This is a genomic window from Shewanella gelidimarina, assembly GCF_023283945.1.
Lineage (GTDB): Bacteria > Pseudomonadota > Gammaproteobacteria > Enterobacterales > Shewanellaceae > Shewanella > Shewanella gelidimarina.
Genome location: NZ_JAKIKW010000013.1, coordinates 57,672 through 115,342 on the forward strand (window position 1 = coordinate 57,672; position 57,671 = coordinate 115,342).

The following is a 57,671-nucleotide window of genomic DNA, read 5'->3' on the forward strand; positions in this document are numbered from 1 at the left end:
AGTGTTAGCCGGTCTTGCTTCGGTTGATTGGGTGGTCCCTTTCAGTGAAGATACACCGCAACGCGTGATTGCTCGCTTGTTGCCTGATCTGTTGGTAAAAGGCGGCGATTACAACGTTGAAGATATTGCGGGTGGTGAAGAGGTGATTGCTGCGGGTGGTAAGGTTAAAGTACTCGGCTTTGAAGAGGGTATTTCAACCACGGCGATTATTGAAAACATCATGGCTAATCGCTAGTGAAAGCCATGAGTAAAGATCAATAGTGCTATCTCATTAATGCTGAACTCATTGGTTTTTAGCATCGCGCTGACAAGTGGCTTTATTTGGGATGATATCGGTGCTAAGAAAGCCCTTGTTTGCGAGCTTAAGCAGCTTGAAGTTTGCTTAAGTCAGCTCCCTCCTTCTGCCAGAAAACAGCTACCTAACACTCAACTGATACAAATGTCATTGGGCGCGCGCGCCGCGATGGTGTTACCTCTCAAGCATGTCGACGTCGCAGGCGTGTTAGTGACCGACTTTAGCCTACTTCCCCTTAAACGCAGTGTTAATTGGGGAGAAGGGGACTTTTCTCTGAGTCTTAATCGGCAGGATGAACTGACCTATTGGCATGAATTAGGCCACCTTCAAGCGATTGAAGCGCTTAAGACCATGAATGCTGAGATCTCCAGTCCTTTTCAACATGAGTGGTTAGCTGATCTCTATCTGATTTGGCGCATCGCCAAAGAAACTAACAGCTTGAGCTTAGCGTGGCAGCAATATCATCGTCGTAACATTGATGTGATGGCAAATGTGGCATTTATGTCCCATTGGAGTGTGCCTATCATGTCGCAAGCTCTTGCGGGTTATAGCGTCAAAGAGCTCACCGCGTTCAACAGTTTTAATGCATTTCTAGCTGACTTTTGGCCGACGATAGTACTGCCAACCGCTGATAGTTTAGCTGAATTTTCAAGCCTAATTCAGCGTACATTCGGCGCAGGAACAGTACAACCACTGCCGGAATATATGTATTGGCGCAAACCCGCTTTAGGACATTATTTTAAGCCGACATTGATTAAGTTAATGGGGCAGACTGATGCAGTGCAGTGGCTTGTAGATCAAAGTATGGAGCAGGATGGTTCGAGTCCTGCACCTCGGCTGTAGGTTTTGGGTTGAGGTGATCACAAAGGTGATTATGTCTTCGTTAGCTCATTTCTGGACAGAAACGTGTTTCAAGTTGGCCTAGTGAATGTCCGGTAATGGCACAGAATTACCGCCTTTCGCAACTAAATCACTACTACGTTCTGCTCTGATAGTGATAAAATCTCCGCATCAGAATTACCGAGAAACTCTATGTTTATCCATCATGTTAACGGCATCGACTGGCTTGTGATTACAGCTTTTGAAGAACTGAAAACTATATTTATCGAAGAAGCCGGTGAGATTCCCTTTTGCTTCTCTACCGCCAGCGAATTGAAACTGATTGATCAAGCCAAGCGTATTTATGGATATTTGCCTACACTCAGCGGCGTAATCACCGATACCGGCACTTTTCAAAGTAAGGATAACGAAGAAGATTTGAACCCAGAGCTTGCCTGCCTAGTTGAGGGGCGTGGTCGGGTGTTTATCTATCACGGCGGCTTTGTGGCTTTTGTGGATGACGAGCAAACCTTTATTACCCGAATGGACTGAAAATTATTCAGTAAGTTGAAATCAGCGAATTAGCATCCCTAGCCGTTCATCCGCAAGCGCTTCGTTTATTAACAGGGTGCGAATCGAATGGAGCCGGATCCTAGCTTCAATAAGAAAAGCAATGCTGCGGTTAACTGGCGAGCTGTATCCCTAGCAAGGAATGGGGCATAAATGCGTTAGCTGCTGACCAAAGTGGTTCCAATGACCTGCAGTCGGCGTATGTGCAGACACTGCTGAGGCTCGCTTTTCGCCATCCATGGCCGCTCTGCGGTTTCATCCCTGAAACCGAAGGCCTCTGCCACATCTGCACTGGGTTATAAAAGCGCAAACTCTCGGTATTTGAGTTCCTAATTTGAAGAACACAGATCTAAAAGCCTAAACAAACTAACAGAAAACACCCAATCCCCATCGAAGTTGCCGAAGTGCGTAGATAAAAATGCCGTAGAACCATCATGGATGATGGTTCAGGCTCGGGGGTACATGGATGTACCATCTGAGCCGTTAGGCGATTTTTATTGGAGTACGAGGCCTGTACTCAACGCATGTAACTTCGTCGGGGCGGCAGGGGTGATCCAAGAGGGGATTGCTGTTGATCCCCTTTTGGCCGTGTGTGAGCTGGAAGCTCACGACCTTTATCAAACGAAGTTTGGTATCTTAAAGCTCATAGAACCAAGCCCTAGCTTGCTCGCTAATGAATAGCAGACAGCCACTGTTCAGCCATTTTTTGCTGAACCTAGGCTGAACACTTTGCTGATTACTTCATAAGGAGTGGGTTTCTGGCAACGGCTTTTGATAGAGTCATTTCACGTCGAATCAATGGGGCCGTATAATGCCAAAGCGTTCAAGAGCTGAAACCAAGCAAACCATAGAACAAATAACAGCTGCTGCACTGCAACAGATGTTGAATATGGGCTATGACGCGATGTCCTATTCCACCCTTTCGCAAGCAACAGGGATCAGCCGTACTGGGATCAGCCATCACTTTCCTTATAAAGCGGATTTCCTCACCCTGTTAGAACCGAAACTCGGCGCCTTACTCATTGAGGATTTAGATTTTAGCACCACAGAATCGCTGCAAAAATCTTGGCTTTGCGCATTAGAAACCCCACAGTTTAGCGCGATTATAAAACTGTTCTTTGCTATTTGTGGCTCCAGTCAGTTGCATACAGCCCAATATAAAACACTGACCTTGCTACATGACAAAGTGGCCATTGAGCTTGGGGATCAGGGGAGAACAACTGTCGATACGCTATTAGGCCAAAGCGCAATATTTCTGTTTAAGCAAAATAGGCAATAAATAGCTCACGAACCTACAAAACGAATGATTTTCTCTGTGTATGATATTCGGGCTAAAATTAATCCCATCTTTGTTATCTATGATTCGCCTTTTATATTCTTGGTTAGCGACGGCGCAGCAGTTGAGAGCATGACCCACAAAGAGTAACGGATAGCCCCATTTTGCTTAAGTATAAAAAGCAAAAGGTTAAGGTGTTAACCCGCTGTAGCGACGAAGTAATTTTTTCTATATGCTAGCGGCCAATAAGCATTTTAAGCCTGTAATGAGTGATGCACGATATGGACGTCAAACCTAACATTCCAGTAGCCTCTGAATCGATCAAACGTTTCCCCAAATTAGATAATCAAGAGTTAGTCAAACCCAGCTTTTGGATAAGCCAAGTGTTTATGATCATTGCCACCATTGTTGGTGTCTATTTGGCTGCGCAAGAGGGCTTGTCACAGGCGATTATCTTCGATGATTTATCAAACAAACAAGATAACTATTATCTTCGACATGCACTTTTCGACGAAGTGAATGACAATGTCACTATCATCAATGAGTATGCAGATACAGTGGCAAAAAGCTCCCCTTATGACTTAAAGGGTATTCACCCTACAATGGCAACATTCGTCTGGGAGAATATGCGCTATTCAGCCAATACATTGGAAACTCCAACTCAAATTCTAACTGAGACTCGGCGATTCTATATGACATCGGCAAACATTATTTCTAAAATGGAAAGTCGATTCTATGGTGCAAAGTTTGGCGCTGAAAAACTCAAAGAGCTAACCAAAAATGTGTCTGAATCAACCCTCCCTATGTTGCAAAGCAACTATCAAGCTCTCGCCGCGGAGTTAGACGCTGCCAATATTACGGTTGAATAAGGATATTTAAATGACGATTAAGTGCCCCGGTTGTAATAACGAAACAATGCGAATGTTTGACTTCCATGGTCAAGAGGTTGATAGCTGCACTGAGTGCGGTGGTATATGGTTCGACAGTGGCGAGCTCAACGGCGCACTTTCAACGGCAGACAATGGTAATAACAACGTCGGCATCGAAAGTTCACTCGGTGAACATCAAGGCGTGTCACTTCGACAATGCAGCCATTGTCAGTGCAGTATGCAGCACTACTTTTTAATGGACGACTTTCAAGTTGAGGTGGATGTTTGCCACTCCTGTACTGGGGTGTGGATTGATGAACACGAACGAGAAAAAGTGCTGCAGTCCCCGCAAATTAGAGCGGCATTAGAACAACTCAATCAAAAAACCAACGTCAAAACGTGGCTGTTTCAATTTTTACTGCAAATGCCGTTAGAGTACAACTTAAAAACCAAGAGCAAACCTTGGGTCACGTATGGTTTACTTGCACTGAATATCATCATCTTTTTTGCCTACGGTTATAGTGACCCCGCCACTGTGTGGGTGTTTGATAATTTTGCCATGCAGGCGTCACTGGTGATGCAAGGGCAGCAGGTATTGCCTCTGCTAAGTCATATGTTTCTTCATGGTGATATCATTCATCTGCTGGGGAATATGTATTTCCTCTATGTGGTTGGTGACAATTTAGAGGATGCACTCGGTCATTCTCGTTTTCTTGCGGTTTATTTACTGTGTGGTTTTGCTGCCGTCTTTGCTCAAATTGCATCGGATCCAACATCGACCGTATACATGGTTGGCGCGAGCGGGGCGATAGCGGGCTTGTTTGGTATGTATCTGTTGTGGTTTAGACATGCCAGTCTGACATTCATGTTTGTTGTCTTTCAAAAGAAACTGTCGCCGATGGCGTTCTTTGCGATTTGGTTATTGATCAATATTGTTGGGGTATGGTTTGCTGAGGGAGGCGTGGCTTATTGGGCGCATATTGGCGGTTTTATCGCAGGTCTGATTATCGGTATTGCGCTTAAGCAACGAGTCATGTCGAGCAACCCTATGTTGGCGATGCTTAATTCACCCGAGGTGAAAGTGTCTCGTTAGTTTGTGTGTGTTTACGCATGTTTAGAAAATTAAGGCCGCGAATGCGGCCTTTTTGTTCACTCACAACCAATCAACCAATCAACCAATCTAGCTTAAAAGTGCCATTGCAGGTAAACGCTTTGATAATTACTGCCACCACTTATGCGGCCAAAGGCTGAACTGGACTCAAAGATACCTGAGCGATGGTGGATACTATAACCAAACCAGAGGTTTTCCATTTTTCTAGAATTGAACACATCACCGACATTCACATCTAATGAAAAATCTATGTAATTAAGTAGCTTAGATGGCTTGTAATCTTTTTCGGCTAGCTCGCTCGACTCAATGTGAGTGACCGTGCTGACGTAAGATAAACCTTCGGCGACACCGAGTCTAAATCGTGGGCCAATTTCAAAGGTGTAGTATGCCTTAATCGCAATAATTGCTTCAGCAATATTATCTTGTACTTCGGAGTCATGATGCCAGACTAAGCCTGGCGTCAAGTAAAGCTCTATCGGTAAGGTAAACAAGGTATCGGTAAGCTGAGTACCGTAAAAAGCCGAGGTCATTTGGTTATTGTAGGGGTCGGTTTGGGTTTGCCATTTGAATATCGCATTGAGGTTAGACGGTGTCGCCCAACCATGGGCAATACGTAAGTACTCTGTCGGCTTTTCTTGTTTAGTCACAACCGATTTTGCTGAATAATTCTTTTTATTCGGTTCAGGGAAAAAGCCAAAACCCAAAAAGGACTCATACTGAAAGCGGTTGTTAATACTCGGGAGTTCGTAGACATCATCTTCTAAACGGCCGACGCCAAACTGGCCTAATAAATATAGATTACTAATGAGATGGTAACGGGCCTTGATACCAGCATTAAAGCTAACACCGCCACCAACATCATATTTATCTAAGCCATAGTAATATTGATTAAAATCGGCGCTTTTCCACTGAAACTCGGCGTAAGGCAGTAGGCGCCAATCTCCAGACTGCCAAAGGTATTGAGTACGACTATAGCCATAGCTGCGCTTGTTTGAGTCTGAGAGAACGGCTAAATCGACATCCCATTCATCCTTTACAAAACGGTATTGTAAACCGAAATCAAAGGCCTGAGATTGGGTTTCATTTTGCAGCGTCTCTGGGATATCGACAAATCGAAAACGGGTATAAAGATTGACTTGGTGGTTGTCATTTTTCCAAATATGACCAGCAGCTTCCATTCCATTGATATAGAAATAGTCATTTTTAAAGTAGATGAGCGGCAAGGTGTCATACACCTCATCTTCTTCTGTGGCGTAGGGAATATCGCCACGGCGCATACCGATACCCACCCCCCAACTGTTATTCCATTGATTGGCTGTCGGCTCTTCTGCTGTCACCGCGATTGCAGATTCTGTTGTTGCTGCCAATGCAGGGTCATTTGCCGCGTTAACGATGCCTTGGGGCACAAGCATTAACAAGCAGACAAAAGTCGTTGAATATAGATTGAATTTCATATTATTGTTCTTAGGTTAGCGCTGATCGAAGTATAGAGAAAAAAGCAGGTTACATACATAAGTTTAACAAAATTGTATTAATTTAGACTTAAAAAAAAGACCGCAAATGCGGTCTTTTAATTGTTGAAGCTAATAATTAGTCTGCTTCTTTTAAGCTCTTTGTCAGCTCAACAATGGCTTTCTTACCATCGCCAAATAACATGACCGAGTTGTCCATCGCAAACAGAGGGTTAGGCAACCCTGCAAAGCCTGGACTTAATGAGCGCTTTACAATTACGACGGTTCTAGCCTTGTCGACGTTGAGAATGGGCATTCCGTAAATTGGGCTGCCTTTATCTTCTCGTGCCATAGGGTTAGTCACATCGTTAGCACCAATCACAATCGCCACATCAGTTTGCTCAAACTGAGGGTTAATCTCATCCATCTCGATTAACTGCTCATAAGGCACTTCAGCTTCTGCAAGCAATACGTTCATATGGCCTGGCATGCGACCCGCTACAGGATGGATGGCATAAAGCACCTTGGTGCCTCGCGCTTCCATCACCGAGGCTAGCTCACGTACAGCATGTTGCGCTTGTGCCATTGCCAGTCCGTAACCTGGCACGATAACAACGCGCTCGGCAGTTTCGAGTAACATCGCCACTTCTTCTGGTGAAGACGAGGTGATTTTACCGGCATAAACTTCGTCAGCGTCAATCGTTTCTCCGCCTTCGGCCATCACGCCAAAGAGCACATTAAACAGTGAACGGTTCATCGCCTTACACATGATCCGCGTCAGAATAATACCTGATGCACCTACCAGTGAACCCGATACGATAAGGACGGTGTTGCCGGTAATAAAACCGGTTGTTGCCGCAGCAAGACCTGAATATGAGTTAAGCAGGGCAATGACAACGGGCATATCAGCGCCGCCAATCGGGATGACGAGTAATAAACCGAGTACCACTGACACTGCGACTAACGCATAGATAAGATTAGTATTGCTTGGGTCCATCACGATAGCGACAGACAATCCAATGGCACTGATCAACAACAATGCATTGAATATCTTGTTACCAGGCACCTTTATCGGATTGCCTGAAATAAGCTCTTGTAGCTTAGCAAACGCAATAAATGAACCTGACAGCGTCACTGCACCAATAATCACGGTTGCCGTAATGGAAACCAAGGCGACTGTGTGTGTGGCAGACTGAGGATCGAGGAAGTTAGCCAAGGCGATAAAGAGTGATGCTCCACCACCAAAACCGTTTAGCATTGCGACCATCTGTGGCATTGAGGTCACTTGAATTCGAGACGCCATAACTGCGCCGATAGTTCCCCCAAGTAGCACACCCGCAATGATCCACTCGTAACTTAAAATACTCTGGTCAAACAGAGTCACAACGACTGCCATTAGCATACCTAATGCAGAGAGTTGGTTACCTCTGACCGCCGTTCTCGGCTTTGTCAGGCCTTTTATCCCAAGGATAAATAAGCTCGCAGCCACCAAATAGACGAGATAAATAATTGTCGCACTCATAGTGGCTTATTTCCTTTTGAACATAGCTAGCATGCGGTTGGTGACCATGTAGCCACCGACAACATTAATCGTGGCAAGTACCACAGCGACAAACCCTAAAACGTTGACCCAAATACCGGCGCCAGAACCTGCTGACAAAAGTGCGCCAACGAGTGAGATCCCTGAGATTGCGTTTGAGCCTGACATTAACGGAGTATGCAAGGTGGGTGGTACTTTGGTGATGACCTCAACGCCGAGAAATACTGCAACCATAAATAGGGTCAGTAAGAGTAAAATTTCCATTTATTTTTCCTCTGGTGTAGCAGCCGTTATGACAGGCTCCAATGCGGGTAAACCTAATATATCGCGTAGGCGGCTACTTGCAACTTCGCCTTGGTGTGCCACAACGGTATCTCTAACAATTTCATCTTCAAAATCAAGTGTTAAAACACCCTCTTTATCGACAAGCAGTTTAAGTAGATTTTCAATGTTGGTGCCATACATCTGGCTAGCATGGTTGGCAGCGCTACCCGGTACATTAGATGGCCCAAGAATGGTCACACCTTTGTAAACCACTTCTTTATCGACTTCCGTGAGTTCACAGTTACCGCCCGTTTCAGCGGCGAGATCGACAATAATGGTGCCGTTCTTCATGCCATCAACCATCTCTTTAGTGATCAAGATTGGCGCTTTACGACCTGGAATAGCGGCAGTGGTAATGACGATATCTTGCTGTGCCAACACGTTTGCCATTGCCTGTTGCTGACGCTTAAGGAAGTCATCAGTTTGCTCTGCAGCGTAACCGCCTTTGGTTTCTGTATTTTCAGTTTCCAAATCGAGTTCAACGGGCTTAGCGCCTACTGAAATGATTTGCTCGCGTGCGGCAGGGCGAATATCGTAAGCTTCAACTACAGCGCCTAAGCGCTTCGCGGTTGCACAAGCCTGTAGGCCAGCAACGCCAACTCCCATAATAAAAGCACGTGCTGGTTTGAGGGTACCCGCGGCTGTCATCATCATTGGGAATATGCGCGGAGCTTTATGGGCGGCAAGCAAAACGGCTTTATAACCCGAGATGGTGGCCATTGAAGAGAGAATGTCCATGCTTTGTGCACGCGTGATCCGCGGCACGAGTTCGAGTGCAATCGCAGTCGCTCCGGTTTCGGCAATCGCCTGGGCATTTTCTGGATGCGCAAGTGGGTCCATCATACCGATCACGATTTGATTCGGTTTAATGGTGGCTTTAAGTTCAGCAAGTTGCTCATCTTTAGCATTGACGACAGTAATCACATCCGAGTCGCTCAAGACCTGTTCGCGAGATGCAATTGTGGCACCTGCTGTAACATAATCTTCATCGGTAAACCCGGCATGACTTCCAGCATCGCTTTCAACAAGCACTTGCACGTTTTTCTTTAGCAGACGAGCCACATTGGCAGGAATAAGTGCAACACGACTTTCTCCAGCATGACTTTCTTTGGGGATACCTAACTTCACAAAGGCTAACCTCTTCGTTGAGGACATTCGTAGGGACAGATGTCATTTTTATTTGTAAGGTCTCATATTGTGGCGACTCTGAATTTAGACACAAGCTGATATTTTTCAATTTCGTGTTTACAGTACTGGTCTGACTGAAAAATTTGCGCTAGGCCACACTTTTAAATGGAAGTTTGCTGTCATCAAGCCCACTAAAAGTGAATTCATTCAAATGTCAGTTACTTTTGTAGCTTACTTTTCAATCTTTGTATATTCCAAAATGGAATTAAAAATCATTTTTTATTCTTTTTTACTTTTACTGAGAGGCGCTAAGCTTGCAAACACTAAACTGATACAGGGCCGTTCTAATGTTGTTAAAAGAGCTTTCATCACTCGCATCACCTTTGTCTTCTGGGCAGGTCGATAAGCTAAAGCAGCTCACCGCTGAATTGAGTGCCGTACAACTTGCGTGGGTTAGTGGCTATTTGGCTGCAACATCTGAACAAGGAACTTCGGTTGTACCACAAGCTAGTGCAGAGCAAATTATGACTATTTTATACGGTAGTCAAACCGGTAATGGTCGTGGCGTAGCATCGGCACTTGCTGAAAAAGCGCAAGCCCAAGGTTATGCGGTTAATTTAGTCTCTATGGGTGACTACAAAGCGCGTCAGCTAAAACAAGAGTCATTATTACTGTTAGTGGTCAGCACTCACGGTGAAGGCGATGCTCCTGATGACGCCATAGAACTGCACAAATTCTTAGCCTCAAAGCGTGCGCCTAAGTTAGATAATCTTAACTACTCGATATTGGCACTGGGAGATTCAAGTTACGAGTTTTTCTGTCAAACCGGTAAAGATTTCGATGCTCGCCTTACCGCGCTCGGTGCAACATCAATTTCGCCCTTAATTGAATGTGATGTGGACTATGAAGAACACGCCGCAGCGTGGCAAGACAGAGTGCTTGAAGCCGTTAAGCCGCTGATCCAAAGTGCTGGTGCCAGTGTGGTGTCAATTGCGAGCACGGCTCAGTCTGCAACCTCTAGTTTTACGAAACAAAAGCCATACGCTGCAGAACTGCTTGTGAGTCAAAAGCTGACCGGCCGGGATTCTGACCGAGATGTGCGTCACGTTGAAATAGAGTTAGGCGAGTCAGGTATTCATTATCAAGCGGGTGATGCATTAGGGGTGTGGTTCAACAACAGTGCTGCACTGGTTAATGAGCTGCTTGAGCATTTAAGCCTTAAGGGTGATGAGCAGGTCAGCATTGGGAGCAACACGCTTAGTTTGCGTGATGCGCTAATCAATAAAAAAGAGTTAACTCAGCTTTATCCTGGTTTAGTCACCGGTTGGGCTGAATTGAGCCAAAGCCAAGCACTGCTTGATATCAGTGCCGACAAAGTGCTTGTGCGTGAGTATATTAATAACAACCAAGTTGCCGATTTGGTCCATCAGTATCCTGCGATCGTCAGCGCTGAGCAATTGGTTGGCCTGCTTCGTGGCATCACTCCAAGACTTTACTCGATTGCCTCTAGCCAAGCGGAAGTGGAATCGGAAGTTCATCTCACCGTGGCATTAGTTGAAGACGAGCGCGCTGGTGTTGCTCGATTTGGCGGTGCATCTCAATTCCTAGCAAGTGCAGAAGAGGGTCAACAAGTTAACGTCTACGTTGAGCCAAACAATCATTTCCGTCTGCCAGAAAACCCAGAGACGCCCGTTATCATGGTCGGCCCGGGTACGGGGGTCGCCCCGTTTAGAGCATTCATGCAGCAACGTTCAGCACAAGGTATTGAAGGCAATGCGTGGTTAATCTTTGGTAACCCCCATTTTGAACAAGACTTCCTTTATCAAACAGAATGGCAGCAGTACATACAAAGCGGAGAGCTGTCGCGTATTGATTTAGCATTCTCGCGTGACCAAGCCCATAAAGTGTATGTGCAGCATAAAATTATTGAACAAGGTGAGACGCTGTGGCAGTGGCTTGAATCTGGTGCTCATTTATATATTTGTGGCGATGCAGACCGTATGGCAAAAGATGTTCACCAAGCCTTATTGGATGTGGCCATTAAATTTGGCGGTAAGAGCGCTGAGCAAGCTGAAGATTACCTTGAAGCACTGCGAGTCGCTAAGCGCTACCAAAAAGACGTTTACTAGCTTTTTTGCACATGACAAAGAACGCATTGATGAGTCGCTGGCAAAACCCAAGTCAGCGCTAAATATAAAAGAATAATAGAGAGTATCTTGCTATGAGTGAGAAAAAATTAGCGATAAATGAGTATTTAAAGACCGACAGTGATTACCTGCGTGGCACTATTCAAGAAGGTTTGGATACCCTTGTCACCGGTGCTTTTAGTGAAGGCGACCAACAGTTAATTAAATTTCATGGCTTTTATCAGCAAGATGACCGAGATCAGCGTAACGAACGTAAAGAACAAAAATTAGAGCCGCTTTATAGCTTTATGTTGCGTGCACGTGTTGCGGGGGGCGTTTGCTCACCGCAGCAGTGGTTAGCAGTTGATGAGATTGCGTCTAACTTGACCAGCTCTAACAGTATCCGTCTCACTACGCGTCAGACGTTTCAATACCATGGTATTCCAAAGCGTAATTTGAAAACCATCATTCAAGATCTTGATCGAGAAGCATTAGATTCTATCGCTGCTTGTGGTGATGTGAACCGTAACGTGATGTGTAACCCCAACCCGGTGCAATCTAAGTTACATCAACAAGCTTATGCTTACGCCAAGCAGTTGTCAGATAACATGCTGCCACACACCAAAGCTTATGCAGAGATCTGGTTGGACGATGAAAAGCTAGTGACAACTGAGGGTGAAGTGGTTGAGCCTGTTTACGGTAAAACGTATCTGCCGCGTAAGTTTAAAATGGCAGTGGCTGTGCCGCCAGATAACGACGTTGATGTGTACACCAATGACCTAGGATTTATTGCCGTAGCCGAAGATGGCGAACTGGTTGGCTTTAATTTGGTTGCGGGTGGCGGTATGGGATCGACCCACGGTGAAGTGGCGACTTTCCCGCGTTTGGCCGATGACTTTGGTTATATTAAAGCAGAAGATACGCTTAAATTTGCCGAAGCGATAATGACGGTGCAACGTGATTGGGGTAATCGAGAAAATCGTAAGTTGTCACGCCTTAAATACACCATTGTTAAGCATGGCTACGATACTTTTAAAGCAGAAGTCGAAAAGCGTACTGGTATTAAATTTCAGCCAAAGCGTGATGTTGTTATTGGTGACCGTGGTGACCGATATGGCTGGAAGCAGGGCGTTGATGACAACTGGCATTTAACCCTATTTATTGAAGGTGGTCGTGTTAAAGACTTGCCTGGCCAACCTCTGCAAACTGGGCTTAGAGAGATAGCGAAAATTCACCAAGGTGACTTCCGCATGACGTCTAATCAGAATATTATTATTGCTGGAGTGCCAGCTGCAGATAAAGACAAAGTAGAAGCGTTAGCAAGACAACACGGGTTAATGGGTAAGCTTATTACCGAAACGCGTGGCCGCTCTATTGCGTGTGTCGCGTTACCAACCTGTGCCTTAGCAATGGCTGAGGCTGAGCGTTATTTTCCTAGTTTCTTAACCAAAGTGGAAGCCTTACAAGATAAGCATGGCTTCTTAGATCAAGGCATTGTTATTCGCATGACAGGTTGTCCTAATGGCTGTGCTCGCCCGTTTGCGGCAGAAATTGGCTTAGTCGGTAAAGCACCTGGTCGTTACAATCTCTATCTTGGCGCGAGCTTCGAAGGCACACGACTCAATAAACTCTATCGTGAGAATATTCAGGAAGCTGAAATTCTTGCTGAACTTGATGACTTGTTTGCTCGTTATGTATCAGAGCGAGAAACAGGTGAAACGTTTGGTAACTATACCGTTCGCAGCGGTGTAGTGGCCGCAGTGATTGATGCTGCTAAGGATTTCCATGGCTGATCTACAGATTGAATCTGTTATCTCTAAAGAGGCGCTAGCCGCTTTGCTGACGGCGCCAGATAGAGAGCAGCGCAGTGAACTTGAGAGAGTAAATCGTTTTCTAGATACGCTAACGCCGCCACAGCGAGTGCGTTGGGCGCTGGAATATCTGCCGGGTAATGCTGCATTGTCGTCGAGCTTTGGTATTCAAGCGGCGGTGATGTTGCATATGCTTAGCGTTGAAAAGTCGGATATTCCGGTCATTTTGACCGATACAGGCTACTTGTTTAGCCAAACCTATAAGTTTATTGATGAGCTAACCGAACGGTTGAAGCTCAACCTTAAAGTATATGCTTCGCCGCTAAGCACGGCTTGGCAAGAAGCCAAGTTTGGTTTTCTTTGGTTACAAGGTATTGATGGGTTAGATCGCTATAATCAAATCAATAAAGTGGAGCCGATGCAGAGAGCAATGAAGGAGCTTGAGGTGGGAACTTGGTTTGCTGGACTTAGACGTTCGCAATCGAGTACTCGCGAAGCGCTTCAGGTGCTAGCGATTCATGGTAAACGGTATAAAGTGCTGCCGATCATTGAATGGGATAATAAACAGGTACACGAATACTTAACCGCTTTTGACCTGCCTTACCACCCGTTATGGGACCAAGGTTATGTTTCCGTTGGTGATACTCACTCAAGTAAACCGCTTGAAGTGGGGATGACCGAAGAGGAGACCCGGTTCAACGGTATTAAACGTGAATGTGGCTTACATTACGATATATAACCCCTAGGCGCGGATGTCGATATTTAGCAGCGCGCCAATGTTCATTTAGGTGGTGTGAAGGGAGAGCTTAAAGGCTATTTTTAGCTCTGTTTATAAAGATTTAACAATATAGATATTAATGCTTTAGACTGTTTTATACTGCATTTGATGATAAATTGTACATTTTTGTTAACAAGGTTATGCACAGCGGTTTTTTTTAGACTATAGTTCAACGTTCCCGTAGATGGTTTTAGGAAACTGTTCTGTATCAAGCCTATTTAGGCTTAGCAATATTTAGTCTTCCAATGGCTGGGTTTATAGTTGAGATATGTGTTAATTCTCCTATAAATGAAGCTTCGCTAAATACTGCAGACAGAGCCGTCAGTAACCAAACAACCAAGCTCAGTTTCGCTCACCATTAGGTGGCTTATTGAGTGCTTAGGTTGACTTGCTAGCGCCTGTCTATCCAAGCAAATAGCCCCCAGGCAGTCTGATTAGGTTGCCTGGGGTTTATCACTTATTTTGTCCTGCCTACTTAACTCCTTCCCTCTATTTTGTCTTTAGTCATTGGGCTATTTATCAGTAAAGCCCTTTAAGCTTCGTTGTGGGCTTTGGATATATGACTAAATGGTCTATTTTGTTCCATACAAAATAAGACATTCCCACACTCCTAGGCGGTCAGATTTAGGAGGTAGAGTAATGCATGGAGCCATTACCGAAGATGCCAGAGCCGAGAATCACTATTAGCTTCAATCCCTCATCTTGCCTGCAGGGCGTTGAATTTCCCCTCAATGGTCAGACTTTTAATGCAACGGGTATCATAGGGCTATCAATGTTTGCCAAATGTCTCGATATTAAATCAATCGTTTAAGTTGCCTGCACTGCCTTGTACAGCGCCACTCTTACAGAGTTGTGAAACAAACATCTTGAAGTGGCTTGGGTATATAATTCAGTCAATAATGATGTAATATACCCCGCTAAGTTATTAATATGATTAGTAGGTTATTGCTTGCTAGGCTTAGCTTGCAGTGACAGCGTTAAAACAAAAGCGTCAATGACTGGATTGATGGCATTATTAAATGGAGTTTTTAAATGAATAAGATGCTAGTTGCTGCCTTAGTGGCGGTCGGTGCTGGTGGATATTGGTACAGTCAGCAAGATGCTGAAGTATCGGCGAGTGATAACGCTGTAATGGCTTATATTCCGGCTGATACGCCTATATTTTCTGGACAGTTGCAGCCATTTCCGATTAAGTCATATATCGATTCGCTTTCTGACGCCTACAAGCAATCAGGTGCCAATGCGCTCGGTGAATGGGAAACGGAAGAAGATCCACGTGCACAGTTTTTTCTCAGTTTAACGAAGTCATATTTGGCCGCCATGAAAGATGGTGATACTTTTATTAGTACATTTGGTCTTGCTGAAAATATCCGTAGTTACTTTTATACCCTAGGGGTAATGCCTGTACTTAAGATTGAAGTGGCCAACGAAGATGCGATTTGGACATTGCTGGATAAAGCAGAAGCTGAGAGTGGCTTAACGCATGTGCCCGCTCAATTAAAAGGGGTTAATTACCGTAGCTATCCGCTGCTTGATGCCACTGAAGATGAACAGATAAATCTGGTTGTAGCGGTACATGACTCAATGTTAACGATGACACTAGACGCCTCGTTTAGTGAGCCCGTATTACTGGAAACCGCACTGGCAGTTACGCCCGTTGAACGTTCAATTGTCGACGCTAAGATTATTGAAGATATCATTGCTAAACATGGTTTTACCAATGAAGGTATCAGCTATATTAATCATCAAGAGATAGTCAAAGCATTCACTAGCACTGATGGTAATCAACTGGCGCGTCAGCTCACTAAGTTATTTGCAATGGCGGAAGAAGACCCTTTTGCAGAACTGAGATCGCCAGCGTGTAACCAAGAGTTATCGGCAATCGCTGCAAACTGGCCGCGCACGGTTGCCGGTTATGATCAAATGGATATCACCAGTAGTGAAAGCTCACTGAGTTATAGAGTGGTTTTTGAAAGTAAGAACCAGATTATGCTCAATGCATATCAACAGATGCGCGGTTATATCCCAGCATATGTACAAGATATTGATAACAGCGTAGCGACTCTTGGACTCGGCATCGACATCAACCAAATGGTGCCATCTTTACAGGCCATTTGGGATGAAATGTTAACGCCAGAGTATCAGTGTGGTCCATTGCAAGAGATGCAAGCGCAAATGAGCCAACAAAGCCCAGGTATGCTTGGTATGTTTACTGGAATGGCTAATGGAGTCAAAGGTGTCGGTATCTCAGTGATTGACTATAAAATCAATGATGATATTGACTCTCCTGAACTCGAAAGCTTAGATGCTGTGATGACCTTGTCTGCCGAAAACCCAGAAATGTTGTTTAATATGGTTAAGCCATTTGCGCCTGAGTTGGCTGATATTAGACTGCCAACAGATGGCAGCGCCATTATTTTGAACGACGTATTACCTATGCCACCAGAGATGAAAGTCACCGCCAAGTTGGCCGTTAAGGGCAATCATTTGGTGTTGTTCTTCGGTGATAAGGGTGAAGCGGTTGCTAATACGCTGAGTTCTGAAGCCTTGGCCAGCAACGGTTTGCTGACAATGTCTGCAGACTATATGAAAATGTTTGCACCTTTGCTTAAGTTTATTGAGCTTACTGGAGAGCCTATTCCAGAGGAGTTCAAGGCGATGAAAGATTATGACATGCGAGTTAAAGTTGAGCTTGATGTGGATGATAAAGGTATTGTTATTGATTCATCGGTGAATTCTCGCGCGAGCAAGTAACCTTTAAAACAACGTTGAAGCACTGATAAAACGCCAGTTTATAAAACTGGCGTTTTTATTTTTACACATTTAGGAGAATAAAAGTGATTGTTGCAGGACTCTTTTTAAAGGCTAATGAGGTCAGGGTAGTGACACTAACAGGATCGCGTATCAGTCATCATTTAATCGCGCCTAAAGTGACTAAATTTAGTTTGTTAAAAAATCCGACTCAAACTGATGTGGTTGCATTTATAGCGCAGATTAATGGTTATGTTAGTGAGCATGCTATTGATAAGTTGGTGCTAAATAGACGTGCGACCACAGGGCAAGGTGCGGGAGGTGCGGGAACATTTTTGATGGAAGGGGCGATTCTGGCAACATGCGCTTGTGAGGTGGAGTTTATTCACCCCGCTACATTACGCGCGTCAGACAAGAAACATAACGAGTTTAAAAGCTGTCGTCCAACAACTGTTGATTTAGGTAAAGCCTACGATTTGGCATTTGAATGTTTAAGCTAGACTTACCTAGTAAGTGAAGATGATCTTTTTAGTTGTATCAGCGTATTAGTGGTATAACAAACAAAGGTTACACAGAAAAACTTAGGTGAAAACAATGATTAAAACAATGATTAACAAAACGTCAAAACTGATTTTAGCTGCAGCGCTACTTTTACCATTGAGTGCCATGGCAACCGATTTGAAGGTGGGTGATACCGCACCAAACTTTAAGCTACAAGCCACAGACGGACACTTTTATCAGCTGAGTGATTATAAAGGTAAGCAGACGTTAGTTTTGGCATGGTATCCAATGGCTAACACTCATGGTTGCACACTAGAATGTAAATCGTTGGTGCAAAAAGGACACCTTATTCGCGAGTATAACGCGGTATACATGATGGCCAGCGTTGACGACCTTGAAGATAACCAAGCGTTTGCTAAAGAACAGAAAGCAGACTTTCCAATGTTAAGCGATCCGACCAAAGAAACCGCTAAAGCTTACGATGTGCTTAATTTTGTGCGCGTTGCCAGCCGGGTGACTTTTTATATCGGTGAAGATGGCAAAATCTTAAAAATTGATGATGATATCAATGCTGAAACTGCCGCTGAAGATATTGCTGCAACGTTAAAGGCACTTGAGATTGACAAGGTAGTTGAAGATGAGTCTGCTAGCGATGGCGAAACTGCTCAAGTAGAGTGATCTGCAAATAGCCAATGCTGAATCAAAAAAGCCACAATACAAATACTGTATTGTGGCTTTTTTAGCGGTGCAAAATAGTGCTTAGCGACAGCAAAAGGCAGTCGCCAATCTATTTGATGGTTTTAACCCCTTCAGGAGTACCGACTAACAGCACATCAGCGCCGCGCATGGCGAATAAACCATTAGTCACCACACCCACAATGGCGTTGATATTTGTTTCAAGCTCTTTGGGATTGATGATCTTCATGTTGTAGACATCTAAGATAATGTTACCGTTATCAGTGACTACGCCTTCACGATAAACAGGATCGCCACCCAGCTTCACCAGTTGACGTGCTACGTATGAACGTGCCATTGGGATAACTTCAATAGGCAATGGAAATTCACCTAAGATATCAACTTGCTTAGTATTATCGACAATACAGATGAACTTTTCAGCCACTGCCGCAACAATCTTCTCGCGAGTCAGTGCCGCACCACCGCCCTTAATCATGTCCATATGGGCGTTGATTTCATCAGCGCCGTCGACGTAAACGGAGAGCTCATCGACACTGTTTAGATCATATACTGGAATACCAAGTGCTTTCATTTTTTCAGTAGAAGCTTCAGAGCTTGATGTAGCGCCGTCAATCTCTGCTTTCATTGTCGCGAGTGCGTCAATAAAGTGATTCACGGTAGAGCCAGTTCCGACACCCACAATGCTATCTTTCTCTACATACTTAAGTGCTGCCCATGCGGCGGCTTTTTTCATTTCATCTTGAGTCATAACGAAATCCTATTTAAAAGCAAAGGTTAAAAATATTGGCAATAGTATACGCTTTAAACCGCGAAAGCGGGTCTGAAATTTGCTTTTAAAGTGACAAACTCGCGATATCGTGATTAGCTTGGCTTGGTAGAAAAGGTTTATTCAAAAAGCAGTTAGCGTTGATTTATTGTTAGCGGACAATGAGCATTGATATCTGTTCATCAAGATTAGCTGCGTTAGGAAAAGGAGTATGTATGGCTGGGGCAAGTTTATTAACCTTATTAGATGATATCGCCACTATTTTGGATGATGTTGCCGTGATGAGTAAGGTGGCTGCGCGTAAAACTGCCGGGGTGCTCGGGGATGATTTAGCCTTAAATGCGCAGCAAGTCACTGGTGTTTCAGCGGATAGAGAGCTGCCTGTCGTATGGGCTGTAGCCGTAGGGTCTTTTAAGAATAAATGCATTTTGGTTCCCGCCGCAATGCTCATTAGCGCCTTTATTCCTTGGGCGGTAACTCCTTTATTGATGTTCGGTGGTTTGTTCTTATGTTTTGAAGGTTTTGAGAAAATTTACCATAGCTACCAAGTGAAGAAGCAGCCTAACGTCGTCAATGAACAACCAGACGAAGTGATTGGCGATCTCAAAGCGTACGAAAAGAAAAAAGTGAAAGGCGCCATTAGGACTGATTTTGTGCTTTCTGCTGAGATTATCGCTATTACGCTAGGTATTGTGGCTGAAAAAGGTTTAGTGACTCAGTTTTTCACCTTGAGTGTCATCGGGATTGTGATGACCATCGGGGTTTATGGGTTAGTTGCCGGTATCGTCAAAATTGATGATGCCGGCTTGTACTTAAGTCAGCGCCAAGGAGAGAGCTTAGCGGCTCGAGTTAAACGCCGTTTAGGACATATATTGCTGAGCTCTGCGCCTTATTTAATGAAAACCCTGTCCGTTGTCGGCACCATCGCTATGTTTATGGTCGGTGGCGGTATATTAACTCACGGGCTGCACTGGGTAAGCGAGCAAATAAGCTATGCAGCGACCTGGGTTGGGGGGCTGTCTGTTGTCGGCCCGGCATTATCATTTATCACGCCGAGTATTTTAAATTCTATTTTTGGTGTGGTTGCAGGTGCAATCGCCGTGATGTTGCTGCAACTGGTCCTCAAATTGAAAAGCGATAAAGCGGTTAATCATTAAAGACGGTTATTTAAGGAATGATCTTGTTGGAAACAAACATAGAGCAAGTTGCACTAACGCCTTTTAAAGTAAAGGTCGCTAGTTTCAATCTGTTTAACTACGTTGAGCCCCCACTGGCTTATTATGATTTTGAAAATATCTACACCAGTGAGCAATGGGCAAAGAAACAGCGTTGGTTGAATGATTTTTTGTCTGAGCAGCAACCCGATATTATCGGGTTTCAAGAGGTCTTTTCAGCATCAGCACTTGCAGAACAAGCTCGCGATGCTGGCTTAAGCCATTTTGCAGTCGTGGACGAGCCTAGCGTTGTTGATGATTTTATCTGCCGCGACCCGGTTGTCGCAATCGCCTCTAAATTCGCTTTCGAAGAGGTAGTTTCGATTGAGGTCGATAAACCTTATGCTGAAGGGCTTGGACTTGAAAGTGGGTTTAACTACAGCCGTAAGCCACTGCGAGTGACAGTGGTGTTGCCTGATATCGGTCACTGCGATATCTACGTGGTGCATTTTAAATCTAAACGGCCATCGGTGGATGAACTTCCACCGCCTAAAACCGCTGTTGAAGGTAAAGCAACTCAAGCTAATCGAGCCAATTATGGCGAGTTGCTGGGGTGTAATGTGCTGGGGCAGTGGGCCTCGAGTATCCAACGAGGCAGTGAAGCGGCATTACTGTTTCATAGCATGATGCAGCGTCGAGTAGAGACTCAGAATGCGATGATGTTAATGGGAGACTTTAATGACGACCTTAACAATCAGGTACTTTCCTTTTTAACCACCAAAGAGCTGAGGTTTGAGAAAGATGGCTTGGGTGAGCTTGCAAGTTACCCGCTAACCGATGCTTATCAGTTGTATTGCCAAAGTGTATCTACCGCGATTGATAAGCAAACCCCAGACGAGGAAACACCCCTCAGCCAAAGGCAACCGACGCACTATTACGGTGCTCAAGGCAATGTGCTCGACTACATATTATTGTCACAAGACTTCAATCCCGCTTTTCACACCAGCACTGCTGAGGTGAGTCATTACCATACTGAAGATCGTCATTTAATCAATCCTCAATATGATCGAGATAGCCACAGTACCGATCATGCTCCAGTGGTATGTACTCTCTGCTCACGTCGATAACCTATTATTATCAATTATATAGCGGTAACCCTTTCGCTATCTCTTCTTTCTGAGTTTGCTGTTTGATTGAAATCTACAGCAATGAAGACCTGTTTAAGAATCTCCTTAACAAATACTTTACCAAATTGTCACGTATGTGTAATAGTAGCGGTTTACCATCTCGACTCATTAGACCTCGTACCACTAAAATAGAATAATATTAAGGGAATAATAATAATGAAACGACCTTTTTCACGAAGAGATTTTTTAGCCATATCTGCCAAAGGCGTTGGCGCTGCCGTAGTTTCTTATGGCTTGATGGGCTGTAGCAGCGACGATGATGAATATGTAATCCCTGCAGAATTTTTACACGGTGTTGCCAGTGGCGATCCAAGCCACGATGCTGTCATTTTATGGAGCCGAGTGACGCCTCTGTCTGCAGGAGACATTAAGGTGACTTGGGAAGTCGCGACCGATAGTGCCTTTACTCAAGTGATCACTAACGGTGAAATGGTGACCAATAGTGATAGAGACTACACCGTTAAAATTGATGCCATGGGGCTAGAAGCGGGAACTCAATATTACTATCGTTTCAAGGCTGGCAAAAATATGTCAGCGCCTGGTATGGCTAAAACCTTGCCACAGGGTGCATTGGATCAAGCAAAGTTTGCAGTGCTTTCTTGTGCTAATTTCCCAGCGGGCTATTTCAATGTCTATGAGATGGCATCGAGAATGGATGACTTAGATGCAGTGATCCATCTGGGTGATTATATTTATGAGTATGCGCGTGGCGAATATGCCAGTGAACGCGCAGCGGAATTAGGCCGCGAAGTGCTGCCTGAAGGAGAGCTGTTTAGCTTATCGGACTACCGCATTCGCTATAGCCAATATCGCAGTGATTTGAGCTTGCAAAAGCTGCATGCCAAAACGGCCTTTATTACTGTTTGGGATGACCACGAAGTGGCCAATGACAGCTGGCGTGAAGGCGCAGAAAACCATAACGACAATGAAGGTGATTTTGATGCGCGTAAAGAAGGGGCCCTGCAAGCCTACTTTGAATGGTTGCCAATCCGGCCTTGGCGAGAAGGCAATCATGAAGAGATCTATCGCAGCTTCCAGTTTGGCGACCTCGTAGACTTACATATGCTCGACACTCGTTTATTAGGCCGAGATAAGCCTCTTGAATACCCGGACTATATGGATCCTGCCACGGGTGGGCTCGACGGTGCACGTTTTATGGCTGATGTCACCGACACCAACCGCACAATGTTGGGACAAGAGCAGCAAACATGGTTGCAATCAACACTGCTAACCTCAACGGCGAAGTGGCAAGTGCTTGGGCAACAGGTGTTAATGGGGCAGATGATGTTACCTGCCGCTATCGCCACCCAGCAATTGTCTATTCCAGAGTTTGGTCAGTTGGCAGCATTAGCTCAAATAGCTGCCAGAGCGCAGGCGGGCGATCCAACGTTGTCTGCTGATGAGCTTAAATATCTAGAGTTTTATGGGCACAAATTAACGCCTGAGGCGATGGCGTTACTGCAACTCCCTGCAATACCTTATAACTTGGATTCATGGGATGGCTATGCCTATGAACGAGAAGTCATACTTGCCACGGCTAAATCATTGGCTAAGAACCTCGTTGTGATTGCGGGCGATACTCATAATGCTTGGGCAAATGAACTTAAAGATGCAGCGGGCGATGCGGTCGGTGTTGAATTTGCGACAAGTTCAGTATCATCGCCAGGATTGGAGTATTACTTGGGTATTGATGCTAAGGATATTCCCGCGACTGAAGAGGCGATTATCGGTTTAGTTGATAACTTGAAGTATGCCAACTTAATGAATCGCGGCTTACTCACGTTAACCTTCACACACGAAGAAGTTCGCAGTGATTGGCGTTATGTCGATACCATTGTTAGTCGTGGTTTTGTTGAAGATACTGAGCGTAACCATTCTATGGTGACCAAAGCGGGGACACCAAGCTTAACAGCCGTATAGATCGGCTTTAAACAAGGTTTAACTCAACGGCTACCCATTGGTAGCCGTTTTTGTTTTTGTGTTCAAGCCACAAGTTTGCTGCATTTTTGCAGCATTAATCCTGATTTTAGTATAAAATTTGCCTCCAAAATCGGGTGGGTACCTACACTTTAAACAGTTGAGCGGCGAGATCGCTAGCAAGGTGCTATTTCAGAGTTTGGAATAGTGATCATCAGCTGCATTTTGAGACCCAAAATAAGATAACTATACCAAGATGGGGACGGTCAGATGTCAGAGAAATGCTTTATTACGGCGCAAGAATTACTAGAAGATTCTTTTCGTTTAGCGGCACAAGTTTATGAAAGTGGATTTCGCCCGCAGTTTATTGTGGGTATTTGGCGTGGTGGCGCGCCAATCGGTATCGCCGTGCAAGAGTTTTTTGACTTTAAAAAAGTAGAAACAGATCATATTGCAGTACGTACCTCTTCTTACTATGGTATTAACCAGCAAAGTAAGCAGATTAAAGTACACGGTTTGCACTATATTGTTGAAAATGCCAATGCTGGTGATGGTCTATTGATTGTTGACGATGTGTTTGACTCCGGCCGCAGTATCCATGCGCTTAAAGAGAAGTTAAGTGAATTGATGCGCTTCAATATGCCTAAAGATGTGCGTATCGCTTGCCCATATTTCAAGCCTAAAAACACCTCAGTGCCGTTAACACCAGATTACTATATCCATGAATCTGAAGAGTGGTTAGTTTTCCCACATGAAGTCTCTGGCCTTTCAGCAGAAGAGATTGCAGAAGGTAAAGGCGACTTAAAGAACATTAGAGAGTTGTTCATTTAAGCCTTTCACTACCTCACTTAATCACCTAAATATGATTAAGTGAGTCGATGAAACGAAAAGCCACCGCGAAGGTGGCTTTTTTGTGAACCGCGATAATTGTTTCTTTATTATCGGCTCATTTTAGAGGTTATCAGCAGGCACTTTTGCTCCTGTTGAATGGCTTCTTTTAGTGCCCGCTGGGTGCCGTCAGACAGCTGCTCGTTGTTGCTCTGCAAGTGTTGTAATGCACTGACATTGCCATAGCTGCAATCCGTTGGGATTAAGTCTTTTGCGTAACTGCGCATAAACACTGGGCCTTTGTCTTTGTCTAACTGCGCCAGTGTGGTTAGTCGCTGATCTGCTGTGACCGCGCTGAGAGACTTTTGTTCACTGGGATACAAGTTATCCATAATGGTACGTTGCTTGGAGAAAGGGAGGTTGGTGTCTTGCTGAATGCGGGTTAACCACTGGCGTTTTTTCAGTGCATCAGGACGGGATACTTCAGCGGCAAGTGCTGATTTTTGGCCAGAGTCACTGCTATCAAGTTCACGTTCCTTACGTAACCAGTACATCGCGCTCGGGTGATCATAGCGGTTTAAATGGCTAATCATCATCCAACGAAGATCTTGATCCAAGGTTAAGCCTTTAATACTGGCTTTATTGTTAAGCAAGGCATCGATGTTATTGAGCGCATCTTGGCTTCGTGCAAACGCGATATAGTTGCTAAACCAACGTCGCTGAAAATCACGGTTGTGACTATTTATCATCACCTTTCTCAGGCTCATTTGCTCAATAGCTCGGATAGCTTTTCGTGCATAACGTTGGTTTATTGGAGCCATCTTGTCGAGATAGACGCGTGTCTTAGATAAGCTTGAAAGCACCTGACCTACAATCGTGTCATCAGTTTCCCCTGGCAAATTTACCAGTACAGTGCCGATATAATCGTTCAGTGAAAGGCTGCCATCCTCCACGCTATCCCACAAGCTTTGCCAAAGCATAGAGCGCAATAGTGGATCTTTTACTAAGCGTAAATTTTGTTTTGCGGTGTTGAATGATACTGGGTCTAAATTAACTTTTACAAAGCCCCAATCTTGATAATTTGGATAGACGAGATCTGGGCAATAAAGGCCCACAAGGCTGGTGACATTGGTGGTGCTGCCGCTATAAGTCACCGGCATACTGATATTGTGATGCAGTCGGTTACGCCCTTTAGTAAATAAGCCTATTTGAACGTGCTGCTCACGTAATGTCGGTAGCGTGTCGCTTGCAGCTGACTGATTAAGGCTAAACTGTGTGATGCGACCATTTTCACAACTAAAGCTGGCTTGGATACTGTTAACTCCGGCTTCATAAAGCCATTGCTGACTCCAAGTGGTGAGGTTTTTATTGGCCGCCTTGCCTAAGCTTTTAATAAAGTCATTTAGCTCAGCATTCTGATAACTGTATTGAGTGAGGTAATTTCGTACGCCAGTTTGAAAGGCCTTTTCACCTAATAGATGATTCAGTTGCTTGAGGGCTGAAGCGCCTTTCGAATAGGTAATGGCGTCGATATTATCAAAAGCATTTTGTGTGGTGGCGACGGGGACTTCAATAGGGTGAGTGCTAGCTTGGCTATCTAAATGATAAGCACTTTGTTTATTGTTGGCATAAAAGCTGCGCCAAGCATAGGTGAATTCAGTGGCTTCTGCGGTTGCAAGGGTCCCCATAAAGGAGGCGAAACTTTCATTTAGCCACAAACCATTCCACCATTTCATGGTGACGAGATTACCAAACCACTGATGTGCCATCTCATGCATAATCACGCCTGCTAGACGTTGCTTTTGTGTTGCGGTCATTTCGGTATTAAACAGAAAGCGACTTTCGCTGAAGGTGATAGCTGCGGCATTTTCCATCGCACCATAGAGAAAGTCGGGTACCAGCACTTGGTCATACTTTTTAAACGGGTAGGGGATCCCAAAGTACTCATCGAAAAATGTAAGTCCCTGCTGAGTATAAGTAAACCAGTCTTGTGGTGTGACTTGGTCTACTACAGATTGCCGCGCAAATAAACGGAGCGGGTACTTGCCACTGTTATCGGTCCACTGATGATATGGGCCGGCATGCATTGAGAAGTTATACGGGCTCAACTTAGGCGATTGAGGAAAGTGCCATTGGCGGGTATCGCCCTGTTCTGTTGTTGAAGACTCTCGCATCGCACTGATGACTGTCCACTCTTTTGGCGCGGTAACAGACAAAGTGTAGGTCGCTTTAAGATCGGGCTGGTCAAAGACGGCAAACATCTGTTGCGCCGCGGCGGGTTCGAAGTGGGAGTAAAGATAGACTTTGTCATCAACCGGATCGACAAAACGATGCAGCCCTTCGCCGTTGGTGCTATGTGCACGGGTAAATTGAACTTCAACGGTGTTGCGGCCACTGACTAACAACCCTGGATTAAGGGTTATATAACGATTGTTATAGTTTGGATAAACCTTTTTGCCATTAATACTAAAGTGGCTAATGGTTGCTTGATTGAGATCGAGTGTGAGCGCTTTATTGGTATCACTGAGGTTAAAGTTAACGTTAGTGGTTGCAGAGAATGTCGTGCCCCCTGTTAAGGTAAAGTCCAAATCATAATGCACATCAGACACTCTAGCGGAGCGCTGTGCTGCAGATTGTTGGCTAATGTAGGCAGAACCATCTCGAGAGGATATTGGCTCACGAGGCGTTGAATTACATGCAGCAAGTACAACGGAGATGACAATAACGACAGCAGTATGAAGCAGGTTCAAAACAGCATCCTTTTAATAAGCGATTTAGTGCCAATAGAAACAAGCTGCATACGGTACCTTATTTCAGCGATACGCTGAAGTTAAAATCACTTTGTTGGGGCATTAAAAAAGCCAGCGAGATGCTGGCTTTAAGAGACAATGTTGTACTAACTTAGCATTACATGCCTAGGAAAGACTTAGACTTAACTTTGCGGATCTCTTTTTCATCAGACCATTCAATAAGGCCTGTTTCCAAATCCATCAAACGCATGGTCATCTTGTAGTAAACATCTTTAGTGCTGCCATCTTCTTTTACGATGCTAGATAGGTTGCCATAAAGCATGTACTGCGCGCCAATTTGACGGCCAAAGCTAATGGCTGTTGATGGGTCAACCATGCCTGAATTATTTTGATAATCTAGTTGCTTACGCACCGAGTCAACTTTAGTCATATCGATAAAGCGGAACTTGCCAGAGCGTAATAGTTTATTGCTAATGGAGTCAGTAACCGATTCCGTATCGATATGCTCAGAAGTTTTGTTCTTCACTTTATCAACAAACATAATCGGACGGTCGTTAGCGGTCATCGCAACAACAGGTGGGAAGGTCAGCATGCTATCAACCATTTTAGCGGCAATAGCCTGTAGATCGGTTGAGCCAAAGTTTTCGTTGACGGTTTCCACTTCAGTGGCATCACCGTATTCAACTTTTGATTGGCACGCCGACAAGCCGATGACTGCCGCGAGAATAAAAATTACTTTTAAATGTTTCATAGTGAGTTCCATACAAGTGATTGCTAAATTATTATTGAATAAAAACGGGTGTAATTGCCAGTATCAATGACCCAAATGAGTGTGGTTCGGCCACTTTTTACCTCAATAGAGCTCGGTGCTGCATTATCGAGCTTAACGGAGTAGTTACCTGCCTTTATGTAAGTGCGGGCAATTTGTGCTTGTTCTGGCAAGGTTAGCCAGCTACGTCTGTCGGCTTGCTCGGTGACGACGTTAAATATTTGCATTGCAATGGCTGCATAGTCAGTTTGATTATTGCGGCGTTTGCTTTCGCTTTCTACACTTTGTGCCATTTCTGATTTTGCATAAACTCGTGCGGCTTGTCTTATCAGTGCGGCAGGCAAGTCTTCTTTTAGTGCTGTAATCGCTAATGCATCAATATTGGCAATAGGCGCTGCAATTAATACGGTACCAAGACCTTGTATACGACCGGCTCTTACCGTTTGCTTCGTTGGGAAGTAGGTGGCGAGTGACGCAGTTTGCCAGTTACCATGTATGGTAAAAGGCACGGTTAGGCTTTTCTTTTCAGGTACAAAGCCACGTTCCAACATCAGGATAACTTGTCCCTCTTCCTTTTTTGGCAATATGGCGTCGCCCCAACGCTTTTTAAATTCATCATATTGTGGCATCGACAATTGTTTAGCGAGTCTGACTAAATCTTTTTGTAAGTATGGGTTGTTTGGTGATATTTGCGCCGCTTTACGGTAGTCGATATAAGCGTCATTAGGTTCACCTAAGATCTCATGCAACATACCAGTGGTGTAGTAGCTATAGGCATTTAAAAATGAGCTGGTAGTACTTCCCGCCGCTTTACCGAGTTTATTGACTTCGGCATCAATGGTGCCATTAGCCATTGCTTGCACAGACTTGTTGGACTTTTGATAGCGTGCTTGCTCTGAACTTTGCAGCTCGTTACTGCGACGAACTTCCACTAATGCACCTTCAGCGTCACCACTGAATAGATAGTTAAGCGCTTGATACTGGTGGAGCATCACTCGCTCATAACCCGGACCTCGGTAGGGGATCACGTTGTCATTAATAAACAGGCTGGTGGCAGTGGCGCCCGCATCGCTTAAGCTGAGCTTCGCTTTATCATCAAACACCCGATAAGCATTAGTTGCTTGTTGATAGAATGTTTTACTGGCTTCGAAATCGCCCGCTATTTGTGCGGAGCGTCCAGCCTCCTGTGCGTACAGCAGGCCATCGGCACTGGTCACTTCTGATTCCACAATTTTCGCCGCTTGCTGAGGCGTTGCAGAATTGAGTTGCGCTTTTACGGGTGCAATCTGAGAAGGGTAGTTAATGAATACGCTGTTAAATGCACATCCACTTAGACTTAGCATCATGGTCGTCAGTAATAATAAACGTCTCATGCTAACGTCTCGATAAAGTGTGCTATTTGCATTGGCTTCCTTGTTTGCTCTGGAGAATGGGCCGAGCACTAAAATGCAGTATAAATGATAAAATCAATCTGATAAGAGAATGTATATATATTTACAAAGTTTCATTTATACCAGCGCACTTTTAACATATCGAATCTGAACGTAACATGAATGCATAACGACTATTACTGTTTAAATATAGCAAGAGTTTAAGCTGTTAATCTAGTCGTTGTCGTTATCCATTTGTCACTAGAAGTGTGGCGGTGGTGTTTCGTCCGCTTGGGATGCCATATTACTCGGTTCAGCTGATTGTAATTTATTGAGTAATAAACGTAACTGCTCCTGCTGTATTGCAACGACATCATTTAGCTTGATGAGTTGTTGATTGAGCTCCTCGATGGTTCCGTCTTGGAACGCCAATTTCATCTCTAACTCTTCAATTCTGTGTTCTATATTATCCACGTTTACCTCTGATGGATGGGTAAATGCTCATTGCACTTACTGTTGATTATCGTTAGTTGAAGCAGAGTATACAACGGCTCCGTATATTTGGGGATAGTCGTATTAACAACTTATCGAACATGTTAGATAAGTTGTCAGTAAGCAGTAAGCGAAAAAGAAGTTAAAAAGGGGTTTATTAACCGTTGTCATCATTAAGGTTTGAACTTGCTCTATTCTGTGTTGTCTTTTAAGTGAATCTTTGTTCATACAAGTGCAATAGTCGTTCAGGCTAGTGACAGGCAATGTATGTAATATATTAATCTGTATTGAAAAAGTGGCTAAATCACGGTGACGTCGCTTTTATCTAATCAGATTGGAATAACCTATTTAACTAGTATAAAGTAGTTCGCCTAATAAAAGTAAAGGTTATAGTAACCACGTGTAGATGCTGAGGAAGCTTTAAATGAAATCTATTTATAAATATTCACTAGTGGCTTTGGCCGTTGTTGGTCTTAGCGCTTGTAATCAAGCAGAAGAAGCAGTTGCTGCGCCAGTAGAATTGAAAACTGATGCACAAAAAGAAGCCTACAGCGTTGGCGCGTCAATTGGTACTTATATGGCTGGCCATATCAAGGAACAAGAGGAACTAGGTTTAGCGGTAGACAGAAACCTAGTCGTGACTGGTTTCAGCGAAGGCTTGAACAGCGAGCTAAAGCTAACGCAAGAAGAGATGCAAACAGTATTGCAAACCCTTGATGAAAAGCTAAATGAAAAGCGCCAAACACAAGCGGCTGCATTAGCAGAGAAAAGCTTGGCTAGCAGCAGCGCATACCTTGAAACAAACAAAGCAAAAGACGGTGTTGTAACGACTGAGTCTGGCTTACAGTACGAAGTATTAACCGAAGGTACTGGCGAGAAGCCTGTTGCTGCTGACACTGTTAAAGTTCATTATGTTGGTACATTAACCGATGGTACTGAGTTCGACAGCTCAGTTGCTCGTGGCGAGCCTGCAACGTTCCCATTGAACCGTGTTATTCCAGGTTGGACTGAAGGCGTACAGCTAATGTCTGTGGGTTCTAAGTTTAAGTTCGTTATCCCGTCTGAATTAGCTTATGGTGATCGCGATACAGCCACTATTCCTGCTAACTCTACTTTAGTATTTGAAGTTGAGTTATTGGATATCCAAAAAGCGGATGCACCAGCTGCAGAAGCAAGTGCTGCACACGCACACTAATCCCGAATAATATTGGGAACAAAAAAAGGACGCATAGCGTCCTTTTTTAATATCTTCAATTTGGTGTTATGGCTTTTTCTGCGGTGGAAATAGCGCTAATATTTTGCTAACAGTCGCGTTGGTCTCTTGCGCCTTTTCTTCGCCGCCATCATCAAAAGTAAATTTGTCACTGCCGCGCCAAATGAGTTTTTGTGTTTGCGGGTCCAGCACATCAATCTGTATGGTTTGGATTTTTGCGGTATCACTTCCCACGGGAACATCAACACTGGTACCTATTGAGGCGCCGCTAGAACTACCCCATGAGCCTGCACCGAGTCCAATAGAAAAGCCCGAATCTTTGGGTTTATCATCGACTCTAAAGCCATAAGTCACCAAAAAGTCAGCAGCTTCATCCTGTTGGATAAATCCCTGAGTGATAAGCGCAGCCGCAATAGATTGCTGAATTCTTGCGGCACTGAGCGGATCGGTTGTTTGCGCGGGCTCTACTTGTGAAAATGTCTTTAGCGGAGAGAAGTTGTAATCAAGGTCGTAATCACTCTTTGGCGGAGAACTGCACCCAAGTAGGGAAAGTAGCGGTAGTGATAGCAAGCAAATTAATAAGGTTCGTTTTAGTGTATTCATTATTTAGCCTCTTTAATTTAAGGCGTTAAGCCCCATTATCCTTTTGGTTCACTCGCTGATATTAGTCAATAACTGCAATGAGCGTGCTCACGTTACGCTAAATCAACGTCATTAAGTATGCTGTCTTCTGCTGTTTTGAGTCGATAGCATCGTTAATGAAATTGGTATTACTTCTTACATAGTATATGTTTAGAGTATGGAGCAGTTAGAGTTTTTTGAGATCCCCAGCCCATGCATCGGTATTTGCCAAAGTGACGCGAGGGGATATTGCAAAGGGTGTTTACGTAATCGAGACGAACGTTTCAAGTGGCTCGAGTTTTCTGATGTGCAAAAATTTGATGTCATCAGGCTGTGTAAACAGCGTAAACGCCGTCGTCAGCTTGCGATACTAAAAGCAAAGAAGGCGCAACTTATCGAAGAAAGAGCCACAGTAAATCCGAGTTTAGATTTTAAAGATCAAGCGCCAGACTCACTCGATGTGAGTGATTTTAAATTAGACTAAACGCGTTACCAGCTCAATTATGGCTGATGCCAAGTTAAGGTGAATTGCGTAAAGCCTGGGTGGCTTTTTAGCGATATATCCCCTTGATGACGCTCCATGATCCGCTTAATAATTGCCAAGCCTAAACCATGGCCTTTATTACCATTACAACGGCTATCACTGCGATAAAACGGTTCGAAAATCTTCAGCTGGTCCTGCGCTAATATCCCTTCGCCATCATCGGTCACACTGAGACATATTTGTTTACCTTTACTGCTAATTTCGACAGTGATCTTCTCGACACCGAAACGTTGAGCGTTGGTGATCAAGTTCTGAAGTGCCCGTTCAATTAACGACGGATCGGCCTTCAGTTGTACTATCTGCTGAGGCTCAATTAACTCAATCGGGGTTGAGTGGTGCGACTGCAACCGTTTAATGGTTTGCTTTGTTAAGCTGTTTAAGTCGCAGAGTTCAAATTGTAGTCCTTCTCGTTGCGTCTCTAAACTGGCATAGGTCAACAGCTCCTGCAGCAAGTCTTCCATCTCTTTGATATCGAGTAACATCTCATCCAAAAATGCTTGGCGTCGCTGCTCATCAGACTCTGGTAAACAATATTGCGGGATCAATGCGAGGGCAAATTTGAGTCGAGCAAGTGGAGTTCTAATCTCATGAGAGACGGCATTTGAAAGGTGTTTTTGATTTTCGATGAGCGCACTAATGTGCGCGGCCATATCATTAAAGGTGGTGGCTAATGGCAACACTTGTGAGCGTTTAGCAAGCTGGATACGAGTATTCCACTTTGCTTGGCCAAACTCTTTTGTTGCGTTACGCAGTGTTTTTAAATCTTTAGAGAGTGGCCACACCCAAATGAGCGCGACAAACGCCAATGAGAGATAAAAGAAGACATTATAAAGACCCCGCAAGCTAGCATCAGGATCAAGCGCAATGGGGCCAGCCATTAAGATTTGTTCGCCTACAGCAACGAATTGAAGTTCATGATTGATATCATAGGGCGTAGCAATAACAGCGTCGCTCTGTACCATCTGTTCTTCTGAGAACGCGACTTGGTCGGCATCGAGCAGTGCTAACGGAAAGTCAGGATTGCTGTTAATGCTGTTGAGCATCTCTTGTCGCTGCAGCGCGGGTAATTTTGTTAATACCTGCGCCAAAGCGATTAAAGGTGCATCGAGTGCACCCTCTTGATCGACATTCTGTTTCCAAAGACTATCGAGTGTCCAACCTATACCTAGAAAGCCAAGGCTTAACAGTAAATATAAGCTTAAAAATAGACGCTTCATTTTAGACTAGCTTGAAGATTAGTTATTCCAGGCTTCTGGTGCGAATAGATATCCCTGTCCCCAAACTGTTTTAATCCTGAAAGGTGTTTCAATATTATCACCAAGTTTCTTTCTCAAGCGCGAAATACGCACATCAATTTTTCTATCTTTACCGTCAAAGTCGATATTCAGTAAATATTGATAAATATACTGGCGGCTCATGACTTGCCCAGCCTGAGAGGCAAGTAACCATAATAATTCAAACTCATGGCTAGTAAGGTCAACTTCTATTTGACCCAGACGAATGGCTTGAGTGTGAGGATCGATACTTAACTTACCAAAGCTTAGACAATGAGACTCAACTTGTGGTGGCTTTGCTTGACGACGTAGTAAGTTATTTATTCTTGCCACTAATAACGCTGGGTCGACAGGTTTAACCACATAGTCATCAGCGCCGAGCTCAAAGCCTTTAATTTGGTCTTCATTTGAGCCCAATGCGCTCATTAATAAGATCGGCCCGGCAAAATAGTCTGGTAGTTTCTCACACAGAGTTAAACCGTCCATGCCTGGTAACATAATGTCCAGCAAAATGATGTCAGGTTTATAGTTGATTAGTCGGGTTAATACGGTATCTCCGCGACGCTCCACTTCAACGTGCATTCCATGCGATTTTAAGTAGTCTACGATCAAGTTGGCCAGACGAATGTCATCTTCTACGAGTAGGACTCTATGCGTAGATTGAGAGTTGGTCATTAAAATAAACTCCATGGGTTGCGGTAACGACGCCTTACTTGAGGCGAAGAAGCTTGAGTAACTTTTAATTTTACACCCGCGAGAGTCTCGTGGGTATCTTTGTCTATCATGACAAACTGAATATCTTGGTCTGCACTGATATTGATCGCTAAAGAGTTAACGGCAGGTGAATTATTGCACCACTTTTTAAGCCCTTTGTAGTCAGACATGATGCATATTGAGCGGTTTTGTAACAGCTCCCACGTCAGTACAACTTCAGTGTTACAAGTTTCTTCATCTTCACTGGTAATACAAATGGTGGGGGATAAGCTCAGACTGGCAGTAAGAGGCTCAAGCTCTTCAGCGACAGCATAGCCACTAAACGCCGAGTAAAAAAGGAACCACAAGCATGATTTTTTTGCTATTGATAACACTGGCGTTAAAACCTATACGCTGCGCCTACAAAATAGGTAGTCGTATAATCTTTGTCGAGCAGAGGGCTATCAACAATTTCATCGGCAAGGTCGGTATAACGTGCTACCAGCAAAATATTCCAATTTTCAGTTAACACATATTGTCCTGTGAATTCGATACTTTGATTCAAAGCTGACTCCGCTTGGTACTTTTCGCTCCAATAGGGGCTCTCACTCGGTCTAATACCATAATAATAATCAACGACTTGTTCGCTTTTCCAGTCTAACACAGCTGCGAACTCAAAATTCCAACTATCAAGTGGAATATTGTACAACCATTTTAACTGCGCTTCAGTTCCATTATGCACATTAAAAAGGTCATGTGTAACAGAGGCTTTGACTATACCAAATCTAGTGTAAAGAAACGCTTCTACTCCGCCAAGATATGTAAAGCTTCGATCTTCGAGCTTACTAGTATCTATCTCAGGCTCTGGAATGGCGGCCATGATAGAGATGTTAGAACGCGCAGCACTATGTCCATTAACAAGGAAGATATTAGAGGGATCCCAACGATAAAAAAAGGCGCGGTCGGTACTAAACGTACTGACTACATTGACGGTGTAATTTTCGCCTTCAGTGACGGTGTAACCAATATTACCGTTATCAAAAAACCAACTGTCACCATAGTAGGCGATGGTTGGAACGGCATAAATAGGGATATCATCGAAATCTTTAAGCGGGTTTGATTTAACGCCGTAACCGAGTGCAATACCTATATCCCAACGGCCAACTTCAATACAGTCGGTGTTGTTGCCGCAAGCATCGTTATTGCTAGCGTGCGCAGAAGTTGCAAAAAAGCTAATACTTAGGATTAGCGCGAATAGATAATGCATAGATTGATATCGACTTATGATTACAAAATTAACAAAAGAGAATATAGAGTATCACTAATAGTTAATCGCATCATGGGGAGGAGTGGATTTGTTGCAAAGTGATACAGGTCATAAAGTCATCAACAGGCTAGCCAGATTTAAACTCCCGCTAAATCCGCAACGACTGACGTAGAGCGGGATGAATTTGAAGCATTCGACTTAGAGCACTGAATAAAAAAGGATTTATGAGTGCAGGTATCGGTATATATAGAGCCTAGGTCGATATTTTAGTTGATTTTAAGATGTTAATCTTTTAGTGGGGGAGGCGTGTTTATGGGGGGCTGCAACTTACGTCAGTATTAATTTTCAGAGATTATTCAATTGCCTAGACGTAGTTAACATTGTTGGCTGAACGATGTGGCAGCCTAGCATCGTCAAGATGATACTAGGCTCAACTGCCGCTTTTAAACGTCATTCATCTTACTGCAGACAAATGCAATGGCCTCTTCATCTAGGCTACGTTTAGATAAGTAATTCACGGTGTTAGCTTGTTTGATTAAAAAGCCTTGTTCTGATTCAGAAATAGACACAACATCTTGCCAAAGAATGCTTCCTTTGACATAAAACGAGTCATTCGAGATCCCTTGTTCATCGATTGTTAGCGTCACTTCATTGCTGGCCGCTTTACTGACCATCTGACGCATAAGCCACCAAGGCTTTTTGTAACGTATGTTTAATGCTTCTAATATGCCGAGTACGATTAAAAACCACGAGGCGTAAGCGTTGATCCCAGTCAGCAGCAATACAATGCCAATAAGTATAAAGATGATGGCCTTTTTATGAGCGCGTATTGAGGTATCAATGACAACTGACTCATCAAAGCACTCGCTAAAGTGGCTTTTATCTAAAGTATATTGAGTGGTATAGCTGTATTCAGATTTCATTTGGGCTCATTAGTTTAATGCGAAAATAATGCTTAAGGCGCTAATTCGATATTATACCCTTAAGTTTGCATTTAGTTGATTAACTCAGGCTTAATCAAGCTATATTGAAGCAAGGTTTGGCAATGATAAAGGGGTTAAAAGAGATTATGGCAACGATACCAACAGATTTTGTAAATTATAAATCAACACCATTGTTTGATAAAGACACTGTGCCAAAGATGTTTTTGCATCTGCATAACACTAAAGCAGGCGTGTATGGGCAAATTCATGTGTTAAGCGGCACGCTGAAGTTTTATGGTTTTAAAGATAGGCGAGCAGAGGTGGAGCAAGAGATCGTTATTGAGGTTGGCCAGACCGCTATTTCGCCACCGCAATATTGGCATAAAGTAGAGTTATTAACGGCAGACACCCAGTTTAGAGTCGATTTTTGGGCACAAGCGGGATCTGATATTGTTGTTGAAAACCAAAGTGAAAGAGACGCCACATAAGTCATCATAGCGTCAATGCTGTCGTTAACGGCGACAAGAGACGCACTGACAATTAGTGATGAGTTGGCTTAATAGCAAGGATGTCACACTTTAATTGGTCAATGATGACCGATGAAGTGTGCCCCTTAAGTTCGCTAATAAAACCATGATGTTCACCAGCACCAATCACTAACAGATTAGCATTGCACCTATGTGCCACTTCAGGAATGATATGATCCGGCAGCCCTTGCTCAAGGTGCAGATGGTCATCGCCTAAATGGTATGCTTTAGCCGAATCGATTAAGTGCTCCCAGTGATGACTCCTTTGCTCCTCATCAGTAAATAAGCCATGATCTTTATTGACCGACATACTCCAGTTTTCCAGTTGATAACAGTTAAGCAGGTGGATGTCATTATCGAGTAGGCTGGCAAGTTGCTGCGTATCATCTAACAAATGTTGATTAAGTTCTTTATGGGCAAAATTCGATCCTGCCGTTTCTAGCGCAGTTAAAATATGCCCTTGTGGTTGCCAACATTTGTTGCCCACAATTAAAATCGGCAAATCACTCTCGCGTAACAGATGCGCTTCGCAACTAGGAATGAACTCGTTGACAAGGGTATTGTGGTGCTGATTATTCACCACCACCAAGTCATAATCACCGGTGTTTGTTTCATTAAGGATCGCCACATGGTCTTTGACATTGTTAATTACTTTTACTTCTATTTCGACTCCTAGACGTTGGTATTTACTCAGTAGTTTATTGACAAAAAGCATAGGGTCCAGCGCATTGTTGGGGATTAAACCTAAGCGACTGAGAAAGTTATTATAAGGTCTTTCTACTTTTAAGGCGGTGACTTTCGCTTTGGTTTTACTGGCAAGTTGCAGGGCTTTGTTTAGGGCTACTTGTGCGGCTGAATGATTGTCTATTAGCGCTAATGTATGGTGGTAAGAGATCATCGTGAAGTACTCCGTTTTCTTTCACTCCATTTCGAACAACTGTAGACCAAAACCCGCTGAACACACGGTTTTCCTCATACCGAATCGCGCTTAAAGTCTGCTTCTAAAGTGCTATTCAATATACTCAATATTAACTTACTGATTTGGTTAAAAAGCATCATGTTAGTAATGAACAAATTCACATTTTTTCAAGAATGAGTCAATGTTAATGCCATTAACTTTCATGTTAACAATCTTTAACATGACATGATTTTAGCGATTGGTTAATCTCATTTGACTATCTGAAGGTTGGCATTTGATTCGGGCCTTAAAATGTAAGCTGTTAAAGTAATTCGCTAAGGAGAGGCTATGTTTGTGTTTGCAATGGAGTTGGTTTTTTGGCTGCTTTGGGATTTTGTGCTGTCATCTGTATTTTGTCTGACTGGCGCATTACTGATCCGCATCTTTACCTTTGGCAATACCCGCTATCCGTTGACGCCTCTGAGTTATTTCCGCCGTCGTAAGTACAAAGAGAAAGACCCATTTAATACGACCTTTATCGTGGGGTTTTCGTTCTACCTTTGTTTGCTGATTATCGCTATCTGGATAGGCTAGGTAAGCTTTATTCTTTTAACCCCGCAGCACTTATATTGTTTTAATGAGTTCAAACATCTGTTTACATTTTGTTCATTCAACAGTAGCTTAGCTAGAAATAACACTCACATCGCCAAATCATATGACTATAAGAAAAACTATCCTTATCACCGGTGCCAGTTCTGGGCTTGGCCGTGGAATGGCATTGGAGTTTGCTCACAAAGGTCGAGATCTCGCGTTATGTGCTCGGCGAATGGATAGACTCGAAGCGCTTAAAAGTGAACTTGAAAAGATTAATCCTAGCATTCGAATCTCGATTAAATCTCTAGATGTAAACGAGCATCAACAAGTCTTCGATGTGTTTGATGAATTTAATCAAGAGTTGGGCGTCATTGACCGGATCATTATTAATGCCGGTATGGGCAAAGGTGCCTCCATCGGGACCGGTCATTTTGAGGCCAACAAGCAAACCGCAGAAACTAATTTTGTTGCGCTTCTTGCACAAGCAGAAGCTGCGATGAAGATTTTTAGAGCGCAAAATGCGGGTCACTTAGTTACCATATCCTCGGTGAGTGCAGTTCGAGGCTTCAGGCGAGCGATGACAGTTTATGCGGCGACAAAGGCGGCGGTGAGCTCATTGACCGAAGGGATCCGTATTGATGTGATGAACACTCCAATTAGTGTGAGTTGCATTCATCCTGGTTTTATTCGCAGTGAGATTAACGAACAGGTCGATAAGGTCCCTTTTATCGTCGATACTGACGTTGGTTGCCGTGCAATGGTCAAAGCGATAGAGGCTGAAAAAGCCAATAGTTTTGTCCCTACATGGCCTTGGGCACTATTGCATTGGGCACTGCGAGTGGCACCAGATTCGTGGGTCAGAAAAATGAGTTGATCACGCTCATTCAGGTCATCAGTAAAGACGCACCACTAATACGCAGCACTAATATGCCCACCGTGACTCGCCAGTGCGACGATTCACGCTTATAACGGTTAATCATTATAACGATCAATAACGGTTACGTTCACTGGGAATATCGCTAAGGTATTGGACAAATTCAACCTCGTAACCGTCTGGGTCAATGTAGTATACATTGCGTCGATAAGGGTCTTCAGCGCCTGCTTTATCGACAGGATGGCCTATCGCCGCTAGGCGCGTTATTACAGCGTCTATATCATCGACGACAAAAGCAAAATGAGCCAAGCCGACTTGATGGCCACTCAAGTCGCGATTATTGTCGACACCATCATCATTAAACGTCAGATATTGATAATCATCGCCAAAATGGATCCAGTTGCGATCAACCCCATGCCACTGACTCACCCCACCGCCACGTGTCTTCCAATGGGGGAAAATAGCTTGGTAAAAAGCCAGAGTGGTCGGGATGTCTTTTACCACCAAATTTAAGTGTTCTAAATGCATCATAATGTGCTCCTTGCTGTCTGTTTAGTGATTAAGTTTTTACATGCCATAACTGTACTCCTGTTGTTTAGGGTAGGGCATGGCTTCATGGTTAACACGAATTGTTGTTAATGCTTCACTGTATTGCAGCAACATGTGTAAGCAGTAATTGATACGCTCACGTAAGTGCTGATCGCGCTCGCTCATGGCCTCTTCTTGGTTGAGCACCTCTTCAACCTGACGAATAATCAGATGGTCAGGTGTCGCCACCAATTTATTGTTCTTTAATGCATTCATCCTCAACTCTGCAATCGGGTATGCACCGCTAATGCCGCTCACCACCGACACTAATAACGCCGGTTTATGGGCTGTCTCTTGCTTATCACACATCAACAAGAAATTCTTAATCAGCGGTGAGGCCATACCGCCCCATTCAGGTGTTATTAACACCAGCGCATCAGCGCGCTTAATTTGTTGAGAGATTAAAGGCCAGCGACTACCGTCAACATTTTTGCTCTCGGGCTCACCGTCCCAAAATGGCAACTGATACTCACAAAGCTCAATGTGTTTTACATTATGCGTCGGTAGCATTTGTTGCATTAAGTATTGGGCCACTTTTGCACTTTGCGAGTCCTTACGTTGGCTGCCGCTAACAATCACTAATTCCATTTAAGTAAACCTTTTAGCTTATTAAGTGTTATGTAAAGTAATTGCTTTACATAATAAAGTAAAGATAAAAGTTTACTTAAGTATTGATTCAGTAATAATGTGCCTTAAGCGTTTAAGAGGTATATATGAAAACCAGCGATAAAATATTGCAGATGTTAAAGACCCAAGGCGAGCTGACAGCCAAAGTCATCGCAACAGAACTTGAATTGACCACCATGGGCGTGCGTCAACATCTACAAAGTCTAGAACACAGTAGCGATGTGATTTTTGCAGATAGAAAAGCGATTCGCGGCAGACCAACTCGTTACTGGTCCCTGACGCCCAAAAGTAATAGTCATTTTTCTGATCGCCATGAAGAACTCACCGTGCAATTAATTGATTCAGTAAAAACTATTTTTGGTGATCAAGGTTTAGAGCAGCTCATCGCCCATCGTGAAGAGGCGTCTTTTACGCTATATCAAGCCGCATTAACTGACGCAGTAGATCTATCCGCCAAGTTAGCCGTACTGGCTAGATTGCGAACGGAAGAGGGTTATATGGCCAGCGTTGAAGTGAGTGATGATGTTTATTGGCTGCTTGAAAATCACTGTCCAATATGTGCAGCAGCTGCCTCATGCCTCAACTTTTGCCGTTCAGAACTGCAACTGTTTCAGTCGCTGCTAAAAGAGGACGCTAGTGTTAGCCGTGAAGAGCATATTATTGAGGGCGCGCGTCGCTGCGCTTATAAGATTGTGCCGGTTGACGGTTGACGGTTGACGGTTGACGGTTGACGGTTGACGGTTGACGGATGACGGATGACGGATGACAGATGACAGATGACAGATGACAGATGACAGATGACAGATGACGAAAAGAGGCAGAAAGGGTGGAATCTAAACGAGCACGGTTAGATCGATTTATTAGTGTAAAAACCTCCATTAATCGCAAACATGTCCGACTTCTGCTGGCGAAAGGATTAGTTGAAGTTGATGGTAAAGTCGCACGAGATATTGATCAAATCATCGATGAATTTTCTCATGTCTGTCTAGAGGGCGAAATACTACAAGCCAACACGCCAAGCTATGTGATGCTGCATAAACCGATAGGGGTGGTCAGTGCCACTGTTGATGATAAGCATAAAACGGTGATCGATCTACTGACTCACAAAGACAAACATAGTCTGCATATTGTCGGCCGTTTAGATCTCAATACATCAGGATTACTGCTATTAACTAACGATGGTCGCTGGTCAAAGCGGTTAATGTCGCCAGAGCATAAAGTGGCCAAGCTATATCGGGTGACACTAAAGAACCCGCTTGATGTGTCCTACATTAACGCGTTTGCAGCGGGGATGTACTTTGAATTTGAAGATATCACTACCTTGCCAGCTAAGCTTGAAATTATCGATGAATATACTGCATTAGTTAGCCTGATGGAGGGGCGTTATCACCAAATAAAGCGTATGTTTGGTCGTTTTCGTAACCCCGTAGTGGGTCTACATCGAATATCCGTGGGCAACATTGTACTCGATTCCGATTTAGTGCCAGGACAGAGCCGATTATTAACCGCTGGAGAAGTGTCGGAGTAGCCTCAATAGCGCCTTTTTATAGTATGTTATTCAGTCACTATCGAAATTCCACAGTCACATTGTCGCTGATCGGTATGATGTGTACCCTATATTTGATTATTATGTTGCAGCTATTAGCAAGGATCACTATTTGAGATGCAAGAGTATGCTATATCTATAGCTAAGTATTCAAATAATGACTAAAAATAATGCTTAATGAATCACTGAAAAAGTTGTCTGAATTAGATGTTTTTTGTCTTATCGTGTTTAAGACTCTCTACGAGAATGGCCATGCGAACTCGACCGCAATTGAGTTACAAGTGTCGGCTCCAAAAATTAGCCGTTGCCTTACGTTGTTACGCACAACGTTCAATGACGAACTGTTCTACCGGAGACTGCAGGGGCTAAAACCTACGCCCTTGGCTGAACTGTTATACGGTCCTATTTGTGATTTTTATCATGCTGTGACGCATATTGAACAGGTCGCATTTGACGAAACGGAATCAGAACTTACTCCAACGCTAAACATTGCTGTTACCCAAGGCATTATGAGGAGTTTAGCGATAGCCATTAGCAATCATGCCCAGCAAGAGGTTATTGGTAAGATCCGCCTGCAAAGTTGGGAAGCCAATTCAGCTGAATCTATTCATAATGGTGAGCTTGATTTTGGTATTGGATTTGATATTTCGCACACTGCTGAACTTGAATACGAATTATTAGGCACACTTGAAAGTGTTTATTTAGCTGCTAAAGAACAACACCCCATCTGGCAAAATATTCCAGATATCACCTTAGAACATATTGCGATTCATCCATTTTTATACCTCGAAAGTAAAGGGTTTAATGACAAGATTGATCCGCTGGAAATGTATTGTCGTAATGCGCAAATAGAGCTTGAAAGTGTCGAAAAAGTCACGAGTCGTGAGGCATGGTTTTGTCATTTGATGACGATGGGAAGCTTAGCTTTCCTGCCTGCGGTAGAAGCTGATGAGTGTAATAACATTCCGTCTTTAAGAACCGAAGCTTTACCTCGTGAACAAGTCGCGCTGTTGCATGGCGATATGTTATCTCCAAAATACTATCTTATTGAAAAAGAGCTTAAAAATAGAAGGTATACGCAAGAGAGAAGAACATTGGTCGTTGAGTTGGTACAGGGTTTACTCAAGTCTAATTAATTTATTTCCCGCCTATAATTTCAATTACTGGTATTGCCAATTTCAGTAATTGAAATTCCATTAACTGAATCTTTAATGTTTAGTCACATCTTTGATACAAATTAGTATCGAAATAGTCTGTTTCTTTTATATTTGATTTACTGCGTATGCAGCAAAATAATACCTATAAAGGGATAAGATGATGAGAACACATAAGAAGTCTTTATTGGCGATGGCATTGATAGCTGCCATCGGCTTGACTGGTTGTGGAGATGGTGATGATGGCCAAGACGGTGCACCAGGCGCACCGGGCACTCCTGGTACCCCAGGCACACCAGCAGGCATAACGGTTGATACCGTTAGTAGTGCCGCTGATTTTGTACTTACAGTAGCACCAGCTGATATCGTAGTCGTGGGTACGGACGCCTTCACTATTAAATTTACCGCAACAGGTAAAAACAGCAAAGGCGAAGCGGTTCCCTTTACTGGGCTAGAAAAAGTTGCGCTATATGTAATGAACCAGGCTGCTAACACCACTGATACTGGCGCACCGGTATTGTGGCAAAACAATGCACTGGCTAACGAGTTTGGCTCAAGTATGTATTGTACGCTAACGGGTAAAGCAACGGCTCGCGGTGGCGCAGAAGTAGATGCCTGTACTTTGGTTGAAGATGAAGCTAACCCAGGCACTTATACCGGAACGTGGGAGCATGATGGTAATGCGCCAGTCGTACTCGCCGAAGGCGATGCTAATAACCTATTCCGCGTCATGGTGCGTACCTATAATGTCTCTGATAGCTCAGGGACCGGCATCTCTGACAAACTACTGTCTACGCCTGTCGATTTTATTCCTGCAACGGGTGAGCTCGCTGTATCAGTAAAAGATTCAGTCTCTAATGCCGCTTGTATCAAGTGTCATAGTAGCAAAGTTGGTTACGCCGTTACTGACATCCGTATTGATAATATCGGTGCTCACCACAACTATCAAAAAGTAGAAAATTGCGTTGCTTGTCATAACCCGGCATATGCTGGTGGTGAAGCAGATCCAGAGAAAGGCTGGAATGCAAACTGGAATGCAATGATCCATACGTTACATAGTGGGCATAAGAGTTTTGTTCCATTAACAGGCGAAGCTGAAGAGGAGTTTGGTGAGATTGGCTTCCCGTCAGAGCTAAACGAATGTACCACTTGTCATGACAACGGTACTCAGTGGAACGACAATGTTTATGCTGAAGCTTGTGTGTCTTGTCATGCTGATATTGACTTCACCACTGGTGACGGTCACTTAGGTATTGTGCCTGAGAGTGATGCCGCCTGTTCAGGTTGTCATGGTTCAGGTAGCTTAAGTCCTATGCAAGCGCATAACGTTGGCGTTCGTGCAATGGCGACAGATTCAATTGAGATAGCCGTTTCGCAAGTCACCTATGCAGAAGATGTTGAAACCGTCGCGATTCCAGAGAAAGAGAGCTACGGTACGATTACGCCTGCACATGATGAAATACAAGATAAAATCATAGTGACATTTGATGTGACTGTTAATGGTGTAGCCGTTGCCGATGGCTTCGAGTTTACTAAGTTTACTAAGTATGACGTAATGAAGACCGGCTGGGTAAATGCTGACGGTACTTATTACGGCAGTGCGTCAGTCAACCTAAATGGTACCGTCGCAGCGGGTGGCAAGTTAGTTGTTACCCAAGTAGACAACTATGACCTCGACGCTAAGAGCATTGCAATTACGCCGCAATTCTCAGTTTGTACTGACTCAAAAGGCATGTTAATCGAATGTCTAGATACAAATGGTGAGCCACAGTACGATGTCGGTTATGTGGCAATTACTATGGCTCCAACGTATTGGAACCTTGCCAATGCTGATGGCAGCGGTGCAACAATCCCTCGCTTAAGTGACCCGCTACGTGTTACTGCCGATGAAGCCAAGTGTAATACTTGTCATACATCGCTAGGTATCGCTAAGCATTACGGTAATGAACGTTTTGACCAATGTGTTGGTTGTCATAATGATACTTGGGGCGGTTCTTATCACCCACAACCAGAGTACAAAACTGACGAAGTTGATGCCGACGGCCATCCAATCTTTAAAGCGATTGATGGTTTAAACTACAACACTCGTGACCTCTTTGCGGTAGCTCACCGTTTCCATAGTGGCTTATGGGACGACAACCGTGGTTTCCCTGCAATCCATCTTGATGCTGATATGGAAACTCAAGGTTACCCAGCGGTAGCAACTCAATGTGCAGCTTGTCATAAAGACGGTGTGAACTTGTTCGCTGCCGATGGTGGATTAGCATCAGGTAAGCGCGCGATTGCAGTTGATGGTGATGCAACTCAATTCATTAGCCCAACAGCTGAGGCGTGTCGTACTTGTCACGCTCACTCAGATGCTGCAGCGATGGCGCATTTTAAGAGCAATGGTGCAATAGTCGATGGTGCTCCATCAGCTACAGCTAACCTCCCCGTTGAATCTTGTGCAACGTGTCATGCTGAAGGTAAGACTTATGGTATCGACAAGATGCATATGGGAGGCGCTCACTAACTTAACATTATAAATGTTTCACCTGCTATGGGATCCCTGCTTCTCATAGTCATTGAACCTCTTGGGAGCCTTCGGGCTCCCCTTTTTTTTGCCATTCGATTGCTGGGAGGTTTTTTTAATAAAAATGAACCAATGTTCGAGTTTGTGACCCAGTGCAATTATTCAACAGTATCGCCTAGCCGTTTTAGCAATTGCTAAAGTGATAATGCTGGTTAAATGCGAGGAGGATCGGCTAATGCACAAAAGCGTGATCTTGATGCTGGTTGTGGGTGATGGTTATTACAATCTTTAGTTTTTTAGATTAAGTGATTGATAATAATCTTTAATCGCTATTTTTCGAACCATTCTATTATCGTGATTATCAACACCACTCATTTGCTTGCTGCGTGTGCTTTAACTAAAATCCGCGGCGCTAAGATTAACCATTGTTAATCTAGTGCGGTAGAGCGTAACCGCTACACATCTTATTGATCACTTCCTGTAGGGGAACTCAATGTCTACACAGCTTACAAATTCTTTGGCAAATCCTGCTCCACTTGGCTTAGTGGGCTTCGGTATGACCACCATTTTGCTTAATATTCACAACGCAGGCTTCTTTCCGATGGATTCAATGATCCTCGCGATGGGCATATTTTATGGCGGTATTGGGCAAGTACTCGTAGGCATGATGTGTTTCAAACGGGGTGACACCTTTGGTACCACGGCATTTACCTCTTATGGTTTGTTCTGGCTAACCTTGGTTGGGCTTATAGTGATGCCTAAAATGGGCTTCGCGGCGAGTCCAGCAGGATTTATGGGTTGGTACTTAGCGCTGTGGGGCACGTTCACTGGCTTTATGTTTATCGGTTCAATGCGTTACCCGCTGGCTAAACAGATTGTATTTGGTTCACTGACGATATTATTCTTCTTATTAGCAGCGCGTGACTTTACTGGCAACGCACTTATCGGCATGATTGCAGGCTTTGAAGGTATTTTCTGTGGTCTAAGCGCTATCTACTTTGGTATGGCGCAAGTGCTTAACGCAGAGTATAACCGCGTGATTTTACCGGTTGGTAAGGCCAGATTTGCAGCAAGCGTGCAGACGATTGATGCAAAACCTGTTTTAAAAGCGGCATAACCGTTCGCGTTATATTGCTTTAGATAACAAAAAAGCTGACAAGTATGTCAGCTTTTTTTCGTTATGAAACGGGGTTAGCGTTGTTGCAGCTTAAACAACCACTTACCGTAAAGGTAAATACCAATGGCTGAAATAGACCCGATGGCGGCGATGATGTACCACGCCATGCCGATGTTATGGGTGTTATAAAGCAATGTCGTTAGCTGCTGCGCTGGCTCACCAGTATAAGCGACTAAGGTTGAAAATGCCTCGCCCAGAGGTATAGCACTAATATCATTGGCACTCATGCCACGATCTGCCAACAATTCCCGCGAGAAGATCTCTTTCGAGGCATACATCTCATAGAGCTTAGGGCCAAAGAAACCTTCAAGCGTCCAACCAATGCCTTGGGGTAGCATTACAAAACCAAGATACATGGCTTTTTTGCCTTCAGGGGCAATGTTGCCCATAAACTCATTTTTCTTCGGGCTAATCATCATCTCGCCGAAGGAGAACATCGCGATAGCGAATACGATCATCCAAGCGGCATTGGTAGCACCAACGAGAACGAAGGCCAAAATACTCAGTAAACACCCGCCTAACATCGCCGAGGTGATCCGGTACTTTGCGGTTAACGCCGCCACTAAGAAGCAGGTGGTCATAATCATACCCGCGTTAAGGTTAAGCATGCCTTCAGGCATCACCTTAGTACCGGTATTATCTAGGCCCAGCCAGAACTGGAAAAACCCATTTGTGGTGCCTTCAGGACCAAATAATGATGTCACAATCACACTGGTATCGACCCATTCAGCGATGTGAATAGGTAATACATCAAACAGTGAGTTAAACAAGAACCAGAAACCCGCAAACACTAACATATAGTAGATTACGATTGGCTTTTTCAGCTCGTGTAGCGCATCACGCCACAGTGCTACTTGCTTAATTTCACCAGACTTAATCTTACGATTACGCTCTAAACGCTCCTCTTTACCAGGCTCTTTATAGGCGAGTAAAAATAGAAAGTTAAAAGAAATAATCGCGGCGCAGGCAAAGAATACATAGTCCCAAGAGAGTTGACGCATATGCACGGCAACTAACGGTCCTAAGAAACCACCAATATTAACGACTTGGTAGAAAATACCCCAAGCCATCGAGGTGTTCTGTCGCCCAGTGGAGAGCACGAGTGTGCCTTGAATACCGGGCTTAAATACCCCGGTTCCAGCGGCCAGGAGAATGGCGCCAAAAAGGAAACCATAGAAACTCGGGAAAAACGCCATCACCAAGTAGCCAGAGATCTTGATTAGCGTTGAAGCGAAGATCGTTTCTTTGTAGCCGACGCGGTCTGAAATGCCGCCAGTGAATACCGGAACGAAGGTCTGCATCATCGCCCAGATACCGATAATAATACCGTAGTCACTTAAGCTAATGCCTAGGCCGCCATTCGATACTGGTGCTTTAGCGTAAAGGCCAGCACTGGCTTTTACGCCGTAATAGGCAATACGCTCGACCAGCTCCATGCCACCGACGATCCAAAATATATAACTTAAGCTGGCAATCGAGGCCCACATTCCCAGCTGTTTGACTTCCCGTAGGTCGTTATCTGCGTAAGCATCTTTTGACTCGCTCATCACTTTCCCTTAATTGTGTTAATTATTTTAATTTTTTATATTTATTATTGCTTTTGTTCATCAGAAGCATTTTTATGTTGGTTTTGGGTGGGATGAAGGTAATGTTCTTTGCCAAAACGCTGCAAGCTTGTGATTGCAGCCGACACTTTACCTAATTTGATGACAAACACCAATGCGTTAATGGAAGTTTGAGAATAACTCAGGATATTGGCATCAAGTTCAGACTGGGCTTGATTAAGAGGAGGTCACTATTCGAACTGTTTTGCGTGCAGGCTCAATAGCATCGGCACAAAACCTTGCTATGGAAAAGCGGTTTAATTGATGATGTAAGCAAATGCAGGCGCCATAATCACCATGGCAATACCGGTGAAAATCATGGTTAAACTGGCGATGACGCCTTCTTGTCTGCCTATCTCACTGGCTTTTGCTGCGCCGGCACCATGAGCGGAAGCCCCTAGCGCAACTCCCTTTGCCACGGAACTACGGATCTTAGCGACTTTAAACAAAGGTTCACAAATAAGCATTCCCATTACTCCCGTGATTAACACTAGCATCGCAGTGAGTTCAGGTACGCCGCCAAAGGAGGAGGTTGCAACAATGGCAAAAGGTGTTGAAACCGAACGCACCATTAGGCTATTAGATAATTCAGCGGGCATTGATGTGAAGTAGCCAACCAACCAAGAGGACCCAATACCGAGGAGCAGTCCAACTAACACGCCGACACTTAAGGTAATTGGATATTGTTTTATCAATGCGCGCTCCCGGTAAATAGGTACCGCAAAGGCGATAGTCGCCGGAGCCAATAGTGCGGCTAACCAATGGGTGTATTTAAAATAGTCTGCCAGTGGGATGTTTAAAGTCATCACCACACATAATATGATCAGTGGTGCGATAACAATGGGCGCAAACCAAACCTTTTGATGACGACGATAGAGTGCTTTGCTGCTGTAGTAACCAAATAAGGTTAGCGCCAAGCAAAAGCCGCCCCACAGCGATAAAGTCATTGGTTGCTCCCTTGGCTTAATTGCACTTTTAATCGGTGCTTACGTTCCAGTTTAAACAAACGATCAACCGTAAAAGCAGTGCCAAGCAATACGATAGTGCTGGCCACTAACATAGAGCTTATTAATACCAGCCCGAAATGTTCAAGTAACGCTTGATACTTGATCACCGCGACGACTGGTGGGATAAAAAACAGCAACAGATCACCTATCAACCAAGCCGCTCCCATACTCACCGTCTGCTCTGGCACCCATTTTAATGACAGTAGCGCGAGTAACACTCCAAGCCCAATGACGCTGCCAGGCAAGGGTGAATTAATATCCTTGGCAATAACTTGGCAGGCCCAAGCGAAAGCGCAAAACAGCACTATCTGCAGAAAACGTTGCAAAAATAGTGGCATTTTCTGGCTTTGTTTACTGAGCATATAGAGAGCCATTGAGCCTTCCTTCGCCGCCATGTTGATTCCTATAGAGGTCGCTTTACTTCGATAACGTCAGTTTACGCTTGCTTAATGGATAGAAAAAATGAATATTATGAATAGAATCTATAACTATTGGTTATCTAAATGGATCTGAAAACGCTGCACTACTTTGTTGAAGTCGTTAACGCAGGTGGTTTTTCTAAGGCCAGTAAAACCGTGTTTTTGACACAACCGGCACTATCAAAAGCAATCAGGTTGCTTGAAGAAGAGTTGCAAATGGTGTTGTTAGAACGAGGCAAACGTGGCACTCAAGTTAAGCTGACTGCCGCAGGACAAGTGGTTTACCGTCATGCTGAACTGCTTATCAATGGTCGGCAACGTATGCTGGCGGAGCTTGATGGTTTGCGTAATCTAACGGGGGGCACATTAAGGTTGGGACTTGCGCCATTGGGCAGCGCTGAGTTGTTCGCGCCAGCAATCGCTAAATTTAGACAGCAATATCCCAAAATAGAGATGCAGTTGCTGGTTCGCGGCGGGATTGAGCAAACTGCCGCCCTCAAAAAAGATGACATTGAGCTCGCGACAGGGATCATTGATTTTGATGATGAGTTTGACGGGCTACGCATTCGCAACGAGCCAATGGTGGTCGTTGTGCCCAAGAACCACCCTCTGGCTTCCCAAAAGCAGCTACAGCTTAACGATCTGCGCGATCAAGCCCAAGTGATGTTTGAGCGTGAATACACTCTCTATGAATTTGTGTTAAGTGCTTGCGAAAAAGTGGGCTTTGCTCCGACTGAAATAACCCGGGTCAGTCATGCTGATTTTGGTATTGCGCTGGTGGCCGCGGGGACAGGAGTGATGTTGCTGCCACAGATCATTGCTGAGCGTTATCGAGTCGATGCGGTCGTTAACGTGCCATTGGCCAGTCGTGATCTCCGCTGGGAGTTATCGCTGTTTTGGCGTAAACAGCAGACATTATCTTTTGCAGCAAAAGCGATGATTGAATTGGTGAAAATGCAATTAATCGAAGACAATAATAAAGCTGAGTAGGGCATTTTAGCTTAGAGGCATTTGGTCTCTTTTTGATAAATAAGAGCAGCATTAAAACGCGACCTAAAGGCCGCGTATCTTAACTATTTAGGCTTTCTGTTTCGATAATCGAGCTCGAAGAGTGACGCTATTTGGTGACAACCCACAACGCGTGTAGCACGCCAGGGATAAAGAACAGTAAACACAAAATAATGTTAATCAGTAAGTCTTTGCCTACGCCATTTTTAAGAAAAACAGCCACTGGAGGCAATAAAATCGCAAGAATAATGAGTAACAGCTTGTTGGTATCCATAGATTATTTTCCTTAAAAGTATTAGCTCGTTAATGACGACATTCGGCTCTCATAACCACAGCTATAAACTTAATCTAAATTAATGATTCTGTAAACGTCATGCCAGCGCTTAACCAAAAAGCAACTGGCAACAGTCTATACCCATTCTACTTGAAGATGCAGGATTCAGTGGGAGTTTAATGGGCTTTAATCAAGGCATTGATTGCCACTAATGGTCGTTCCCTTGGTAAAATTAATAACACAGAGTAAAGCCCATCGCAGAAGGCGTTGTGCAAGCTCACTTCGTTGTTGCACCAACTTAAAAGGGAATAACCATTTCTTCGTTAACGCGCCTAGAATTGAACTAGCACAACGACTCTGAAACGAGCATCTTCAAGTAAGATGGGTATATAACTTAGCTCATTCTCAAATCTAGCAACTTCCCCAACCTACAAAGGCCAAGCTTGCTGGCCATCGACTGGAATTGATTGCAGATCTAAGCTCAAGCAGTAATCACCAGGTGCATAAACGTATACTTGTTTCTCAATCATTGGATAACCCAGCAGCGCGAGCTGGTTCTTCGCGGCCTGAGTGGTTGCCAGCCCCCACATTTGATACAAATCACGATAGTCGAGCTTGGTTGAATAGCTCATAGCAATCATCAAAAAGTCATTGTTTGATATCGACTTTGCTGCATCGAGGCTAAATTGACTAAAACCTAGACTCGCTCGCTTTTGCTCCCAAAGCTCGTTTGAGCCTTTAGCGCGTTCAAATTCCCTGAGTAAGATGTGTAATCTTGCTAACAGATGCCAGCCATTCTCAAGTGCGGCATGTTTCTGTGCTGCGACCATCATTTGTAACATGGTTGCCATGCCGTTTGACCAACTAGTGAGCTTGGCATCTTGCATGTATGCGAATGGATCTGGCTGATTAACACTTGCCTGTAATACCGCGAACTCGTCATCGATGTTGAGTCCTTGGCAAGAGGGGAGTTTGCCAAGCTCGGTATAAGCGCGAGACTTACTGTAGTAAGAGTATGGGTTAGTGGAGGCATGACCTTCATGGCCATCAAAACGTAATCGTCCTTTTTCAAGCCCGTGGCCCAACTCATGGATATCGCCATGTCCTGTAGGACTAAACGACCAACTGGCGTCATAGGGGTTACCTGAACAGCCAGAACCACACGTCGGCTGATCGGCGTTCATGTGTTTTACCGTATCAATACTGTCCATCTCCCAGCCTTGGCTGGCAGCAAAATTGCTGATCTCTGCCACTTCATCAATGAATGGCCCTTTAAATCCTGCCAGTAGATGGGGGTAATTGTGTACCTGTGTCATGATGGCTATTTCCATCTTTTCAGGCGTATCCCACAGCGGTTCGTGGCGCATGGTTTTTTGCATCTTGTCGAGGCGGGAGTGTACTTCAAAGTGATCGCTAGCAAGCTCTGCCCAATCGTATTGATCCGCCGCTAAGTCCTGCATAAACTTTTCGCTGTCTTTGCCTTTACGCCAATAGGGATGTTGGCCAATGTGCTCAAATGCCAACGCAACCGCTAAGTCTGTTTGATCAAATTTTACCTGTATGGGGCCGCCATAAGGGCTGGTGAGTTTAATGGTTTCACCGGCTTTGACTTCTATACGACTCGATTGGAGATATTTAGGGCGGTTATAGCCATTAACGGCAAATTCATGGGTCGAACCCGAGCGCTGAGTATTGATAAATACCCATGTACGCACGTCACTATGATCAGTTCGAGTGACCTTGACGGTTTGCCCTGGCAGCGCGTACACGCCTGCAGAGCGGAAGCCTTTTTTACTGCCGATGGTGATATTTTTGTCGACCGGCGTAATATGGCTAAAGTCAGTGCGACTAAAGTTGCCTAAGTCATTAGGGACGTCATTGATATTTCTGAAATGATAAACACTATAGTCAGCATAATAAGCTTTAAGGTAATTTAGGCTATCCGTGCTGTTAACATCCATTGGGTACTGAATTGATTGACGGTAACCATCGCCTAATAGGGTCAATAATTTATATAGCTTATGATCTGACAGGCCAAAAATATCCTGCTTAGCGACATCAAAGGCCTGAATATTCTGCTTGATTTGCTTAAGTGCAGGCTGGTAATTCTTACTAAAGCTGTCATCGCAACTGCTGGCGCAATTGGCTAAGGTAAAGTCGATGTCACCGCTATCAAATAAGCTTAACCAAAGCTGCTCGCTTTGCAGCGCACTGTGGTCTCTAAGCATGGCAGTTGCTGATGACCAATCTGCTTTATCTTGAGCAAAATAGTTACCGGGACCGCCGGGTCCCTGCATCGAGAATCCCATAGGTTTTAACACCGTTTGCGTTAACGGCACACTGTTCCAACTATGAAGGTGCATATACAGCAGAGGTTGCTTCGCACTTTGGATCTGCGCGATGAGTGGCGCTACAGTATCTATCGAGAATAGCTCCGCAGATCCGCTGATCACTAATTGCGCCTCGCTTAAACAGCTACTTAGTGTCGCTTCGTCACCGCAGGTACTGACTTGCCAATCAGGGTATTGGCCCGCTACCCAATCGGTAATACGGTTAACCGTACTGCCGTTCATTAAAAAGAGTCGTACCTGTTTTTCTATTGCTAATTGGCTTTGATCTTGGGCGAGCATCCAGCCTAAAAGACGCTTAAAGCTGGGCTCAAATTGGGCGTTATTGCCTTGCTGTAAGCTTGAAATGATATCGGTGCCGAAGGCCGCGTTACGTTGGCCCGCTTTGTCGCTAGTGGCAGCAAACGTTAACCCCTTATTACCCGTTACTACGGCGAAGGCTCTTGTTTGTGGGTAGGCATGTTCAGCACCAGAGAGCTGGATCATCTGTGAATGACGACCTTGGTCATACACCACCGCGTCATTAAGATAAATGCTCTGTAAAAGCTCAGCACCCTCTTGGCTATAGTGAGTAATATGCTCAAGGCTGCGTTTAACAATGGTAGCCTCTAACCCTGCCGATATACTGGCATCGCCAGTTTGCATTGCAGCGCTAATTTTATCGTTTAATAGAATATCGACCGTATCGATGGTGGTTTGATTACCACTGTCAGTCACACTGAGTGATAGGGTGATTTTACCGTCTTGACTAAGATTGCTGGCATCAAGCACCACCCCATTAATTTCGCCATTGATCAGTTGGATCTCTGGGCCAGCAGTTTGCGACCAAAAAAATGAAGCATTGCCCGTTGCATGAATGGTAACATCCGCAGTCACCGACAGGTGTTTGTCATTCCAGGCGGTGATAGGATCACCTAACTCAACCTCTGGAGCTAGCACGGTTGGCGGGGGAGTCGTACCGCCGCCATTATCTATTGGGTCTGAATCTTCAGAACCACCACAAGCGGACAAGCCCAGTACTATGCAACTAGATAACAGCCAAAACTTCATTTATTTAACACTCCATAACTATTTAGTTACATTGTCTATTAAAATGATTGCAAAAGCAAAATAATCAATAAAAACAATGGTTAAGTCAATTTTTTGGCTGGTGGTGGAATATTGGCAATGTGCAGTGATAAACGGCTTGATGATAAGTACTGGCTAGCGCGGTTTTATGGCTGGCAATAAAAAAGGCAACCCGAAGGTTGCCTTTATTTCGTTCGCGTTAGCCATTTGCTAAAACGTTAGTTTAACGATGTAAGCTTAACCTTCTAGCTTAGCCAATTCTGCTTTCTGCTCAGTTAGCTTTTCAATATCACGTTGATATTCAGCTTGCTTGGCACGTTCTTTTTCAATTACGGCTGCAGGAGCTTTAGCTACAAAACCTTGGTTCGATAGCTTGCCTTCAATGCGCTTGAATTCGCCAGCGGCTTTTTCAAGTAACTTATCGATACGCGCCACTTCTTTAGCCACATCGATTAAGCCCGCCATTGGGATCAATAGTTCCATGTTACCCACAAGTTGAGTGGTCGACATTGGCGCAGTTTCACCGTCCGCTAGAATCGTCATAGACTCAAGTTTCGCCAGCGTCTTGAAGAAGGTTTGGTTCGCCTCTAAGCGCGCCTTATCTTGCTCACTGACACCACGAAGTAGGGCATTAAGTGGCTTAGATGGGGCAATGTTTAGCTCGGCGCGAATGTTACGCACCGCGGTAATCACTTGCTTAACCCACTCAAGATCTTCCATCGCCACGGCATCAACTTTGTCTGCCTGATATTCAGGGAACGCAGCCAACATCAAGGTGTCACCTTCAACACCGGCTAGCGGCTTAACGCGTTGCCAGATAGTCTCGGTAATGTAAGGCATCATTGGGTGCATGAGGCGCTGCATCTGCTCAAGTACCGTCACAAGCGTGTGGCGAGTACCACGAAGCTGCGCGTCAGTACCACTTTGCATCACAGGCTTAGTCAGCTCTAAGTACCAATCACAGAACTGGTTCCAAGTGAACTCATAGATAGTGTTAGCCGCAAGGTCGAAACGGTAGTTAGCCATGTGCTCGTGGTAAGCTTTAACGGTTTCATTGAACAAACCGATAATCCAGCGATCAGCAATCGACAGTTCCATTTCACCCGGCTTGCCATCAACTAGGAGTTGACCACAATCTAACGCTTCACCGATAGCATCGTCAGCAGCATCTTCCGTTTGCACTTCAGTGTTCATCAGTACGTAGCGTGATGCGTTCCAGATCTTGTTACAGAAGCTGCGGTAACCGTCTAGGCGTTTCATATCCCAGCTAATATCACGGCCGGTTGACGCCATAGACGCTAAGGTAAAGCGCAGTGCATCAGTACCATGTGCTTCGATACCTTCGCTAAACTCTTTACGGGTACTTTTCTCTATTTTAGCGGCCATTTTAGGCTGCATCATATTGCCAGTACGTTTTGTCACTAACGATTCAAGATCGATACCGTCAATCATGTCTAATGGGTCGAGTACGTTACCCTTAGATTTAGACATCTTATTACCGACTTCATCACGGATAAGTCCGGTCACATAGACGGTTTTAAAAGGCACCTGTGGCTTGCCGTTTTCATCTTTGATGAAATGCATGGTCATCATGATCATACGGGCAACCCAGAAGAAGATGATGTCAAAACCCGTCACCAACACATCTGTTGGGTGGAAGGCTTTAAGCTCAGCGGTATCTTTTGGCCAACCCAAAGTAGAGAAGGTCCACAATGCCGAGCTAAACCAAGTATCAAGTACATCGTTGTCTTGGCGCAGTACCATTGAATCATCAAGTTTGTATTTAGTGCGTACTTCCGCTTCGTCACGGCCAACGTAGACTTTGCCCGCTTCGTCATACCAAGCTGGAATTCTGTGTCCCCACCAAAGCTGACGTGAAATACACCAGTCGTTAAGGTCACGCATCCACGAGTTGTACATATTCTCGTATTGCTGTGGCACAAACTTAATATCGCCGTTATCAACGGCTTCCATCGCTGTTTTAGCCATAGGTGCAACAGACACATACCATTGGTCTGTTAATAGTGGCTCAATCACTACGCCAGAACGGTCGCCATAAGGCACTTTTAATGCGTGTGGATCAATCTTGCCCAGTAGACCCAAGGTATCAAGCTCAGCCACAACCGCTTTACGTGCTTCAAAACGGTCAAGACCGGCATAACGCTCAGGCAAACTATTGTCTAATTCAGTGTTAGCCGTACCGTCAGTGTTAACTATTTCAGCGCTTGAGCGGATAGCCGCGTCAAAGGTCAAAATGTTGTACATAGGCAGTTCGTGACGCTTACCAACTTCATAATCGTTAAAGTCGTGTGCCGGAGTGATTTTCACACAGCCGGTACCGAATTCCATATCGACATAATCGTCAGCAACGATTGGGATAAGACGGTTAACAATCGGCAGGTGAATAAACTTACCGACTAAAGAGGCGTAACGTTCATCATCTGGATGCACGGCTACGGCACTATCACCTAGCATGGTCTCAGGACGCGTAGTGGCGATCTCTAAGTAATCTTTGCCATCGCTAGTCAATGCACCTTGGGCGAGCGGGTAGCGGAAATGCCACATGCTGCCTTGTTTTTCTTTGTTCTCAACTTCTAAATCTGAGATAGCAGTGTGTAGGGTTGGATCCCAGTTGACCAAACGCTTACCACGATAAATCATGTCATCTTCAAACAGGCGGACAAACACTTCTTGTACCGCTTCAGACATGCCATCATCCATGGTGAAACGCTCGCGTTCCCAATCAACAGACGCGCCAAGACGACGTAGCTGTTTAGTGATGGTGCCACCAGACTCTTTCTTCCAGTCCCAGATACGATCGATAAAGTTTTCGCGACCTAAATCATGACGATTTAGCCCTTCTTCAGCAGCAATTTTACGCTCAACCAACATCTGCGTTGCAATACCAGCATGGTCAGTACCGACCTGCCAAAGGGTGTTTTTGCCCTTCATACGCTGATAACGAGTCAAGGTATCCATAATGGTATCTTGGAAAGCATGGCCCATATGCAAGCTACCCGTCACGTTTGGTGGCGGGATCATGATGCAATAGTTGCCTTGAGACTCGTCGCCGTGTGGCTTGAAGTAACCTTTCTCTTCCCAGTTTTGGTAAAGAGACTGTTCGATAGACTGCGGGTTATATGTTTTTTCCATGGGAGCGTACTTATCTCAAACTAAAATTAATTGGTTGTATTGCTCAAGTCTTGGGTCGTTAGTGCTATCCCAAGAGTGCGATATTGCCGATAGCGATCACGTGCAATCGCTTTATGGCTATCATCGTTGGCAACGAAGTCGATAATCTGACCAAAGTTTACTGCAAATTGCGGTACTTGGTCTGCAAGATTAATCAGAACATGGCGATTTTTATTGGCCCCAAGCCGATCAAAGCCGATTTCAACTGGGGCGCCACCTGCCGGCCCTTCACCTTTAAGGTTATGCGGGACGAAAGATTGCGGTTCAAACTGCCATAAAAGTTCATCAATGGCATAAGCCTGATCTTTGTCAGTGCAATGGATGTAGACCCACTGTTGGTTCACAAATGCCTGTTGAGCCAACTCACACGCAAAAATATGCACCTGCTCTAACGCTGAAAATTGAGCATGGGGCTGCGTATGACTGCCGTTAGGCATGAG

The 57,671-nt window shown here is 44.4% G+C and carries 54 protein-coding genes (2 of these 54 cut by a window edge); 29 read left to right on the top strand and 25 right to left on the bottom strand.

The window, feature by feature from the left end; all coding sequences use genetic code 11:
- The 7 genes from hldE to L2729_RS12410 form a co-directional block, all read left to right on the top strand.
- Positions 1–235, top strand: the 3' portion of a protein-coding gene (gene hldE / locus L2729_RS12380) for a bifunctional D-glycero-beta-D-manno-heptose-7-phosphate kinase/D-glycero-beta-D-manno-heptose 1-phosphate adenylyltransferase HldE (protein ID WP_248988551.1). Its footprint begins 1,196 nt before the window's first position; only the last 235 of its 1,431 coding nucleotides appear in the window; the start codon falls outside the window, past its left edge; the stop codon is at positions 233–235.
- 39 nt (positions 236–274) lie between these two features.
- A complete protein-coding gene (locus L2729_RS12385; protein WP_248988552.1) occupies positions 275–1,138 on the top strand; it encodes a hypothetical protein in 864 nt (287 codons plus the stop codon).
- A gap of 189 nt (positions 1,139–1,327) precedes the next feature.
- Positions 1,328–1,666, top strand: coding sequence for a cytosolic protein (locus L2729_RS12390; protein WP_248988553.1), 339 nt, complete (start codon positions 1,328–1,330; stop codon positions 1,664–1,666).
- 480 nt (positions 1,667–2,146) lie between these two features.
- On the top strand, positions 2,147–2,365 hold the full coding sequence (locus L2729_RS12395) for a hypothetical protein (RefSeq protein ID WP_248988554.1): 219 nt from the start codon (positions 2,147–2,149) through the stop codon (positions 2,363–2,365).
- A 130-nt stretch (positions 2,366–2,495) separates the two neighbouring features.
- Positions 2,496–2,963 (top strand): TetR family transcriptional regulator, encoded by a 468-nt coding sequence (locus L2729_RS12400; protein ID WP_248988555.1) that lies wholly within the window; start codon positions 2,496–2,498, stop codon positions 2,961–2,963.
- Positions 2,964–3,241: 278 nt separating this feature from the next.
- Positions 3,242–3,829 (top strand): hypothetical protein, encoded by a 588-nt coding sequence (locus L2729_RS12405; RefSeq protein ID WP_248988556.1) that lies wholly within the window; start codon positions 3,242–3,244, stop codon positions 3,827–3,829.
- 10 nt (positions 3,830–3,839) lie between these two features.
- Positions 3,840–4,922 carry a rhomboid family intramembrane serine protease gene (locus L2729_RS12410; RefSeq protein ID WP_248988557.1) on the top strand — a complete coding sequence of 361 codons (1,083 nt, stop codon included), beginning with the start codon at positions 3,840–3,842 and terminating at the stop codon, positions 4,920–4,922.
- Between the two features lie 92 nt (positions 4,923–5,014).
- Here the strand turns inward: L2729_RS12410 and L2729_RS12415 are convergent, their stop codons facing one another.
- The 4 genes from L2729_RS12415 to L2729_RS12430 all read right to left on the bottom strand — a co-directional run bounded on the left by L2729_RS12415 (position 5,015) and on the right by L2729_RS12430 (position 9,383).
- A complete protein-coding gene (locus tag L2729_RS12415) occupies positions 5,015–6,394 on the bottom strand; it encodes a MipA/OmpV family protein (RefSeq protein WP_248988558.1) in 1,380 nt (459 codons plus the stop codon).
- Between the two features lie 136 nt (positions 6,395–6,530).
- Positions 6,531–7,913, bottom strand: a complete 1,383-nt coding sequence (locus tag L2729_RS12420; RefSeq protein ID WP_248988559.1) for an NAD(P)(+) transhydrogenase (Re/Si-specific) subunit beta — start codon at positions 7,911–7,913, stop codon at positions 6,531–6,533.
- Positions 7,914–7,919: 6 nt separating this feature from the next.
- A complete protein-coding gene (locus L2729_RS12425) occupies positions 7,920–8,195 on the bottom strand; it encodes an NAD(P) transhydrogenase subunit alpha part 2 (RefSeq protein ID WP_101091759.1) in 276 nt (91 codons plus the stop codon).
- A complete protein-coding gene (locus L2729_RS12430) occupies positions 8,196–9,383 on the bottom strand; it encodes a Re/Si-specific NAD(P)(+) transhydrogenase subunit alpha (protein WP_248988560.1) in 1,188 nt (395 codons plus the stop codon). It abuts the gene before it with no gap.
- A 347-nt stretch (positions 9,384–9,730) separates the two neighbouring features.
- Here L2729_RS12430 and L2729_RS12435 point away from each other — a divergent pair, with 347 nt between their 5' ends.
- From L2729_RS12435 to L2729_RS12465, 7 genes are all read left to right on the top strand, one after another.
- Positions 9,731–11,512, top strand: a complete 1,782-nt coding sequence (locus L2729_RS12435; protein WP_248988561.1) for an assimilatory sulfite reductase (NADPH) flavoprotein subunit — start codon at positions 9,731–9,733, stop codon at positions 11,510–11,512.
- 92 nt (positions 11,513–11,604) lie between these two features.
- Positions 11,605–13,302: an assimilatory sulfite reductase (NADPH) hemoprotein subunit gene (gene cysI / locus L2729_RS12440; RefSeq protein WP_248988562.1), complete on the top strand. Its 1,698-nt coding sequence runs from the start codon at positions 11,605–11,607 to the stop codon at positions 13,300–13,302.
- Positions 13,295–14,059, top strand: coding sequence for a phosphoadenylyl-sulfate reductase (locus L2729_RS12445; protein ID WP_248988563.1), 765 nt, complete (start codon positions 13,295–13,297; stop codon positions 14,057–14,059). The genes cysI and L2729_RS12445 overlap by 8 nt, the downstream gene beginning before the upstream one ends.
- Positions 14,060–14,741: 682 nt before the next feature.
- The gene (locus L2729_RS12450) at positions 14,742–14,909 is read left to right on the top strand and encodes a hypothetical protein (protein WP_248988564.1); all 168 of its coding nucleotides are present in this window, start codon (positions 14,742–14,744) and stop codon (positions 14,907–14,909) included.
- Positions 14,910–15,130: 221 nt separating this feature from the next.
- Entirely contained in the window at positions 15,131–16,852 is a 1,722-nt protein-coding gene (locus L2729_RS12455; RefSeq protein ID WP_248988565.1) for a hypothetical protein, read from the top strand.
- 83 nt (positions 16,853–16,935) lie between these two features.
- On the top strand, positions 16,936–17,349 hold the full coding sequence (locus L2729_RS12460; protein WP_346347760.1) for a DUF3010 family protein: 414 nt from the start codon (positions 16,936–16,938) through the stop codon (positions 17,347–17,349).
- Positions 17,350–17,455: 106 nt separating this feature from the next.
- Positions 17,456–18,028: a peroxiredoxin family protein gene (locus tag L2729_RS12465; RefSeq protein WP_248988610.1), complete on the top strand. Its 573-nt coding sequence runs from the start codon at positions 17,456–17,458 to the stop codon at positions 18,026–18,028.
- 109 nt (positions 18,029–18,137) lie between these two features.
- Here L2729_RS12465 and rpiA read toward each other — a convergent pair whose 3' ends face one another.
- Positions 18,138–18,794: a ribose-5-phosphate isomerase RpiA gene (gene rpiA, locus L2729_RS12470; RefSeq protein WP_101091766.1), complete on the bottom strand. Its 657-nt coding sequence runs from the start codon at positions 18,792–18,794 to the stop codon at positions 18,138–18,140.
- A gap of 233 nt (positions 18,795–19,027) precedes the next feature.
- Between rpiA and L2729_RS12475 the strand changes: the two genes are divergently transcribed.
- The 4 genes from L2729_RS12475 to L2729_RS12490 all read left to right on the top strand — a co-directional run bounded on the left by L2729_RS12475 (position 19,028) and on the right by L2729_RS12490 (position 23,901).
- Positions 19,028–19,969, top strand: a complete 942-nt coding sequence (locus L2729_RS12475) for a DUF808 domain-containing protein (protein ID WP_248988567.1) — start codon at positions 19,028–19,030, stop codon at positions 19,967–19,969.
- A gap of 17 nt (positions 19,970–19,986) precedes the next feature.
- Positions 19,987–21,093, top strand: coding sequence for an endonuclease/exonuclease/phosphatase family protein (locus L2729_RS12480; protein WP_428848243.1), 1,107 nt, complete (start codon positions 19,987–19,989; stop codon positions 21,091–21,093).
- Between the two features lie 216 nt (positions 21,094–21,309).
- On the top strand, positions 21,310–23,073 hold the full coding sequence (locus L2729_RS12485) for an alkaline phosphatase D family protein (protein WP_248988569.1): 1,764 nt from the start codon (positions 21,310–21,312) through the stop codon (positions 23,071–23,073).
- A 267-nt stretch (positions 23,074–23,340) separates the two neighbouring features.
- Positions 23,341–23,901, top strand: a complete 561-nt coding sequence (locus tag L2729_RS12490; protein WP_248988570.1) for a phosphoribosyltransferase — start codon at positions 23,341–23,343, stop codon at positions 23,899–23,901.
- A gap of 107 nt (positions 23,902–24,008) precedes the next feature.
- On the opposite strand, the gene pepN is transcribed toward L2729_RS12490, so the two are convergent.
- The 4 genes from pepN to L2729_RS12510 all read right to left on the bottom strand — a co-directional run bounded on the left by pepN (position 24,009) and on the right by L2729_RS12510 (position 29,261).
- Positions 24,009–26,648, bottom strand: a complete 2,640-nt coding sequence (pepN, locus tag L2729_RS12495; protein ID WP_283104224.1) for an aminopeptidase N — start codon at positions 26,646–26,648, stop codon at positions 24,009–24,011.
- Between the two features lie 157 nt (positions 26,649–26,805).
- A complete protein-coding gene (lpoB, locus tag L2729_RS12500) occupies positions 26,806–27,399 on the bottom strand; it encodes a penicillin-binding protein activator LpoB (protein WP_248988571.1) in 594 nt (197 codons plus the stop codon).
- Positions 27,400–27,422: 23 nt separating this feature from the next.
- Positions 27,423–28,790: a COG3014 family protein gene (locus L2729_RS12505; RefSeq protein ID WP_248988572.1), complete on the bottom strand. Its 1,368-nt coding sequence runs from the start codon at positions 28,788–28,790 to the stop codon at positions 27,423–27,425.
- A 258-nt stretch (positions 28,791–29,048) separates the two neighbouring features.
- Positions 29,049–29,261 carry a SlyX family protein gene (locus tag L2729_RS12510; RefSeq protein WP_101091774.1) on the bottom strand — a complete coding sequence of 71 codons (213 nt, stop codon included), beginning with the start codon at positions 29,259–29,261 and terminating at the stop codon, positions 29,049–29,051.
- A 442-nt stretch (positions 29,262–29,703) separates the two neighbouring features.
- On the opposite strand from L2729_RS12510, the gene fkpA reads away from it, so the two are divergent.
- Positions 29,704–30,474 (top strand): FKBP-type peptidyl-prolyl cis-trans isomerase, encoded by a 771-nt coding sequence (fkpA, locus tag L2729_RS12515; RefSeq protein ID WP_248988573.1) that lies wholly within the window; start codon positions 29,704–29,706, stop codon positions 30,472–30,474.
- A 66-nt stretch (positions 30,475–30,540) separates the two neighbouring features.
- On the opposite strand, the gene L2729_RS12520 is transcribed toward fkpA, so the two are convergent.
- Complete coding sequence (locus tag L2729_RS12520; protein ID WP_248988574.1) at positions 30,541–31,095, bottom strand: DUF4136 domain-containing protein; 555 nt, start codon at positions 31,093–31,095, stop codon at positions 30,541–30,543.
- Between the two features lie 196 nt (positions 31,096–31,291).
- Here L2729_RS12520 and L2729_RS12525 point away from each other — a divergent pair, with 196 nt between their 5' ends.
- On the top strand, positions 31,292–31,597 hold the full coding sequence (locus tag L2729_RS12525; RefSeq protein ID WP_101091777.1) for a DUF1289 domain-containing protein: 306 nt from the start codon (positions 31,292–31,294) through the stop codon (positions 31,595–31,597).
- Between the two features lie 17 nt (positions 31,598–31,614).
- Here L2729_RS12525 and L2729_RS12530 read toward each other — a convergent pair whose 3' ends face one another.
- The 5 genes from L2729_RS12530 to L2729_RS12550 form a co-directional block, all read right to left on the bottom strand.
- Positions 31,615–32,874 carry a sensor histidine kinase gene (locus L2729_RS12530; protein WP_248988575.1) on the bottom strand — a complete coding sequence of 420 codons (1,260 nt, stop codon included), beginning with the start codon at positions 32,872–32,874 and terminating at the stop codon, positions 31,615–31,617.
- Positions 32,875–32,892: 18 nt separating this feature from the next.
- Positions 32,893–33,606: a response regulator gene (locus L2729_RS12535; protein ID WP_248988576.1), complete on the bottom strand. Its 714-nt coding sequence runs from the start codon at positions 33,604–33,606 to the stop codon at positions 32,893–32,895.
- On the bottom strand, positions 33,606–33,992 hold the full coding sequence (locus L2729_RS12540) for a DUF3019 domain-containing protein (protein ID WP_248988577.1): 387 nt from the start codon (positions 33,990–33,992) through the stop codon (positions 33,606–33,608). Before L2729_RS12540 ends, L2729_RS12535 begins: the two co-directional genes overlap by 1 nt.
- A 32-nt stretch (positions 33,993–34,024) precedes the next feature.
- Positions 34,025–34,891, bottom strand: a complete 867-nt coding sequence (locus tag L2729_RS12545) for a MipA/OmpV family protein (protein ID WP_248988578.1) — start codon at positions 34,889–34,891, stop codon at positions 34,025–34,027.
- A 443-nt stretch (positions 34,892–35,334) separates the two neighbouring features.
- The gene (locus L2729_RS12550) at positions 35,335–35,814 is read right to left on the bottom strand and encodes a YcxB family protein (RefSeq protein ID WP_248988579.1); all 480 of its coding nucleotides are present in this window, start codon (positions 35,812–35,814) and stop codon (positions 35,335–35,337) included.
- 146 nt (positions 35,815–35,960) lie between these two features.
- Here L2729_RS12550 and L2729_RS12555 point away from each other — a divergent pair, with 146 nt between their 5' ends.
- Positions 35,961–36,302 (top strand): TehB family protein, encoded by a 342-nt coding sequence (locus tag L2729_RS12555; protein ID WP_248988612.1) that lies wholly within the window; start codon positions 35,961–35,963, stop codon positions 36,300–36,302.
- Between the two features lie 52 nt (positions 36,303–36,354).
- Here the strand turns inward: L2729_RS12555 and L2729_RS12560 are convergent, their stop codons facing one another.
- Positions 36,355–37,239, bottom strand: a complete 885-nt coding sequence (locus L2729_RS12560) for a universal stress protein (RefSeq protein ID WP_248988580.1) — start codon at positions 37,237–37,239, stop codon at positions 36,355–36,357.
- 348 nt (positions 37,240–37,587) lie between these two features.
- On the opposite strand from L2729_RS12560, the gene L2729_RS12565 reads away from it, so the two are divergent.
- Complete coding sequence (locus L2729_RS12565) at positions 37,588–37,833, top strand: hypothetical protein (RefSeq protein WP_248988581.1); 246 nt, start codon at positions 37,588–37,590, stop codon at positions 37,831–37,833.
- Positions 37,834–37,954: 121 nt separating this feature from the next.
- Positions 37,955–38,707, top strand: a complete 753-nt coding sequence (locus L2729_RS12570; RefSeq protein WP_248988582.1) for an SDR family oxidoreductase — start codon at positions 37,955–37,957, stop codon at positions 38,705–38,707.
- A gap of 114 nt (positions 38,708–38,821) precedes the next feature.
- Here L2729_RS12570 and L2729_RS12575 read toward each other — a convergent pair whose 3' ends face one another.
- On the bottom strand, positions 38,822–39,238 hold the full coding sequence (locus L2729_RS12575; protein WP_101091785.1) for a VOC family protein: 417 nt from the start codon (positions 39,236–39,238) through the stop codon (positions 38,822–38,824).
- Positions 39,239–39,274: 36 nt separating this feature from the next.
- The gene (locus L2729_RS12580; protein ID WP_248988583.1) at positions 39,275–39,883 is read right to left on the bottom strand and encodes an NAD(P)H-dependent oxidoreductase; all 609 of its coding nucleotides are present in this window, start codon (positions 39,881–39,883) and stop codon (positions 39,275–39,277) included.
- Between the two features lie 125 nt (positions 39,884–40,008).
- On the opposite strand from L2729_RS12580, the gene L2729_RS12585 reads away from it, so the two are divergent.
- The 5 genes from L2729_RS12585 (at position 40,009) to L2729_RS12605 (ending at position 46,251) form a co-directional block, all read left to right on the top strand.
- Positions 40,009–40,632 carry a helix-turn-helix transcriptional regulator gene (locus tag L2729_RS12585; RefSeq protein ID WP_248988584.1) on the top strand — a complete coding sequence of 208 codons (624 nt, stop codon included), beginning with the start codon at positions 40,009–40,011 and terminating at the stop codon, positions 40,630–40,632.
- A 116-nt stretch (positions 40,633–40,748) separates the two neighbouring features.
- Complete coding sequence (locus tag L2729_RS12590) at positions 40,749–41,450, top strand: pseudouridine synthase (RefSeq protein ID WP_248988585.1); 702 nt, start codon at positions 40,749–40,751, stop codon at positions 41,448–41,450.
- A gap of 188 nt (positions 41,451–41,638) precedes the next feature.
- Entirely contained in the window at positions 41,639–42,604 is a 966-nt protein-coding gene (locus L2729_RS12595) for a LysR family transcriptional regulator (RefSeq protein WP_248988586.1), read from the top strand.
- Between the two features lie 181 nt (positions 42,605–42,785).
- Entirely contained in the window at positions 42,786–45,134 is a 2,349-nt protein-coding gene (locus tag L2729_RS12600) for an OmcA/MtrC family decaheme c-type cytochrome (RefSeq protein WP_428848248.1), read from the top strand.
- A 493-nt stretch (positions 45,135–45,627) separates the two neighbouring features.
- Positions 45,628–46,251: an acetate uptake transporter gene (locus L2729_RS12605; protein WP_248988588.1), complete on the top strand. Its 624-nt coding sequence runs from the start codon at positions 45,628–45,630 to the stop codon at positions 46,249–46,251.
- Positions 46,252–46,325: 74 nt separating this feature from the next.
- On the opposite strand, the gene L2729_RS12610 is transcribed toward L2729_RS12605, so the two are convergent.
- The 3 genes from L2729_RS12610 to L2729_RS12620 all read right to left on the bottom strand — a co-directional run bounded on the left by L2729_RS12610 (position 46,326) and on the right by L2729_RS12620 (position 49,284).
- Positions 46,326–47,858: an MFS transporter gene (locus L2729_RS12610; protein ID WP_248988589.1), complete on the bottom strand. Its 1,533-nt coding sequence runs from the start codon at positions 47,856–47,858 to the stop codon at positions 46,326–46,328.
- 314 nt (positions 47,859–48,172) lie between these two features.
- A complete protein-coding gene (locus L2729_RS12615; protein ID WP_248988590.1) occupies positions 48,173–48,862 on the bottom strand; it encodes an LrgB family protein in 690 nt (229 codons plus the stop codon).
- Positions 48,859–49,284 carry a CidA/LrgA family protein gene (locus tag L2729_RS12620; RefSeq protein WP_248988613.1) on the bottom strand — a complete coding sequence of 142 codons (426 nt, stop codon included), beginning with the start codon at positions 49,282–49,284 and terminating at the stop codon, positions 48,859–48,861. The genes L2729_RS12615 and L2729_RS12620 overlap by 4 nt, the downstream gene beginning before the upstream one ends.
- Before the next feature lie 141 nt (positions 49,285–49,425).
- Between L2729_RS12620 and L2729_RS12625 the strand changes: the two genes are divergently transcribed.
- Positions 49,426–50,331 (top strand): LysR family transcriptional regulator, encoded by a 906-nt coding sequence (locus L2729_RS12625; protein ID WP_248988591.1) that lies wholly within the window; start codon positions 49,426–49,428, stop codon positions 50,329–50,331.
- Positions 50,332–50,458: 127 nt separating this feature from the next.
- Here L2729_RS12625 and L2729_RS12630 read toward each other — a convergent pair whose 3' ends face one another.
- From L2729_RS12630 to L2729_RS12645, 4 genes are all read right to left on the bottom strand, one after another.
- On the bottom strand, positions 50,459–50,623 hold the full coding sequence (locus L2729_RS12630) for a YqaE/Pmp3 family membrane protein (RefSeq protein ID WP_248988592.1): 165 nt from the start codon (positions 50,621–50,623) through the stop codon (positions 50,459–50,461).
- A gap of 428 nt (positions 50,624–51,051) precedes the next feature.
- Positions 51,052–54,021 (bottom strand): ImpA family metalloprotease, encoded by a 2,970-nt coding sequence (locus L2729_RS12635; protein WP_248988593.1) that lies wholly within the window; start codon positions 54,019–54,021, stop codon positions 51,052–51,054.
- Between the two features lie 255 nt (positions 54,022–54,276).
- Entirely contained in the window at positions 54,277–57,192 is a 2,916-nt protein-coding gene (locus L2729_RS12640) for a valine--tRNA ligase (protein ID WP_248988594.1), read from the bottom strand.
- A gap of 26 nt (positions 57,193–57,218) precedes the next feature.
- A protein-coding gene (locus L2729_RS12645) for a DNA polymerase III subunit chi (protein ID WP_248988595.1) crosses the window boundary here: on the bottom strand, positions 57,219–57,671 show its 3' portion. Its footprint extends 21 nt past the window's final position; only the last 453 of its 474 coding nucleotides appear in the window; its start codon lies beyond the right edge, outside the window; its stop codon occupies positions 57,219–57,221.

Coding starts and splice junctions, on each gene's coding strand:
- L2729_RS12455 (WP_248988565.1), top strand. CDS start 15,131: ATGAATAAGATGCTAGTTGCTGCCTTAGTGGCGGTCGGTGCTGGTGGA.
- L2729_RS12565 (WP_248988581.1), top strand. CDS start 37,588: ATGTTTGTGTTTGCAATGGAGTTGGTTTTTTGGCTGCTTTGGGATTTT.
- L2729_RS12605 (WP_248988588.1), top strand. CDS start 45,628: ATGTCTACACAGCTTACAAATTCTTTGGCAAATCCTGCTCCACTTGGC.
- L2729_RS12620 (WP_248988613.1), bottom strand. CDS start 49,284: ATGCTCAGTAAACAAAGCCAGAAAATGCCACTATTTTTGCAACGTTTT.
- L2729_RS12560 (WP_248988580.1), bottom strand. CDS start 37,239: ATGATCTCTTACCACCATACATTAGCGCTAATAGACAATCATTCAGCC.
- L2729_RS12635 (WP_248988593.1), bottom strand. CDS start 54,021: ATGAAGTTTTGGCTGTTATCTAGTTGCATAGTACTGGGCTTGTCCGCT.
- L2729_RS12435 (WP_248988561.1), top strand. CDS start 9,731: ATGTTGTTAAAAGAGCTTTCATCACTCGCATCACCTTTGTCTTCTGGG.
- L2729_RS12630 (WP_248988592.1), bottom strand. CDS start 50,623: ATGGATACCAACAAGCTGTTACTCATTATTCTTGCGATTTTATTGCCT.
- L2729_RS12480 (WP_428848243.1), top strand. CDS start 19,987: ATGATCTTGTTGGAAACAAACATAGAGCAAGTTGCACTAACGCCTTTT.
- L2729_RS12595 (WP_248988586.1), top strand. CDS start 41,639: ATGCTTAATGAATCACTGAAAAAGTTGTCTGAATTAGATGTTTTTTGT.
- L2729_RS12450 (WP_248988564.1), top strand. CDS start 14,742: ATGGAGCCATTACCGAAGATGCCAGAGCCGAGAATCACTATTAGCTTC.
- L2729_RS12580 (WP_248988583.1), bottom strand. CDS start 39,883: ATGGAATTAGTGATTGTTAGCGGCAGCCAACGTAAGGACTCGCAAAGT.
- L2729_RS12550 (WP_248988579.1), bottom strand. CDS start 35,814: ATGAAATCTGAATACAGCTATACCACTCAATATACTTTAGATAAAAGC.
- L2729_RS12640 (WP_248988594.1), bottom strand. CDS start 57,192: ATGGAAAAAACATATAACCCGCAGTCTATCGAACAGTCTCTTTACCAA.
- L2729_RS12445 (WP_248988563.1), top strand. CDS start 13,295: ATGGCTGATCTACAGATTGAATCTGTTATCTCTAAAGAGGCGCTAGCC.
- L2729_RS12385 (WP_248988552.1), top strand. CDS start 275: ATGCTGAACTCATTGGTTTTTAGCATCGCGCTGACAAGTGGCTTTATT.
- L2729_RS12535 (WP_248988576.1), bottom strand. CDS start 33,606: ATGACCAACTCTCAATCTACGCATAGAGTCCTACTCGTAGAAGATGAC.
- L2729_RS12545 (WP_248988578.1), bottom strand. CDS start 34,891: ATGCATTATCTATTCGCGCTAATCCTAAGTATTAGCTTTTTTGCAACT.
- rpiA (WP_101091766.1), bottom strand. CDS start 18,794: ATGACTCAAGATGAAATGAAAAAAGCCGCCGCATGGGCAGCACTTAAG.
- L2729_RS12490 (WP_248988570.1), top strand. CDS start 23,341: ATGTCAGAGAAATGCTTTATTACGGCGCAAGAATTACTAGAAGATTCT.
- L2729_RS12570 (WP_248988582.1), top strand. CDS start 37,955: ATGACTATAAGAAAAACTATCCTTATCACCGGTGCCAGTTCTGGGCTT.
- cysI (WP_248988562.1), top strand. CDS start 11,605: ATGAGTGAGAAAAAATTAGCGATAAATGAGTATTTAAAGACCGACAGT.
- L2729_RS12530 (WP_248988575.1), bottom strand. CDS start 32,874: ATGAAGCGTCTATTTTTAAGCTTATATTTACTGTTAAGCCTTGGCTTT.
- L2729_RS12415 (WP_248988558.1), bottom strand. CDS start 6,394: ATGAAATTCAATCTATATTCAACGACTTTTGTCTGCTTGTTAATGCTT.
- L2729_RS12420 (WP_248988559.1), bottom strand. CDS start 7,913: ATGAGTGCGACAATTATTTATCTCGTCTATTTGGTGGCTGCGAGCTTA.
- L2729_RS12600 (WP_428848248.1), top strand. CDS start 42,786: ATGAGAACACATAAGAAGTCTTTATTGGCGATGGCATTGATAGCTGCC.
- fkpA (WP_248988573.1), top strand. CDS start 29,704: ATGAAATCTATTTATAAATATTCACTAGTGGCTTTGGCCGTTGTTGGT.
- L2729_RS12405 (WP_248988556.1), top strand. CDS start 3,242: ATGGACGTCAAACCTAACATTCCAGTAGCCTCTGAATCGATCAAACGT.
- L2729_RS12390 (WP_248988553.1), top strand. CDS start 1,328: ATGTTTATCCATCATGTTAACGGCATCGACTGGCTTGTGATTACAGCT.
- L2729_RS12400 (WP_248988555.1), top strand. CDS start 2,496: ATGCCAAAGCGTTCAAGAGCTGAAACCAAGCAAACCATAGAACAAATA.
- L2729_RS12485 (WP_248988569.1), top strand. CDS start 21,310: ATGAAACGACCTTTTTCACGAAGAGATTTTTTAGCCATATCTGCCAAA.
- L2729_RS12505 (WP_248988572.1), bottom strand. CDS start 28,790: ATGAGACGTTTATTATTACTGACGACCATGATGCTAAGTCTAAGTGGA.
- L2729_RS12625 (WP_248988591.1), top strand. CDS start 49,426: ATGGATCTGAAAACGCTGCACTACTTTGTTGAAGTCGTTAACGCAGGT.
- L2729_RS12475 (WP_248988567.1), top strand. CDS start 19,028: ATGGCTGGGGCAAGTTTATTAACCTTATTAGATGATATCGCCACTATT.
- L2729_RS12425 (WP_101091759.1), bottom strand. CDS start 8,195: ATGGAAATTTTACTCTTACTGACCCTATTTATGGTTGCAGTATTTCTC.
- lpoB (WP_248988571.1), bottom strand. CDS start 27,399: ATGAAACATTTAAAAGTAATTTTTATTCTCGCGGCAGTCATCGGCTTG.
- L2729_RS12520 (WP_248988574.1), bottom strand. CDS start 31,095: ATGAATACACTAAAACGAACCTTATTAATTTGCTTGCTATCACTACCG.
- L2729_RS12410 (WP_248988557.1), top strand. CDS start 3,840: ATGACGATTAAGTGCCCCGGTTGTAATAACGAAACAATGCGAATGTTT.
- L2729_RS12555 (WP_248988612.1), top strand. CDS start 35,961: ATGGCAACGATACCAACAGATTTTGTAAATTATAAATCAACACCATTG.
- L2729_RS12465 (WP_248988610.1), top strand. CDS start 17,456: ATGATTAACAAAACGTCAAAACTGATTTTAGCTGCAGCGCTACTTTTA.
- L2729_RS12525 (WP_101091777.1), top strand. CDS start 31,292: ATGGAGCAGTTAGAGTTTTTTGAGATCCCCAGCCCATGCATCGGTATT.
- L2729_RS12610 (WP_248988589.1), bottom strand. CDS start 47,858: ATGAGCGAGTCAAAAGATGCTTACGCAGATAACGACCTACGGGAAGTC.
- L2729_RS12615 (WP_248988590.1), bottom strand. CDS start 48,862: ATGACTTTATCGCTGTGGGGCGGCTTTTGCTTGGCGCTAACCTTATTT.
- L2729_RS12575 (WP_101091785.1), bottom strand. CDS start 39,238: ATGATGCATTTAGAACACTTAAATTTGGTGGTAAAAGACATCCCGACC.
- L2729_RS12395 (WP_248988554.1), top strand. CDS start 2,147: ATGGATGTACCATCTGAGCCGTTAGGCGATTTTTATTGGAGTACGAGG.
- L2729_RS12585 (WP_248988584.1), top strand. CDS start 40,009: ATGAAAACCAGCGATAAAATATTGCAGATGTTAAAGACCCAAGGCGAG.